This is a genomic window from Thermodesulfobacteriota bacterium (genome assembly GCA_040757775.1).
Lineage (GTDB): Bacteria > Desulfobacterota > UBA8473 > UBA8473 > UBA8473 > UBA8473.
In genome coordinates, this window is the sequence record JBFLWQ010000014.1 from 1 (window position 1) to 57,671 (window position 57,671).

Annotated in this window: 52 protein-coding genes, 1 tRNA gene and 1 pseudogene (1 of these 54 running past the window's edge); 31 read left to right on the forward strand and 23 right to left on the reverse strand. The window is 41.0% G+C overall.

Annotated elements, in window-relative coordinates; genetic code table 11:
- The first annotated feature begins 248 nt into the window (after positions 1–248).
- Together AB1401_09520 and AB1401_09525 are read left to right on the forward strand one after the other, a co-directional pair.
- Positions 249–869 (forward strand): site-2 protease family protein, encoded by a 621-nt coding sequence (locus AB1401_09520; protein MEW6615689.1) that lies wholly within the window; start codon positions 249–251, stop codon positions 867–869.
- A gap of 57 nt (positions 870–926) precedes the next feature.
- The gene (locus tag AB1401_09525; protein MEW6615690.1) at positions 927–1,976 is read left to right on the forward strand and encodes a hypothetical protein; all 1,050 of its coding nucleotides are present in this window, start codon (positions 927–929) and stop codon (positions 1,974–1,976) included.
- Between the two features lie 19 nt (positions 1,977–1,995).
- Here AB1401_09525 and pdxA read toward each other — a convergent pair whose 3' ends face one another.
- The 6 genes from pdxA to nadA all read right to left on the reverse strand — a co-directional run bounded on the left by pdxA (position 1,996) and on the right by nadA (position 9,817).
- On the reverse strand, positions 1,996–3,018 hold the full coding sequence (pdxA, locus tag AB1401_09530) for a 4-hydroxythreonine-4-phosphate dehydrogenase PdxA (protein ID MEW6615691.1): 1,023 nt from the start codon (positions 3,016–3,018) through the stop codon (positions 1,996–1,998).
- A gap of 44 nt (positions 3,019–3,062) precedes the next feature.
- Entirely contained in the window at positions 3,063–4,046 is a 984-nt protein-coding gene (locus AB1401_09535; GenBank protein MEW6615692.1) for a peptidylprolyl isomerase, read from the reverse strand.
- A 65-nt stretch (positions 4,047–4,111) separates the two neighbouring features.
- Positions 4,112–7,549, reverse strand: coding sequence for a transcription-repair coupling factor (gene mfd, locus AB1401_09540; GenBank protein MEW6615693.1), 3,438 nt, complete (start codon positions 7,547–7,549; stop codon positions 4,112–4,114).
- A 23-nt stretch (positions 7,550–7,572) separates the two neighbouring features.
- On the reverse strand, positions 7,573–7,998 hold the full coding sequence (locus tag AB1401_09545) for a cyclic nucleotide-binding domain-containing protein (GenBank protein MEW6615694.1): 426 nt from the start codon (positions 7,996–7,998) through the stop codon (positions 7,573–7,575).
- A gap of 6 nt (positions 7,999–8,004) precedes the next feature.
- The gene (locus tag AB1401_09550) at positions 8,005–8,883 is read right to left on the reverse strand and encodes a YihY/virulence factor BrkB family protein (GenBank protein ID MEW6615695.1); all 879 of its coding nucleotides are present in this window, start codon (positions 8,881–8,883) and stop codon (positions 8,005–8,007) included.
- Between the two features lie 4 nt (positions 8,884–8,887).
- Positions 8,888–9,817: a quinolinate synthase NadA gene (gene nadA / locus AB1401_09555; GenBank protein MEW6615696.1), complete on the reverse strand. Its 930-nt coding sequence runs from the start codon at positions 9,815–9,817 to the stop codon at positions 8,888–8,890.
- Between the two features lie 285 nt (positions 9,818–10,102).
- Between nadA and AB1401_09560 the strand changes: the two genes are divergently transcribed.
- From AB1401_09560 to AB1401_09610, 11 genes are all read left to right on the forward strand, one after another.
- On the forward strand, positions 10,103–10,855 hold the full coding sequence (locus tag AB1401_09560; GenBank protein MEW6615697.1) for a YebC/PmpR family DNA-binding transcriptional regulator: 753 nt from the start codon (positions 10,103–10,105) through the stop codon (positions 10,853–10,855).
- Positions 10,856–11,078: 223 nt separating this feature from the next.
- On the forward strand, positions 11,079–11,573 hold the full coding sequence (gene ruvC, locus AB1401_09565; protein ID MEW6615698.1) for a crossover junction endodeoxyribonuclease RuvC: 495 nt from the start codon (positions 11,079–11,081) through the stop codon (positions 11,571–11,573).
- Complete coding sequence (gene ruvA / locus AB1401_09570) at positions 11,570–12,178, forward strand: Holliday junction branch migration protein RuvA (protein ID MEW6615699.1); 609 nt, start codon at positions 11,570–11,572, stop codon at positions 12,176–12,178. Before ruvC ends, ruvA begins: the two co-directional genes overlap by 4 nt.
- A 254-nt stretch (positions 12,179–12,432) precedes the next feature.
- Complete coding sequence (gene ruvB / locus AB1401_09575) at positions 12,433–13,452, forward strand: Holliday junction branch migration DNA helicase RuvB (GenBank protein MEW6615700.1); 1,020 nt, start codon at positions 12,433–12,435, stop codon at positions 13,450–13,452.
- A 15-nt stretch (positions 13,453–13,467) separates the two neighbouring features.
- The gene (locus tag AB1401_09580; GenBank protein ID MEW6615701.1) at positions 13,468–14,673 is read left to right on the forward strand and encodes a tetratricopeptide repeat protein; all 1,206 of its coding nucleotides are present in this window, start codon (positions 13,468–13,470) and stop codon (positions 14,671–14,673) included.
- Positions 14,674–14,788: 115 nt separating this feature from the next.
- Positions 14,789–15,460, forward strand: coding sequence for a hypothetical protein (locus AB1401_09585; protein MEW6615702.1), 672 nt, complete (start codon positions 14,789–14,791; stop codon positions 15,458–15,460).
- 29 nt (positions 15,461–15,489) lie between these two features.
- Positions 15,490–16,167 (forward strand): hypothetical protein, encoded by a 678-nt coding sequence (locus AB1401_09590; GenBank protein MEW6615703.1) that lies wholly within the window; start codon positions 15,490–15,492, stop codon positions 16,165–16,167.
- Between the two features lie 102 nt (positions 16,168–16,269).
- Positions 16,270–16,464 (forward strand): type II toxin-antitoxin system VapB family antitoxin, encoded by a 195-nt coding sequence (locus AB1401_09595; protein ID MEW6615704.1) that lies wholly within the window; start codon positions 16,270–16,272, stop codon positions 16,462–16,464.
- A complete protein-coding gene (locus AB1401_09600) occupies positions 16,461–16,856 on the forward strand; it encodes a PIN domain nuclease (GenBank protein ID MEW6615705.1) in 396 nt (131 codons plus the stop codon). The genes AB1401_09595 and AB1401_09600 overlap by 4 nt, the downstream gene beginning before the upstream one ends.
- Positions 16,857–17,053: 197 nt before the next feature.
- The gene (locus tag AB1401_09605) at positions 17,054–19,153 is read left to right on the forward strand and encodes an alpha/beta fold hydrolase (GenBank protein ID MEW6615706.1); all 2,100 of its coding nucleotides are present in this window, start codon (positions 17,054–17,056) and stop codon (positions 19,151–19,153) included.
- A gap of 21 nt (positions 19,154–19,174) precedes the next feature.
- Positions 19,175–19,639 (forward strand): CvpA family protein, encoded by a 465-nt coding sequence (locus AB1401_09610; GenBank protein ID MEW6615707.1) that lies wholly within the window; start codon positions 19,175–19,177, stop codon positions 19,637–19,639.
- Positions 19,640–19,751: 112 nt separating this feature from the next.
- Here the strand turns inward: AB1401_09610 and AB1401_09615 are convergent, their stop codons facing one another.
- The 4 genes from AB1401_09615 to AB1401_09630 form a co-directional block, all read right to left on the reverse strand.
- The gene (locus tag AB1401_09615) at positions 19,752–21,206 is read right to left on the reverse strand and encodes a pitrilysin family protein (protein MEW6615708.1); all 1,455 of its coding nucleotides are present in this window, start codon (positions 21,204–21,206) and stop codon (positions 19,752–19,754) included.
- Positions 21,207–21,217: 11 nt separating this feature from the next.
- Positions 21,218–22,720 (reverse strand): pitrilysin family protein, encoded by a 1,503-nt coding sequence (locus tag AB1401_09620; GenBank protein ID MEW6615709.1) that lies wholly within the window; start codon positions 22,718–22,720, stop codon positions 21,218–21,220.
- A gap of 67 nt (positions 22,721–22,787) precedes the next feature.
- Positions 22,788–23,381, reverse strand: coding sequence for a DUF2284 domain-containing protein (locus AB1401_09625; protein MEW6615710.1), 594 nt, complete (start codon positions 23,379–23,381; stop codon positions 22,788–22,790).
- A gap of 32 nt (positions 23,382–23,413) precedes the next feature.
- Positions 23,414–24,058, reverse strand: a complete 645-nt coding sequence (locus tag AB1401_09630; GenBank protein ID MEW6615711.1) for a hypothetical protein — start codon at positions 24,056–24,058, stop codon at positions 23,414–23,416.
- Positions 24,059–24,680: 622 nt separating this feature from the next.
- On the opposite strand from AB1401_09630, the gene AB1401_09635 reads away from it, so the two are divergent.
- From AB1401_09635 to AB1401_09650, 4 genes are read left to right on the forward strand one after another with little or no spacing between them, the layout of a single operon-like run.
- Complete coding sequence (locus AB1401_09635) at positions 24,681–24,905, forward strand: hypothetical protein (protein MEW6615712.1); 225 nt, start codon at positions 24,681–24,683, stop codon at positions 24,903–24,905.
- Positions 24,890–25,639, forward strand: coding sequence for a hypothetical protein (locus AB1401_09640; GenBank protein MEW6615713.1), 750 nt, complete (start codon positions 24,890–24,892; stop codon positions 25,637–25,639). Before AB1401_09635 ends, AB1401_09640 begins: the two co-directional genes overlap by 16 nt.
- 3 nt (positions 25,640–25,642) lie before the next feature.
- Positions 25,643–25,927: a TIGR04076 family protein gene (locus tag AB1401_09645; protein MEW6615714.1), complete on the forward strand. Its 285-nt coding sequence runs from the start codon at positions 25,643–25,645 to the stop codon at positions 25,925–25,927.
- A gap of 29 nt (positions 25,928–25,956) precedes the next feature.
- Positions 25,957–27,147, forward strand: a complete 1,191-nt coding sequence (locus AB1401_09650) for an MFS transporter (protein MEW6615715.1) — start codon at positions 25,957–25,959, stop codon at positions 27,145–27,147.
- A 130-nt stretch (positions 27,148–27,277) separates the two neighbouring features.
- Here AB1401_09650 and AB1401_09655 read toward each other — a convergent pair whose 3' ends face one another.
- The gene (locus tag AB1401_09655) at positions 27,278–27,745 is read right to left on the reverse strand and encodes a MaoC/PaaZ C-terminal domain-containing protein (GenBank protein ID MEW6615716.1); all 468 of its coding nucleotides are present in this window, start codon (positions 27,743–27,745) and stop codon (positions 27,278–27,280) included.
- Positions 27,746–28,235: 490 nt separating this feature from the next.
- Here AB1401_09655 and AB1401_09660 point away from each other — a divergent pair, with 490 nt between their 5' ends.
- The 7 genes from AB1401_09660 (at position 28,236) to AB1401_09690 (ending at position 34,798) form a co-directional block, all read left to right on the forward strand.
- Entirely contained in the window at positions 28,236–29,606 is a 1,371-nt protein-coding gene (locus AB1401_09660; protein MEW6615717.1) for an MFS transporter, read from the forward strand.
- Positions 29,607–29,630: 24 nt separating this feature from the next.
- Entirely contained in the window at positions 29,631–29,999 is a 369-nt protein-coding gene (locus AB1401_09665) for a hypothetical protein (GenBank protein ID MEW6615718.1), read from the forward strand.
- A gap of 64 nt (positions 30,000–30,063) precedes the next feature.
- Positions 30,064–30,789 carry a class I SAM-dependent methyltransferase gene (locus AB1401_09670; GenBank protein MEW6615719.1) on the forward strand — a complete coding sequence of 242 codons (726 nt, stop codon included), beginning with the start codon at positions 30,064–30,066 and terminating at the stop codon, positions 30,787–30,789.
- A 20-nt stretch (positions 30,790–30,809) separates the two neighbouring features.
- The gene (locus AB1401_09675) at positions 30,810–31,679 is read left to right on the forward strand and encodes a prohibitin family protein (protein ID MEW6615720.1); all 870 of its coding nucleotides are present in this window, start codon (positions 30,810–30,812) and stop codon (positions 31,677–31,679) included.
- Positions 31,680–31,714: 35 nt separating this feature from the next.
- On the forward strand, positions 31,715–32,653 hold the full coding sequence (gene lipA, locus AB1401_09680) for a lipoyl synthase (protein ID MEW6615721.1): 939 nt from the start codon (positions 31,715–31,717) through the stop codon (positions 32,651–32,653).
- Positions 32,592–33,452 (forward strand): lipoate--protein ligase family protein, encoded by an 861-nt coding sequence (locus AB1401_09685; GenBank protein MEW6615722.1) that lies wholly within the window; start codon positions 32,592–32,594, stop codon positions 33,450–33,452. Before lipA ends, AB1401_09685 begins: the two co-directional genes overlap by 62 nt.
- 56 nt (positions 33,453–33,508) lie before the next feature.
- Positions 33,509–34,798, forward strand: a complete 1,290-nt coding sequence (locus AB1401_09690; protein ID MEW6615723.1) for an AMP-binding protein — start codon at positions 33,509–33,511, stop codon at positions 34,796–34,798.
- A 76-nt stretch (positions 34,799–34,874) separates the two neighbouring features.
- Here the strand turns inward: AB1401_09690 and AB1401_09695 are convergent, their stop codons facing one another.
- The 12 genes from AB1401_09695 to lepA all read right to left on the reverse strand — a co-directional run bounded on the left by AB1401_09695 (position 34,875) and on the right by lepA (position 47,474).
- On the reverse strand, positions 34,875–36,155 hold the full coding sequence (locus AB1401_09695; protein ID MEW6615724.1) for an AMP-binding protein: 1,281 nt from the start codon (positions 36,153–36,155) through the stop codon (positions 34,875–34,877).
- Positions 36,156–36,442: 287 nt separating this feature from the next.
- Positions 36,443–36,718, reverse strand: coding sequence for a helix-turn-helix transcriptional regulator (locus AB1401_09700; protein MEW6615725.1), 276 nt, complete (start codon positions 36,716–36,718; stop codon positions 36,443–36,445).
- Positions 36,719–36,955: 237 nt separating this feature from the next.
- Positions 36,956–37,339, reverse strand: a complete 384-nt coding sequence (locus AB1401_09705) for a hypothetical protein (GenBank protein MEW6615726.1) — start codon at positions 37,337–37,339, stop codon at positions 36,956–36,958.
- Positions 37,340–37,603: 264 nt separating this feature from the next.
- A tRNA-Ala gene (locus tag AB1401_09710) sits at positions 37,604–37,678 on the reverse strand.
- 58 nt (positions 37,679–37,736) lie between these two features.
- Positions 37,737–39,086, reverse strand: coding sequence for a M20/M25/M40 family metallo-hydrolase (locus AB1401_09715; protein ID MEW6615727.1), 1,350 nt, complete (start codon positions 39,084–39,086; stop codon positions 37,737–37,739).
- An 85-nt stretch (positions 39,087–39,171) separates the two neighbouring features.
- The gene (gene argH / locus AB1401_09720) at positions 39,172–40,518 is read right to left on the reverse strand and encodes an argininosuccinate lyase (GenBank protein ID MEW6615728.1); all 1,347 of its coding nucleotides are present in this window, start codon (positions 40,516–40,518) and stop codon (positions 39,172–39,174) included.
- 308 nt (positions 40,519–40,826) lie between these two features.
- Positions 40,827–42,059 carry an argininosuccinate synthase gene (locus AB1401_09725; protein MEW6615729.1) on the reverse strand — a complete coding sequence of 411 codons (1,233 nt, stop codon included), beginning with the start codon at positions 42,057–42,059 and terminating at the stop codon, positions 40,827–40,829.
- A 5-nt stretch (positions 42,060–42,064) separates the two neighbouring features.
- Positions 42,065–42,985, reverse strand: a complete 921-nt coding sequence (locus AB1401_09730) for a DUF6282 family protein (protein ID MEW6615730.1) — start codon at positions 42,983–42,985, stop codon at positions 42,065–42,067.
- Between the two features lie 10 nt (positions 42,986–42,995).
- Complete coding sequence (locus AB1401_09735; GenBank protein ID MEW6615731.1) at positions 42,996–44,252, reverse strand: amidohydrolase family protein; 1,257 nt, start codon at positions 44,250–44,252, stop codon at positions 42,996–42,998.
- 1 nt (position 44,253) lies between these two features.
- Positions 44,254–44,802: a bifunctional pyr operon transcriptional regulator/uracil phosphoribosyltransferase PyrR gene (gene pyrR, locus AB1401_09740; protein MEW6615732.1), complete on the reverse strand. Its 549-nt coding sequence runs from the start codon at positions 44,800–44,802 to the stop codon at positions 44,254–44,256.
- Between the two features lie 127 nt (positions 44,803–44,929).
- Positions 44,930–45,538, reverse strand: coding sequence for a signal peptidase I (gene lepB / locus AB1401_09745; protein ID MEW6615733.1), 609 nt, complete (start codon positions 45,536–45,538; stop codon positions 44,930–44,932).
- A 139-nt stretch (positions 45,539–45,677) separates the two neighbouring features.
- Positions 45,678–47,474: a translation elongation factor 4 gene (gene lepA / locus AB1401_09750; GenBank protein MEW6615734.1), complete on the reverse strand. Its 1,797-nt coding sequence runs from the start codon at positions 47,472–47,474 to the stop codon at positions 45,678–45,680.
- A gap of 370 nt (positions 47,475–47,844) precedes the next feature.
- On the opposite strand from lepA, the pseudogene AB1401_09755 reads away from it, so the two are divergent.
- The 7 genes and pseudogenes from AB1401_09755 to AB1401_09785 all read left to right on the forward strand — a co-directional run.
- Positions 47,845–47,907 (forward strand): annotated as a pseudogene (locus tag AB1401_09755) (dolichyl-phosphate-mannose--protein mannosyltransferase).
- Positions 47,908–48,549: 642 nt separating this feature from the next.
- Positions 48,550–48,954, forward strand: a complete 405-nt coding sequence (locus AB1401_09760; protein ID MEW6615735.1) for a prepilin-type N-terminal cleavage/methylation domain-containing protein — start codon at positions 48,550–48,552, stop codon at positions 48,952–48,954.
- 79 nt (positions 48,955–49,033) lie between these two features.
- Complete coding sequence (locus AB1401_09765; protein ID MEW6615736.1) at positions 49,034–51,154, forward strand: DUF2723 domain-containing protein; 2,121 nt, start codon at positions 49,034–49,036, stop codon at positions 51,152–51,154.
- 96 nt (positions 51,155–51,250) lie between these two features.
- Positions 51,251–53,326 (forward strand): DUF2723 domain-containing protein, encoded by a 2,076-nt coding sequence (locus AB1401_09770; protein MEW6615737.1) that lies wholly within the window; start codon positions 51,251–51,253, stop codon positions 53,324–53,326.
- Positions 53,327–53,576: 250 nt separating this feature from the next.
- On the forward strand, positions 53,577–54,530 hold the full coding sequence (locus tag AB1401_09775) for a glycosyltransferase family 2 protein (GenBank protein ID MEW6615738.1): 954 nt from the start codon (positions 53,577–53,579) through the stop codon (positions 54,528–54,530).
- 8 nt (positions 54,531–54,538) lie between these two features.
- Positions 54,539–56,491, forward strand: coding sequence for a tetratricopeptide repeat protein (locus tag AB1401_09780; GenBank protein MEW6615739.1), 1,953 nt, complete (start codon positions 54,539–54,541; stop codon positions 56,489–56,491).
- A gap of 2 nt (positions 56,492–56,493) precedes the next feature.
- Positions 56,494–57,671, forward strand: the 5' portion of a protein-coding gene (locus AB1401_09785; GenBank protein ID MEW6615740.1) for a radical SAM protein. It continues 235 nt past the right edge of the window; 1,178 of the gene's 1,413 nt are visible here — the first part of the coding sequence; the start codon lies at positions 56,494–56,496; its stop codon lies beyond the right edge, outside the window.

The window sequence follows — 57,671 nt, forward strand, 5'->3', positions numbered from 1 at the left end:
TTCAAATCGCATCTTCCGAACCTCCTGTAATATCTCTGTCCGTCCCATACGTCACCTCCACTGGTGACCATTGTAAACCGGACAGATTATGTGCTACAATACAGGACAGTTTATTTGTTTCTGACATAATCAACTTTTCTTATTGTCATCACGTTCTTTCTCTGTTAACATCATATCCAATCTGTTTTCAGGGTTAAATTTCACAAAACTCACTGACTATTTTTTTGATTATAACGTGGAGGTTTCGGGTGGGACCAATCCTTATGCTTTTCAAGAATCCAGGGGCTTTTTTCCTTTTGATGATTCCTCTTTTATATTCTGTAATAATCCATGAAGTTGCCCATGGCTGGGTAGCGGAAAAAATGGGGGACACAACCGCCAGATGGATGGGAAGAATAACCTTTAACCCGATTAAACACTTAGACCCCATTGGCACACTGATGCTCCTTCTCTTTGGTTTTGGGTGGGCTAGGCCAGTCCCTGTTAATTTTTCAAATTTTAGAGACTATCGGAAAGGGATGATTTTGGTATCTGCCGCCGGCATTACTGCAAATATCATTCTGGCTTTCTTGGCACTTTTAATCATAAGTATAAATATATTTTCTCCTTGGGGGACGATGGCAGCCATATTATCAGTCCTTGCCAAGATAAATATCATTTTGGCAGCCTTTAACCTGATACCTATCCCTCCTTTAGATGGCTCTAAGATATTGATGGGTTTTGTTTCTAACAGAACTCAATACCAACTGATGCAATTAGAACCATATGGGATGTTTATCATCATAGGGCTACTCTTCTTTGGCTTGTTAAATCCATTGATCACATTCTTTGAGCAGATAATAGTAAGTATTATAAATTTGATTCTGTAGTAGTAGTGGCACGGTACGCCGTGCCCATTAGGGTAAAAACAAAAAAGGAGGGCACCTATGACAGTGGAGTTTAAAAAAATTAAGAATACGGTTTCTATTCTGAATCCGATGAATGCATTTAAAGAGGACAAACAGCATACTGAGATACGTTTTGACCCATTAACAGGCGTAAAGAGGCTCTTCAATATGGGTTTAATAGAAAAAGCGAAAATGTTCTATCAGCCTGTCGATGAAACCCTATTGGAAATGATAGCAAACAGGACAAAAGAAACCTGTATCTTCTGTCCCCAAAACCTGGAAAAGGTAACACCAAAATTTCCGCCGGAACTTTTACCTGAAGGAAGATTTAGGAAAGGTGACTCATGGGTATTTCCCAATCTATTTCTGGTTTATGAAATCATGGCTATAGGTGTTATCGGTAAAGAACACTTTTTAAGGATCGATGAATTTTCTCCGGAGATATTAAAAAACTGCTTTAGTACGATTATTGATTTCCTTAGGGCAGTAAATAGAAGAAAGCCAGAACTTAAATATGCCATCTTTGGGATGAACTATCTTCCGCCTGCTGCATCATCTCAAGTCCACCCTCATAACCAGATTTACATGAGCAAAAATCCCTTTTATTATGTAGACTGGATGATGAGAGAAAGTAAGACTTACCTTGACAAAAAGTCTAAAAACTTCTGGAATGATCTCATAGAAACAGAGAAAGAACTGGGGGAAAGGTATGTGGGTAAAACAGGAAATGTGGAATGGATGGCCTCATTTGCCCCCATGGCAAGCAATGAATTTATAGGAATAGTACCTGGAAAGTCAAATTATTTTGAATATGATGATAAAGACCTGGATGGTATCGCCGAAGGGTTGAGCAAGATTCTTTGCTTCTATAAAAAGGACCTGCAAATGGAGTCTTTTAATTATATCTTATATTCGGGTCCATTAGGAGGCAAAACTGATAGCTTTCGGGCAAGCGTAAAGATAGCCACAAGACCTAACTTTAATGGTAATTATATTAATGACATCCATTTCGCACCGCTTTTTAACATGGAAAATTGGTTTGCAAATCCACCGGAGTATCTTGCCGGTCGGCTAAGGGCATATTTTTAGGTGTATGTGGCGTTCCTTGTCATATTTTTTGAGGATTCCTGCTTTTATCTGTCATAGATGAGGCGAGTCTGATAGCGTTCTTCAGACTTGTCTCGTTGGCGCTTCCTGTCCCTGCTATATCGTATGCAGTCCCGTGATCTACAGATGTCCTTATAATGGGCAGTCCAAGGGTTACGTTTACCGCATCCTGAAAACTCAGTAATTTCAAAGGGATAAGCCCCTGATCGTGGTACATGCATACAACCACGTCATAGTCTCCCCGGGAGGCATAGTAGAAAAGGGTGTCTGGGGGAAGAGGACCTACTGCATCGATCCCTGCAGCCTTAGCTATATTAATTGCCGGGATGATTATCCTTTCTTCCTCATCCCCAAATATTCCGCCTTCCCCACCATGGGGATTTAAAGATGCCACGGCTATTCTGGGCTTTGAGATGGCAAAGTACTCCTTAAGAGAATTGTTTGTCATCTTGATAATGGTGAATATTCTTTGGGTATTTAAGAGGTCTGCTACATCTCTCACTCTGCAATGGGTCGTTACCATGGCAACTCTTAGCTTTTCTCCTGTAAGCATCATAACATAATCTTTCGTATGGGTTAGTTCAGCAAAGAGTTCGGTGTGCCCTGCATAGGCATAACCTGCTCTGTTTATCACCTCTTTGTTTATGGGAGCAGTGGTTATGGCATCAATCTCTCCATCCAGTGCAAGTTTAGTCCCTGTCTTTATATAGTCCACAACGGCTTTACCAAATCTTTCATCCGGTTTTCCCCAAGCAACTGCGTTAACGTCAAGATGGGAAAGGTTTAAAACGTTTATATATCCAGCGTGGTATCTCTCCGCCCTTATGTTCGTAATAGTATTTACCTTAACCTCCATGCCAAGCATTTGGACAACCGTTGAGATTAGCCCGTGGTCCCCAAGGACAACAGGCCTGCAGATTTGGAATATCCGTGGGTCAGAGAGTGCCTTTACGATTATTTCAGGGCCTACCCCTGCGGGGTCTCCCATGGTAATCCCAATCACAGGAAGTTTCATATTCTTCATTTCCTCACCTGGTTATTTTTTTTTCGGAGTAAGTTGATTCTATCTCATAGCTTCACCTTAATAAAAGACTTCTTTCTTAACCTCTCAAACCATTCTTTAAATTCCTTCTCCACCCTTTTTGCATAAATGGTGTCTTTTATTTCATCCTTAACCTCTTCAAAGGGTCTAACCCCTCCTTCCTTTCTGTCCATAAGCTTAACTATGTGAAGACCTAAACTGCTGGTAATTATGTCACTAACCTCTCCAACTTTAAGACTAAAGACAACCTTTTCTAAAAACGGTGTTACTTCCCCCTTCTTAAACCACCCCATGTCACCACCTGAATCTGATGAAGTGTCCTGAGAATACATTTTAGCCAGCTTTCCGAAGTCCTCCTTATTACCTAACTTTACTAATAGATCTCTGGCTTTTTCATAGACATCTTTTATTTTTGCTTCATCCGCGTTTGGGGGAATTGGAAGAAGTATATGTTGAACTCTTACCTCTGTTACCATCCTAAAAGAATCCATATTATCCGTGTAATAATTTTTCAGTTCATCTTCATTCACCACTATCCTGGATTTAATTTCACGATTTACAAGCATCATCTTCTCCATCCCCTGCCTGATCTGCTCTTTATACTTTTCAAGACTCAACCCCCTGGATTCCAACTTTTTAACCAATTCTTCCTTTGAGATAGAGTTTTCTTTCTGCATATTCTCCAGGGCATTATCTACCTCCCTTTCAGACACAACTATCCTTACCCTCTTTACTTCCTGCTCTATCAGCTTGTTATCAATAAGCCGATCCAATACTTTCCTTTTAATTTCGGCCGGGTCTTTTTCTGCACCATCAAAATTTATTATGCCTTCAGTATCCTTTAATATGAAATTTACCGCCTCGTTCAATTCTGTAAGGGTAATAACCTCACCGTTAACTATGGCAACTACCTTGTCAATGGTTTCTGCGATTGTTTTAAGGCTTAAGCAAGAGATACTAAAGGAAAGGATAAGAAACAGGATTAGAATCTGTTTTTTGGGAATGTTCATTATACCTCCACCTGTGATAGTGGCTTAAGTTAATTAATCAAGACGAAACTACCACGTGATAACGATTATTTCAATACGTTTTTAATCTCATTCAGGATACTTTTCCAGTCGCCATCAGGGAAGGTTATGCTTAGCTTTAAATCAGGAGAAAACCTACATCTTTCTCCGTAACTGGCAATGAGTTGGAGGATTTTCTCAAGAGATGCTTCGGCACTTGGATGAAATGACAAAATGATTTCACTCCCATTGTAATCAGCACTGGTAATAAGAAACCTTTTAAACAGAATTTTAATCCCCACCACTTCAAACAGATTTTCAACCAGGGTGGGTATTTTACCAAATCTGTCAGTAAGCTCTCTTCTCATCTTTTCTGCTTCCTCATCTGAGCTGATAGATGCAAGTCTCTTATAAACTACCAGCCGCTGATTGGTATCTCTAATATAGTCTTCAGGTATATAAGCTGGTATCTTAATGTTAATCTCAGGCTGGATTTCATTGGTAACCTCTTCCCCTTTAAGTTCCTTAATGGTCCTTTCCAGTAATCTGATATACATATCATAGCCAACGGTAGCAATATGCCCGGACTGAGAGGTGCCCAGAATGTTACCCGCTCCCCTTATTTCCAGATCATGGGCTGCCAGCCTGAACCCAGAACCCAGCTCAGTGAGTTCAGAGAGTGCCTTCAGTCGTTTCAAGGCATCTTTGGTTACTAAATGCTTTCCTGGTACCAGTAAATAGGCATATGCCTGTTCTTTCGCCCTTCCTACCCTCCCACGAAGTTGATACATCTGGGCTAAACCCAATTTATCGGCACGATTAATCATAATCGTATTTGCAGAGGGAAAATCAAGTCCTGATTCAATTATGGTAGTACAAACCAAAAAGTTGATCTCTTTATTGATAAAGGAGAGCATTACTTTTTCCAGGTCATTCTCTTCCATCTGGCCATGGGCAACACCAACACTGGCTTCGGGGACTAATTTTCTCAGATACCTTACCATTGCAGGTATACTCTCTACCCGATTATGAACAAAGAATATCTGTCCTTCCCTCTCAATTTCTCTAAGTACAGCCCTTCTGATGATATCATCTTCGAATTTAGTAATATAGGTCTTGATTGCCAGGCGATCCTCGGGCGGCGTATTAATTACACTTAAATCCCTGACCCCCATCATAGACATATAAAGGGTCCTCGGGATGGGAGTAGCGGTCATTGTAATCACATCCACTAGTTTTCTTAGTTTCTTAAGCTTTTCTTTATGGGAAACACCAAACCGGTGTTCCTCATCTATAACCAACAACCCCAAATTCTTGAAGCTCACGTCCTTTTGAAGCAAACGGTGAGTCCCAATTACAATATCGATCTCTCCATCCTTTAGCTTATTGACAATAGTTTTTTGTTCTTGACGGGTTCTGAAACGGCTAAGCATACCTATAAAAACAGGGTATGGTTTGAGTCTCTGGACAAAGGTTTGATAATGCTGGTAAGCAAGTATTGTGGTTGGAACCAATACTGCTACCTGTTTCCCATCCATTACTGCTTTGAATGATGCCCTTAGTGCAACCTCGGTCTTGCCAAAACCCACATCACCGCATATAAGTCTTTCCATAGGCTTTTCGTCTTCCATGTCCCTCATCACACTTTCAATAGCCTCCAGTTGATCGGAAGTCTCCTCATATTGGAAAGCAGCTTCAAACTCTCTGTAGTAATGGTCCTTTTTTGAGAAGGCAAAACCCTTTTGCACATTTCTTAATGCGTATAACTTTAAGAGCTCTTCAGCCATCCCTTTAATGGATTCTTTAACTTTTTTCTTTTTGTTTTCCCAGGAACGCCCCCCCAGTTTATCCAATTTAGGGGAATGCCCTTTAACTCCCATGTACTTCTGGAGGAGATTTAATCTGGTAACTGGAAGATAGAGCTTATCCCCATCCATATACTCCAGTAGAAGGTAGTCATTTTCTATTCCATCTACATCAAGCTTTCTCAATCCAAGGTATAATCCAACTCCATGGTCTATATGGACTACATGATCATCTACTTTGAGGTCACCAAAGGTCGATATTCTATAATCATCCTCAAGCTTGGCTTTAGGATGTCGCCTTTTTCTCTCACCAAATATCTCTTCTTCTGTTACTATTATAATTCTTGTGTGAGGCCAACGGAATCCTGATAGAAGACTACCAAGCTGAATCCTCATCCCTGGTGCTGACCCAGGCAGATTGACTTCCTTTATCCGGGATTGAAAGGATGACTCAAGTTCAAGCCCAAAGGGTAAACTATAGTCTTTTAAGATTTCAAAGAGCCTCTTAGCCTGAGAATCGGTATGGCATACCAGAAAGATCTGATGGTTATCCTCCAGCCAGATTCTAATCTTTTCTGCAAAAACACCAAGTATTCCTTCATATGACCTTAACTGTATGGACTCCTTTCTTATATCTTCATTCCCTTCCGTATAAAACTCAATGAGAGTCTCATCGGGTTGGTGAATATCAAATCTCTCTAAAAATACAATCTGAAACCTTTCGAGGTTCGAATTAATCTCATCCGGAGTCAGGTATAATTCGTAAACTTCAGGATAAAATTCTTTTCGCCTGATGTACTTTTGATGGCATTCCTTTATCTCGTCCACATATATTTGTTGTTCTTTTTCTATATCCCATCTCTCACTCATCATTAAAATAGCATCCTGAGGTAAATAATCGAAGAAGGTATCCAGTTTTGGATAAAAGAAAGGAAGGGAAAAGTCAGCATAATCGGCAGTCGTGCTATTTAAGATGATCTCCCTGAAGGGAAGGATTGTAGCTTTTTCCAGAGAGTTTAAGGAACGTTGAGATATCACATCAAAGTGCCTGACGGATTCTATCTCATCTCCCAAAAACTCCAGTCTTACAGGATTTTCAAAAAGGGGAGGGAAGATATCAAGAATACCCCCGCGAACACTGTATTCTCCCTTCGCTTCAACCACACTAACGTGGGTATAACCGCCTTCAACTATCTTTTCGATCAGCCTGTCCCGATTGATCTCCTGTCCAGTATATATACGTTCTGCAGCATTCTCGAGAATGCCCTTAGCTATTACCCTTTGCATTAATGCGGAAGGAGTAGTAATAATAATGGGGTTAAAACCCATTGTAAGAGAGTAAAAAACCTCCAGTCTCTTACATACAATATTTGGTGAAGGTGAGATGGTATCGAATGGAAAGGTATCCCACGGAGGGTATAGAAGGCATTTAAGCTGTTCTGGTGAAGCATTGGAATCTTCTTCACCTAAAAAAAACCTTAAATCATTACAAAAAACATGGGCATCTGCTATAGTCGGGGTGATTATGACAAAGACTCTGTTCAGCTTTTCTTTCAGAAGGTACACAAGAAATGCCCTGGAAGAGCCTTTTAAGCCTGTAGTCCATATTTTCCTTTTTCTGTCATCTATTGCCTTTAATAATTTGGATATAGATGGCTCTTCATAAAATACCCTTTCACCAGATAAATTCACATCCCGCATCTAACATTAACCCCTAACACCCTTTATTCTGAAATCTTACCACTTTCTTTATCCTTAGATGACAGAATCTCTATTTGTCTGTTGGCTTCTTTGATTCTCTCCGCCAATGTTCTCAGTATCTTCATAGCAATATCCGAGTTTGTCTGAATCAATGCCTCAAATGTCTCAGGGTTAATAACCAGCACCTCACTGTCCTCAACCACCTCTGCTGTCGCTGAACGAGGACCATCGGTCAGTACTGCCATCTCTCCTAAAAAATCCCCACCGGATATTATAGCCAGAGTTTTGTCCGCACCTCCTGCTTTTTTTGTTATCCTCACTTTTCCAGATTGGATAATGTACATCTCTTTGCCAGATTCCGATTCCCTAAAAAGGAATGCCCCCTTAGGAAAACTTTTCCCAAATTTTCGGAATAGCTGTTTTTGCAGACTGGTTTTTTTGTCTTTCATAACCCCTCACATAAAAGCCTTCCTTAGCAGGGTAACATCCCTTCTATAATATGCTGAAACAAGTTCAGCACAGAACAGTAAAATACATGAAGAATAAAATATCCATAATACCAAAATTATTATAGCTTCAAGTGATCCATAGACTACCCCATAATTGGGATTTCTGCTCACATACCACGCGAACAAGTACTTGGCTCCTTCCCACAGGAAAGCGCATAGGCTTCCCCCAATCATGCAGTGTCTAAGACGAATCTTAGTGTTTGGAATAACCTTGTAGATTAAAGTAAAAATAGAGATTGTAAGCAAAAATGGAAAGAGATATCTGATGAGTATATTACCTGCGAAGAAGATACGCAGATCAATTCCGTAAATAATGAAAGAGCCTGCCTTATCCAATGCCTTAGCAAAGGCGGTTATCAGAACTGAAACAATGGCTATTACACATCCAAAGGGTATCATTGTGAATGTCAGGAGTTTTGAATAAAAGAAGTTCCTCTTCTTCTTTACTTTGAATATTGTGTTCAGTGCAAACTCAAGCGAGGTAAAGACCAGCGTAGCCGTCCAAATCAGAGACAGCACCCCCACCCAACCCAGCACTTCACTTTTATCCATTATTCTCTTTGTCTCATCAAAAACCATCGTGTTCATTTGCGGAATAAAGTCTCTGGTAAAAGAAACAGCAGCTCTATATATCTCTTCCGAGGATCCAAGTACATATCCTGCCAATGACAGCATGAGAAAAAGAAAGGGGATTATGGACAGTATCGAGTAGAATGCTATGGCAGCCGACAGATTCAGCCCCCCGTTTAGTCTGTAGGAACGAAAGGATTCTATGATTATATCCCAGAAGTTTCTAAAATGATAAACAACGTCACTTTTAAACATATCCCTATCCCATTAAAACCTGGTCTCGGGGGACGGCAAGCATTCTATCAAGGGCTTTTTTGGCTGGAAACCTTGTTCTTTCCGGGACCTTTACTATATTCTTCATCTCTATTATGGCATTTAAAACACTGTCCAGTGTAGTTAATTTCATGTTTGGGCATACTAAACTCTTTGAAGCAAGAATGAATTTCTTTTCAGGGTTCTCTTTTCTTAATCGGTACAGTATCCCCGCTTCAGTCCCTATTATAAACTCCTCATTATCTGTCCTTTTAGCATACTCATACATCCCTGAAGTGCTGCAAACATGATCTGCCAGTTCAAGTACCTCAGGCCTGCATTCCGGATGTGCCACAAAAAGGGCATCGGGGTGTTTTCCCTTAATCTCCAATACTTCCTGTACTTTCAGGCGATCGTGTGTAGGACAATAGCCTTCCCACCAGAGAACCTTTTTGTCGGTAAATCTCGATACATATTTTGCCAGGTTTTTATCAGGGGTCATCAACACCGTATCGCTTTTTACAGAGTTCACCACCCGGACAGCATTGGCAGATGTGCAGCAGATATTACTTTCTGCCTTTACCTCAGCCGACGAATTGACATAGGTAACAACAGTAGCTTCAGGGTTTTCTCTCTTTTTAGCCACAAGAATATCGGCAGAAATCATATCCGCCATGGGGCACCCTGCATCAAGCCTGGGAAGGATTACCGTTTTATCAGGAGACAGAATAGAAGCGCTTTCAGCCATAAAATGGACACCACAGAAGACTATAATATCACAATCCGTTTTAGCAGCCTCTATACTTAACCCCAGAGAATCACCGGTAAAATCAGCCAGTTCCTGAATTTCGTCTCTTTGGTAGTTATGTGCCAGCAGAATACCGTTTATCTCTTTTAAGAGTCGTTTTATCTCTCTTTGCAGCTCAATATTTTCCAATCTATTTTCCCCTGTCCTCTTCAGCTTTAGCTTGGCATTTTACGTTTAACGCTATCTTAAATCTAAACTTTTGTCAATTCAAAAACCCCGAAGCCTTGCTTAAGGAATCCCGTCCCAATCAGTTTCATTGCCCCTTCTTCTTTCAAGGAATAGTGCCCAAATGTTTTTTCTTTTAAAACACAAGATTCTGTGATATATACTTGGCAAAACCATAAAGATTAAAGGTGTCAAAGATTCGAGTGAAATAAATAGAAGGCGTAAAACCCTAGAGTTCAGGGGGCTTAAGTGTCTGGACATTCCAAATGGAGTACCATCAAACGCAAAAAGGGCAAAGAAGATGCAAAGAGGGGAAGAATATTTACAAAACTGATAAGGGAAATAACTGTTGCCGCCAAAACGGGAGGAGGCGATGCAGAAGGAAACCCTCGTTTGAGAACTGCCATTGCTAATGCCAAGACTCAGAATATGCCGGCTGAAAATATAGATAGAGCTATTAAACGAGGTACCGGGGAATTAGAAGGCGTGAGCTATGAAGAGCTTACATACGAGGGATACGGCCCGGGAGGGGCTGCTGTGCTGGTTGATATATTGACTGACAACAAGAAAAGAACAGTAGCAGATATAAGGCATGCATTTTCCAAGAATAACGGGAATCTGGCAGAAGCAGGGAGTGTCGCATGGGTTTTCGAAAAAAAAGGGATAATAGTATTCGATAAAAACAAAGTAGAAGAAGATAAACTGATAGATTTAGCCCTTGAAGCCGGTGCAGAGGACGTACGAGAAGGAGAAAACGAGTACGATGTTGTAACGGCGCCAGGAGACTTTGAAAAAGTAAAAGAGGCTATTGACAGGGCAAACTTGAAGTATGAGCTTGCCGAGGTCAGTATGATTCCGAAGAGTACAGTCAAGTTGGATGAGAAGGAGGCGCAACAGATACTCAGACTTATGGAAATGCTGGAAGAAAGCGACGACGTTCAAAAGGTTTATTCCAACTTTGATATCCCGGATGAGATTATGGAAAAGTTGGGTGGTACCTAGTTCATATTGAAGAATGAAAATTTCCTTTGGAGCGAACATGGGCAGGATTTTTGGGGTACCCATCTTGACGAAGCGGAAGATAAGCATTTTCAGGTGTTTGAGCCCGAAGGGTGAGTTTCTGAAAATGCCTGAAGCGAATCATAGATGGGTCAAAAAATCTGCACTGGAGAGCGGAAAAGGGAACTTTTCATCGCGAATTACTTAATAAAAGGTAGTTGGCATTATGCGAATATTGGGGGTTGACCCGGGGAGCTCGGTTACTGGTTACGGGATAATCGAAGAACTGGAAGGCACACTTCTCCATATAGAGAATGGGGGCATATCGTCTTCCTTAAATAATTCATTCCCTTACTGCTTAAAGAAGATTTATGCTGACTTAGAAAAGGTCATCTCCGATTACTCTCCTGATGTTATGGCAATTGAAAATCTCTTTTTCCACAAAAATGTAAGGACAGCGCTAAAGTTGGGGCATACCCGTGGAATAGCCATCTTAGCAGCTCTTAACGCCGGGCTGGATGTGTACGAATACAGTCCCATGGAAATAAAACAGGCAGTAGTTGGCTATGGAAGAGCCACTAAGAATCAGATACAGTCAATGGTGAAAGAACTCCTGAACCTTCCGGAGATTGTTCCTTTTGATCCCTCCGATGCTCTCGCTGTGGCGATCTGCCATATACACTCTACAAATATGAGGGAAGCCTTAAAAAGGTCGAGATGATTGCTCAGATTCATGGAATACTGGTCCATAAGTCCCTCGATCATCTGATCGTTGATGTTAATGGTGTAGGCTATAAAGTTCATATCCCCCTTTCTACCTTTTATCAACTTCCTGAAATAGATAGCACTGTTAAACTAAACACGTATACCCATGTCAGGGAAGACCTTCTCCATCTGTATGGTTTTTTTACCAGACAAGAAAGGGACATCTTTGAGCTCTTAATAAGCGTTTCCGGCATAGGACCCAGGTTGGCTATTAATATCCTTTCAGGGATTCCAGTGGGAGATCTCTGTAAGGCATTATCAGAGGGTAACGCAGGGAGGTTAAGCGCTGCGCCGGGTGTTGGAAAAAAGACGGCAGAGAGAATGGTATTAGAGCTGAGGGATAAAATCGGAATGATACCATTTTCAGATGAACCTCCAATTGCAGTAGAAGCAGACAGGGGCGAGGTTGAAAAAGATGTTATTTCGGCATTAATAAACCTGGGTTATAAAAAGGCGGTGGCAGAAAAGGCACTGGAGACTGCAAAAAACACCCTGAAGACCGACACTTCAGTCCTTGAAGAGTTGTTAAAAGAGGCATTAAGGGTATTATCAAAGTCGTAAGTAGTTCATCCTGAAAAATTCCCTTTTCCGCTCTCTGGAGCAGGTTTTTTGACCCATCTATGACTTGCTTCAGGCATTTTCAGAAAATCGCCCTTCGGGCTCAAACACCTGAAAATGCTTCTCTTCCGCTTCGTCAAGATGGGTACCCCAAAAATCCTGCTCATGTTCGCTCCAAATGAATTTTTCATTTTTCAGGATGAACTAAGTAGTTAAACCACTAACGATTTACGATATACGATATAAGGTGAGTATAGATGACAAAACGGGATGTTACACCGGAACCCTATGAAGAAGATGTGTTTTACGACACCAATCTCAGACCTAAAGTTCTGGATGAATATATAGGGCAGGAAAAGATCAAGGAAAACCTCAGGGTGTTTATTCAGGCAGCAAGGGAGAGAGGTGAAGCACTTGACCATGTATTGCTCTATGGACCGCCGGGGCTGGGTAAGACTACACTGGCATACATAATATCCGAGGAAATGGATACCAGTATCAAGGCTACATCAGGCCCGGTAATTGAACGACCCGGTGACCTGGCAGCTATCCTTACCAATCTTAAGGAGCACGATATACTGTTTGTTGATGAAGTACACCGACTGAATCATGTGGTTGAGGAGATTCTCTATCCTGCCATGGAAGACTATAAACTGGATATAATCATAGGACAGGGCCCAAGCGCCAGGTCTATAAAGCTGGACATCCCCAGGTTTACCCTCGTAGGGGCAACAACCAGAGCAGGGTTGCTCACCTCTCCGTTAAGAGACAGATTCGGAGTAATTGCCAGACTTGATTTTTACTCACCTAGCGAACTTCAGATCATTATCGACCGTTCTGCCAGAATCCTGAACATTAAAATTGAGCCCTTCGGCGCTGTAGAGATAGCAAAAAGATCCAGAGGGACTCCAAGGATAGCCAATCGGCTGCTTCGAAGGATTAGAGACTATGCCCAAGTAAGGGCAGATGGAGTAATTACTGAAGAGGTGGCAAATGAAGCCCTGAATATGCTTGAGGTAGACCATAAGGGATTCGACAAGATGGATCGAAAAATCCTTTTGACCATAATCGATAAGTTTGGCGGTGGCCCCGTAGGTATTGATACCCTGTCTGCCGCTGTTAATGAGGCAAAAGATACCATTGAGGATGTTTATGAGCCTTTTTTAATCCAGGAAGGGTACCTCTCCCGTACTCCCAGGGGCAGGGTAGTTACAAAACAGGCATTTGAACACTTTGGAAGAGATTTCAAAGAGGGGTTACAGGGAAGGTTATTTTAGGGAAAGAGGTTTCAAATGGATTCCAGTAGCAAACACAGGCTAAAAAATTTTCTATTATGTTCACTCAGTATCTTGATGGTCTTACTCTCCACTGACTTATCAATAGCTAAACAGGTAACCTTTGAAAGAGAGTACACCTATCAGGCAAGTGAGGCTGACAGTAAACTTTCATGCAGGGCTATAGCACTTGCGCAGGTAAAACGGCTCTTGCTGGAAGAACTCGGCACATACCTTGAAAGTTGCACTGAGATAAAAGACTATAAATTAACTAGAGACCAGATTACAACCCTGACCGCAGGTATAGTCCAGACGGAAATTATTGACGAGAAATGGGACGGAAAGGCTTATATTTTAAAGGCAAAGATAGTAGCTGACCCTGACAGCGTGCTAAAAGCCATTGATGAATTAAGGAAGGACAGGTATAAGGAGAAAGAGTTAAGGAAATCAAGAGAAGAGTCTGAAAAGATATTAAAAGAACTAACAATACTCAGGGAAGATTTGAGAACGACAAAAGAAGAATTAAAAAAAGTTAAGATTCAGAAAGAGTATACAGAGAAATCAACAGCACTGACTGCATGGGAGTGGCTTGATAGGGGATATGCCTATTTTATAGCTGGGAAAAATCAGGACGCCATATATGCATACACCAGAGCAATCCAACTAGGCTTAGGTGTTTATACCCTGCGAGGGCTTGTTTTTAGTCGTTTGAAGGATTACCAAAAAGCTATAATAGACTACACGGAAGCCATAGAATTAGACACTAAAGATGCAAGGGCTGGGGCTTATTACAGTCGAGGGGATGCCTATAGCGAATTAGGCAACTACAATCAGGCTATTGCAGACTACACCAGGGCCATAAAACTAGACCCTAAATTTGCATCGGCTTATGCCGGTCGTGGGTTTGCTTATGATAAATTAGGTAATTACCAGCAGGCTATAGCCGACTACACCATAGCCATAGAACTAAGTCCTAAATATGCGTGGGCTTATTTCAGTCGTGGGTTGGTTTATGAAAAATTAGGTAACTATAATCAGGCCATAGTTCAGTACAGCAAAGCTATAGAACTAGACCCTAAACTTGCAGGGGCTTATTTCTTTCGTGGGGCTAGTTATCACGAATTAGGCAACTACCAAGCGTGGATTAGTGATGTTAAAACAGCAGCTCGATTAGGCTTTAAACCAGCCCAGGATTATTTACGAGAAAAGGGGATTAGCTGGTAAAAGTATCTCGATAAATTCAGGAAGTATAAGACGGGAGCAAGGAAGAAGGTGGGGGGATAGATAGAAGAAAATTTTGGGAAGATAATCAAAAGGATATTTTGAGTGGAGTATAAGTATGAATATCTTAGATGTATTGTTTGGATGGATACTCGGTATTCTTAGCCCTCTTGTCGTTGAAAAGGTTAAAAAACGTCTTCAAAGGGAGGAATTAAAAGATGGTCTCATTATTGAGCTTGAGGAAGTACAGATCAAATTGATTAGCTTAACCTATTTAATGAACTCAGACTATGGAACTTTTGATCGACAATTTTTACAATGGATTGAGCCACTTGTAAGAAAATATAAAGGGATAGAGATAAGTCGTGTAACAAATATTTCGAAGCATATAAACTCCTTATTGCTGTTAACTGATGGGCTGCTCTCTGAGCATGTCGAGCAGTCGAGACGAGAGAGTCCCACTGGTGCCTCAGTCAAGAAGTTTTATTTGCCTTTCTTGAATTCTAAGCTAGATTCTCTATCTTTGTTTGACTGTGAGTTTCAACGTAGGATTCTTGACATCAATGCGCAACTTCTGACTCTGAATGGAGAAATAGAACGTGCTCAATTTTACCATGCTAAAACCTTTGACTCATCTTTGGGCGAAAATAATTACAATATAGTTAACAAAAACCTTGATATGACTTATCGAAATATAGGGGATATGTCTCGTAAGTTAGTGGACAGAATAGATATTGTAATATCTGAAAAACTCACTTCCCATAACACTCTTAAGCACCATAGTACTTAAAAAGGGGACTGAAGAAAAGAGTTAAAGTTATGAGTAACAAAACCTCTATCAAATATTGTCCGTTTTGTGGACACTGGATTAACAACACAGCGAAAAAATGTAATTCTTGTGGCGAATTTATGGTAAAAAGATGGTGGTTTTCCTCCCCTCCTTGGATTTCAGCTTTTGCCTCTTTTTTGGCCGCTGTTGGTGTCGTAATTGGGGCATGGAATGTTAAGGATATATTAAAGGAGGGAAGAGTAAAGGCAATAGAAAACCACTTAACATGGATTGAAGTTAGGCCTGTTGACTTTAAGTCAACAGGAAATAAAGATTCTGCCGATCCTACTAGCACGTTCTGGTATATTGAGATACAAGTCGAAAATTTGGGCAAAGAAACAGGTCTTGTTCGTTTGAAAAATTGGTCATTTGCATCACAAAAAAGAGGCAAAATTACTGAAAAAGATTATAATCCAAAAGAATTAGAATTTTCGTTATCTCCTAGCAAAAGAGTTAAAGTATTTTTTACTTTCGTAATGAATTCAGACTATCATATTCCACTCATAACAAAAGGGGAGGACGTATTAACTATTGAAGCTAGATTCAATGCTAAAGATATGTCAAATACCGAGATATGTGAATATAAGGCTCTGTGGGGATACACTAGAGGGAAATTTTCCTTGATTGAAGACGACCGCCGCTATGAAAGAGGCGATAAAGGGTATTAGCGGGACAGTTCTCAAATATATTATGTGTAAAATAAAATGGCATTCCAAATAGCTCCGTGAATGTGTATAATAGGGAGTATTTATACATATGGGAGGTGACTAATGAGAACGAATGTAGTTATAGACGATGAATTGATGGAATCCGCGCTCAAGGCTTCGGAAAAAAAGACAAAGAAAGATGTGATAGAAGAGGGCTTAAGACTTCTGGTAAAGATAAAGGGCCAGGAAAGAATAAAGGGTTTTCGGGGAAAACTTAAATGGACTGGCAACCTTGACGAGATGCGGTTAGACAGATGATCTTCGTTGATTCTTCCGTCTGGATCGACTACTTTAACGGCAAGAAAACACCTCAAACGGATTGGCTTGATTCCTCACTTGGGAATACCCCTCTCATCATGGGCGATTTGGTACTGACCGAAGTGCTCCAGGGATTTCAAAGCGATAAGGACTTCAGTATCGCAAGAGACCTCCTCTTGGGAATGCCATTTATGGCAATGGGTGGCCGTGCCTTGGCTTTACAGAGTGCTGTTAATTACAGGACTCTCAGGAGAAAGGGCGTTACCGTGCGGAAGACAATAGACGTCATGATCGGAACCTTCTGTATTCATTACGGGTTGCCTTTATTACATGACGACAGAGATTTTGATCCGATGGTTAAATTCTTAGGACTGAAAACAATCGACACATAACCGCGTTAGGCAACAAGGTATTAAAGGGACGGTTCTCAAATATGTTAAGTAATATAAATAGTTAGAAGATATGTAATTCTGAACAACCGAAGGGAGAGATATAAATAAAGACAAAACATACCTTTACAAACGCAATACTGTACGGCACAGTCCTGTCCCTCAAGCTTCTGGAAAGATTTATAAAAGCGGACATACATATAGCCGGCGATAAAAACATACCTGATAACCCCATCCTCTATGTTGTAAACCATTTTACCAGGGCTGAAACCTTTCTTCTCCCCTACATAATTAAAAAGACAACAAACAATATGCCCCATTCTCTGGCAGATTCATCCTTTTTTAAAGGAAAGTTTGGAGATTATTTAACGGCTGTAGGCGCCCTGTCATTGGATGACCCAAATCGAAACAACATCATAATAGGTGACCTTATCACCGGCAGAAATAATTGGGTTATCTTTCCTGAAGGGGCAATGATAAAGACCAAAAAGGTTATCCGTTCCAGAAATTTCATGGTCAATTACCCCGGAAGAAAGGGACCGATACATACGGGGTCTGCTTACCTGGCGCTCCTTTCGGAGTTCTATAAGAGAGAGATTATATCTGCCCATAAAAAAGGGGACAGGGAAAAGGTCTCGGATTATCTGAATAGGTTTAACATTGAAACAATAGACGAAATCTCTGATAAGGAAACCGTTATCATCCCCACCAACCTGACTTACTTTCCCATAAGGCCAGGGAAGAACATCATCCAAACCCTGGCATCAAAGTTCGTAAAAGGGATACCGGAACGTCTGGAAGAGGAATTGGAGATAGAGGGTAATCTGCTTTTTTCGGATTCGGATATACATGTGACTTTTGGGACACCGGCAAGGGTAAGGGATTTTTTGGACCGTTACTATTTCAGGAAGAATAAACCCTTCTCTTCCTTAACAGAATACCTGAGAAGGCTGCTTTACGGCGATGACCCCGCAGGTTTTAATCTGGCACGTATTTCCCGTCGGTTGACCAATCATTTTATGGATAGAATATATTCAATGGTAACTGTCAACATGGACCACCTCTTTTCATGCGGGTTACTCTCTCTGAATAAAAAAAAGACATCGGATTATCTCTTTAAATGCAAACTGTTTTTAGCCTGTGAGAAGATTAAGAAGGAGAAAAGGTTCAATCTTCACCCTTCCCTCGATAATCTGCCCATCGAGCTGGTAGCGGATGAAAGGGAAAAAGACTATGACAATTTTGAAGGGCTTGCTATAAAAGAAGAAATCATTAAAAAGAGCGATGGCACCTATTTCATTGATACCCATAGACTTGAAATGCCCCATGAATTCCACAAGATACGTATAGAAAACACCATCAGGGTTATAGTTAACGAGATAGAGAATGTAAAGGATTTGTGCAGAACCATCAAGAAGGAATTTGGCCGTTCCCATAAGAAGGTCATGTCCAAAATGGTAAACCTTCTTTCCAAAATGGATAAGGAAATGTTTAGAGAGGATTATGACAGGTATTATAATGAGGAACTGTCGAAACCTCAGGAAGTGGGGGCACCTTTTTATTTAAACCCGGGGAAATCAAAAACAGGTGTGCTCATCTGTCACGGTTACATGTCGGCACCCGAAGAAGTGAGACTTCTGGGAGATTCTCTTGCCAAATCCGGATATTCTGTCTATGGCCCGCGCCTGAGGGGGCATGGCACCTCACCTTACAACCTGGCGGATGTTACATGGAAGGATTGGTACGATTCTTTTAACAGGGGTTATACGGTTCTAAGGAATGCCTGTGAACGCGTAGTAATCGGTGGATTTTCCACAGGAGGTACCCTGGCTCTTTTGGCTGCTGCCAACAAAGAAGGTAAGATTGCAGGTCTTTTTACCGTTAATGCTCCCTTACAGCTCAAGAGTATAAAGACGAAGTTAATAGGCCCTATTCACTTCTGGAATGAACTGCTGGAGAAGTTCAATATAGAAGAGGGGAGACTGGAATATGTGGACAACCAGTCTGAGAATCCTGAAATCAATTACTCCAGAAACAGCATCAAAGGCCTGAGAGAATTGAGCCTTCTCATGGACAAAACCAGAGACTCTCTGGGCAAGGTCTCTGTTCCTGCTCTTGTAATCCAGGAGAAAAACGACCCTATTGTAGACCCGCGAAGTGCATCCATTATCCTTGATGGTATTATTTCAAAGAAAAAAGAGTCCCGTACGTTCGAGTTTAACCGACATGGCATCCTGCGTCGGAATGGATGTGAAGAGGTATTTGCCAAGATAAAGGAATTTATTGAGAGAGTTGCTTAGTTTAACCGGGGGGCTAAAATCATGAACTGGCTGGATTTCGTAATCATTTTCATAGTAGGCATCAGCATCATCTTTGGGGTAAAAAGGGGACTGATTAAGGAGAGTTTCTCCCTCCTCGCTCTGATCTTAGGCATAGTCATTGCCAGCAGGTCATATATAGGTGGGGCAAAGATATTGGGGAAACTGATTCATAACCCTAACGTCGCCAATATAGTAAGCTTTATTGCAGTATTTCTCCTGGTAGCGGTCTTTCTGACCCTCGTTGGTATATTGCTCAAGAAGTTGATAAGGTTGGTTCAACTGGGCTGGATCGACAGGCTGGGTGGGGCAGTCTTTGGTTTTATAAGGAGTTCCATTATTGTAGGTGTATTACTGGTACTTATAACCAAATATCCTGTCCTTGGTTGTGACAAATGGGTTAAAGGGGCAAAAACAGCCCCCTTTTTCCTGCACTTTATCGAATCTCTGAGAAAATTGGTTCACTAAGAATGTAACTATTCAGCTTTTATTTAAAGCTCTGTATCTTAGACAGCCCCGATTTATCGGGGTTGTCCTACGTAGTAGATGGTTATTTAATCCATTTACTATAAATATATTTCTACTCATCCTTCAACTCTATCTCATGAACTTTACCAAACTCAGACAGTGGTCTGTCAAAATCCTTACTTTTGCCTACCACGACAAGAATGGAGCTATCAGGGTAAAGATACTTTGCCACCCTTTTAATATCCTCAAATGTAACCCTGGATATGTTTTCCTGATACTTCTCTAAGAAATCCTCCGGCAGGTTGTCATAGTCTATGCTCATCTGCTGGTTTACTATACTGGCAGAAGAAGTAAAAGAAAAGATGAATTTGTTAATGATAGACTCCTTTGCCCATTGAAGCTCTTTTTCTGTAACACCGTTCTTCTTCAGGTCTTTTATAATGTTATAGATCAGGGATATTGCCTTGGAGGTAGTAACGGATTTGGTCTGGCATATAACGGCAAACACCCCATATTCCACATCACCTCTGTAAATACTCCCCACACTGTATGCAAGACCCCTATTAGACCTGATCTCTGAAGTCAACCTGGAATTGAAACCGGATTCTCCTAGGATAAAGTTCAATACCTTAAATGGAAAGTAGTCAGGATGGGTTTTTCTAACTGACAGATGCCCAAGTACAATTGTGGACTGAGGTACATCCTTAAAGGCATAATTTATAGATTTTTCAAAGGAATATGAAGGGGGAAGTTCTCTGGGTATCTTGACCCCGGTTTTTTCCCAGTTCTGAAAAGCCTTTTCGACCTTTTTCACCATCTCATCCCTCTGAAAGTCTCCGGAGATAGCAAGCATTACATTTTCCGGGTGGAAGAACCTGTTGTGAAACTCAATCAAATCTTTTCTGGTAATCGCGTTAATCGATTTGACCGTGGATACCCTGCCCCTGGGGTTATCCTTGTATAAAAGCCTTCTGAATTCCCTGAAGGCTATACTGTCAGGATTGTCGTTCCTGCGCCTTATAGCCTCAATCTCCTGTTTTTTAGCCAGGTCTAGCTTTTCCTGATCGAATCCCGGGTTCATCATAATGTCAGCAAATATCTTTATACCAATGTCTGTATCCTTCTTCATCACAGAAAGGGAGGCAGACCCGGATTCGCTTCCAATACCTATTTCTACAGCGCCTGCAATATACTCCAGTTGGTCGTTTATCTCATCCGGCGTCATAGAACGGGTGCCCCCTGTCCTCATAACTCCACCGGTTAACTCAGCCAAACCTGCCTTATCCGCAGGTTCATAAACCGAGCCGGTCCTTATAACCGCAGACAGATTCAATACGGGAAGCTCATGGTCCTCCAGAATATACAGAACCATACCGTTATTTAGGAGTACCCGTTCCCCTTTTGGAGGAGAAAACACCAGGGGTTTAAAAATCATATCCCTGGGGTGCTGTGGTGTATTAGCATCCTCTGCAAAAGATGCCAGTCTGCCTGCGGCTACGACGCACAGGCAGACTGTTACTGCTATGATTATCAAATACAGTGAAATAATCGCCCTTTTCACTATCATCTCGTCCCCTTCTATTCTTTTTCCTTTTTTACCAGCTCTGCCACTGTTCTGTTGTCCTCGGCAAGATACTTTCTGACAGCCTTCAATATATCCTGAGGGGTTATTCGTTCTATTACATCCAACTGATCCTCTATATATCTCCAATCTCCTGCAACAGTCTGGTAATAAGAGAGCTTACTTGCTAACCCGGAATTGGAGTTAAGCGCTCTTATAAAACCAACCTGTAACTGGTTTTTTATCTTCCTGAGTTCCCTTTCGTTTACTGGCTCTCTTTTCAATCTTTCTATTTCCCTATAGATGGCCTGTTCCAGCTCAGTAGTGGTATGGGGGTGTCTTGGAGCAGCAAATATAGCAAAGAGATTTGGGTACCTTGCACCTGGAAGCCCGTTTGCTGTTTCTACACTTACGGCAATCTTTTCCTCATCTATCAACCTTTTATAAAACCTGGAGGTTCGACCACTCGACAGTATGCCATCTATAATATCAAAAACGTAATCGTCAAAATCAGGCACAGTGGGTTTGTGGTAACCTATAATCAGGCTGGGATTCGCATCGAATTTTACCTTTAGCCTTCTCTCTCCCATTTGCTCTGGCTCTTTTGTGGGAATAAACGACGGAATAGGTTGAGAAGGGATATGTTCAAAGTATTTTTTGATAATCTCTAAAGTTTTTGAGGTGTCTATATCACCTACTACTGCAACTACAGTGTTATTTGGGGCATAATAGGTCTTAAAAAACCTCTCAGTGGTTCTCTTTTTTAAAAACATTAAATCTGACATCCAGCCAATTATCGGTCTTCGATACGGATGGGCTATAAATGCTGCTGCCATAAAGTTTTCATAGAGTTTCCCATCAGGGCTGGAATCGATCCTCTGTCTCCTCTCTTCCGTGACTACGTCTCTCTCGGAATAAAACTCCCTGAGTACCGGGTTCAACATCCTGTCCGATTCTATTTTAGCCCAGAGATCAACCCTGTTCGATGGAAGGCTAACCATGTACCTTGTAATATCATAGCTCGTTGAAGCATTTAAACCAACCCCCCCGTTTTTTGAATATATCGAATCTATCTCATCCTTTACCACATATCTCTTATGCCTTTTCTGTAATCTTCCCAATTCAGCTTTTAACTTGTTTATCTTAGCCTCGTCTGCTTTCTTTCCCTTAAGTATCTCATTATCAAGCCTCAAAGCTACCTGGTCGATTTCATCCAATATCTTCTTTTCCTTTAGGTAGTCCCTTGTCCCCAACATCTTTGTGCCTTTAAACAGCATGTGTTCCAACAGATGGGCTGTCCCGGAAATCCCGGAATACTCATCTGCTGAACCAACTTTAAAGCTCATGAAGAAGGATACTGTAGGAGAATACTGCCGCTTAAGTATGAGAATCTTCATACCGTTTTTCAGGGTATGTTCCTCCACCCGACCTTTAAGACTGAGTGCCCATGTTACAGAGGCGGTCAGCAAGAACACAAACAAGATAAAGAAAACAACTATATACTTTTTGATTCCCTTCATAAAAACCTTTCCCGGTATTCTATTTTCCTCTTTCCATTTCTGACAAAGCCTATCGGCAGGTATCTCCCTACCCTATCAAAACCATCCCTGCCATCATTCCCATGGGGACATCATCCGGATTGCTGTCTTTTGTGATTTTGCTTATCTGCCAGCCTAGCACCTTACTCAGTTTAAAGAAGTTCACTCCTAACCCCGACAGGGATGGCCTTGCCAGGTCAGGAAACCTGCAATAAACGCCCTCATTTAAAGCACAGCATTCATCATATCCGCTACAAAAAATTCGCTTGCAAGAACCTGCGGCAAGCCCTTTTGAGTTTGTATGTCCGTCATTTATTGCAAACTGCTCAATAGTTGCAGCAGTTTCATGAATAATTCTGGCTACATCAAGCCGGTCATCGGTAAGAAGTATCTCTGTGGGGACATCGAGCTTAAAGACCAGGGCAAGCTTATACTGTCCAATATATTCTCTGAACCTATCAGGCTTCATAACATGAGGCGGACAGTTTATTGTCTGTCCATAGCCATCACATCGTGGTTCTTCACACATTTTTGCAAGATGGTCTTCGACAGAAATCGCTTCAACAGATACAATCTTAGCGTCACTGACCCCAAGATTGATGGCATGTTGAATCAGCTTGTCTACAGGATGTCTTTTCTCCATTTAAATAAATCCGCCTTTTTTGCACACGGTGCTCATCCGTGTAATATGCCTTCAATAATATTGCTAAAGACTTTTGCAAGATTTACCCTGGTCTCAGTTTCTTTTTTGTAGATAACCATTTTGCCTTTATCAAATGACGGGCCAAAATATTGTTCACCACGCTTTGAAAATATATGATATAAGCTTAGTAAGGTAGCATGACTGTAGTTGTGATTGTATTCATAAATTCCCTTTAAAGTTTCAATTGATTCTTTAATTATATTTAGTTTTTCAGCGTTCTTCAAAACACAATTCAAAGCTGCATTTGCTGAAAATTTATTTTGTTCTATTTTTTCATAATAAGGTAAGCTTTTGTCTGAACATAAAATAGCCAAACATAATGATTCTAGTGTATAACGCAAGAGGTTGCCAGAAGGTATGATATAACCTGACAGAAATAATTTCATTGATAATGTTAGACTATCTATAGCATTGTAAAGGAATGCTGAAACATATGCTTTCCTTATATCCGTATCGATCTTAGAATCATATTCCTCCCATTTATAAAAAGCATCTGTTAAACCGTCAATAAAAGCCGATACTTCGCCTTTAAAACTATCCATAAATTGACTTCGGGTTTTAATATCATCTTCATGGATTTCTTTTTCAATAATTTCTTTTATATTTATTGTTGACATGCAATATTCCTTTTATACAGATGTAAAAAGTTGGGAAACACCCTTTTCTGTCATTCCCGTGAAAACGGGAATCCAGAAAAGTCAACGAGTTCTGGACTCCCGCTTTCGCGGGAGTGACGGCTATAGGGGCTTTTTACGAGACCGTCAACTTTAAATGACAATTCCTTTTACAGAGATTAACAAATTACATATTTTTTTAATAATACCACAAAAACCCCGTAACTTACAAGTTCAAGTTGACATGTTGCTGGCATTTTATTATTATCTACGCTAAATTAGCCGAATAACACCACTTATAAGACCTTTGAAAAATAGCCAATAGTGTCATTTCGACCCCATTCGCTTTGCTCAGAGCATGCTCTTTCGCCTGTCATTCCGAGCGAAGCGAGGAATCCTGTCTTTTAGTTTTCTGGATTCCTGTGCCTGCCCCGTACTTGATACGGGGTTCGCAAGGGGAATGACTACTGAAACCCTGTAGCAAGCTACAGGGAATTATCAAATTAAAACCATTAAGATTTCTCGTCGCTATTGCTCCTCGAAATGACAAAACTCAAAGGTCACAATACCCCTCCAAAAACAAAGGCAATGCTTTTTATGTGCATTTTATCACTGGAGAATACCTTTGACTAAAAAAATCTATATAGAACAGTACATAAACTTTGATAAGAGTATCGATATAATGGTATATAGAGATGGAAAGCTTATGGATTATTATCATGATTGTCCATACAGAAACATTTATGAAATCCTGAAGAAAATAAAGGAAGAAAATGAAGATGCAGTTTTCGAACATTTTTGCTCAGGAGAGCTATGCACAGGTGGCTGGATAAGGTGGGAAATAAATTAATTATATCATCAATAATCTTGATCTGTCTCTTTGTCAGTACAATTTATAACTTAGCAGATGAGGCATTGAGTGAAACAGAAAGGAAACTCCAAATCCCCCCTTCCGTATTATCAGGCACTGACAGAGATAAAGATAAGATTATAAAGGTCGTTGAGGATTGTACTGTATTCAAGAAAATAGGAGGTGTAAGGTTTGAAACCAACCCATCAATATATAAATATCTCATGGACAGACTCCCTTTAGCAACGAACATCATACGAGGATTGAATATTCGTAACCTCGTCATCACCAAGAACAAAGACCAGTCTTTTCATTTTAAAGATGGAGGAAGTATAATCGGGGACTTCAGATTGATACATAAGGATCCAAGAACCATTGTATTTTATTGTAATGGACAATACAACGGGAAGGTCATTAAGAAACTCATGGGGAAGGCAGTAGTAATTGTGGAATACCAAGAAGACCATAATGGAGAATTCATTGAAAATATCTTCCACATCTATCTGAAGGCAAATAACAGGTTTGTCGAGTTGATAATTAAGGTTTTTAAACCTCTGGTAAGTATTGTTATAGAAAGAAAAGTATTATCCTATATGTATGCCGTCAGAGAGGTATGTGAAAGGATAACTAAGGATCCAGAGGAGGTATATAAGAGCATAAAAGATAGCAAAGAGGTTAGCAAGAATGACTTAGACGAATATAGAAGGTTTTTTCTTTACAAAAGGAGGAATTGAGTCATGGCAGAGGAGTATGAATATCCAAAAATCACCTTGAAGATTGTATCCCAGAAGGGGACCTGTACCTATGGACATGAGGTGGGACAGGAATTTGACGTGAGCGGTACGACACCGGGTGGGATGTGTCCATCCGCTTTCTATAGTGCCTACCCTTGTATTATGGCATTAATGGTGGGAGGCAGTATGCCATGGGAGAAGGATAAAGACACAGCCCATATAGCCTGTCCTGATCCAGAGAACCCTGTTGTAATGGAATTAATTAGAGAAAAGAGTTATGCTAAATAATCCCCCAGAAAAGAGAGGAAAGCGGTTTTATGGACGAAAGGTACCGATGGAATATTCTGGTCTTAACTTACACATCTATGCTCGCCTTCGCTTTTGTATTTCAAGCTATACCCCCTATTTTAAGTCTTATTATCCAGGAATTGCACATCTCTCACACCCAGGCAGGACTTCTTATGGGTTTCTTTGCTCTACCGGGAATATTCCTGTCCATACCAGGGGGAATACTATTTGATCTCTATGGAACAAGGAAGATAGCCGCTTCCTGTTTTATTTTGATGATTATTGGCACCCTCACAGTAATTTTTGGCAAAACCTTCTTCCTTCTGGCCCTGGGGAGGACAGTCTCAGGAGTTGGCGCTTTAATTCTTGCAATAGGTCTGCCTCAATTTCTCGCTCAATGGTTTAATGGGAAAGAGTTGGGCGTAGCCATGGGAATATATAATACCGCCATGCCACTGGGTACAATAATATCATTTACCACTCTGGGATGGTTAGGGAAGAATTTGGGTTGGCAGGCGTCCGTTTCAGTTAGCGGCATTCTCACCTTTGTAGCTCTGATAGTCTTCCTTCTCTTCTATAAACCAGCTCCCCCCATCACAGGCAAGCCTTTCAGTGAGAAAAGGATAGGGCTAGGCAACTTTAAAGAAGCAGGTATTTCAATATGGCTTGTAGGGATTGCATGGATGTGGTTTAATGCATCAACAATATCTTTTACTACCTTTGGACCAGACTTCTTTATAGCGGATAAGGGTTTTAGCATAGAGTTTGCCGGGTTTCTTGCCAGTTTCATCATGTGGGGCTCCCTCATTTTCAGCCCTGTGGTTGGCTACCTTATAGATAAAATCGGCTTTAAAGAAACTCTGATAGCCATGGGGGGACTTGCTTTAGCAGTTCTTATGTTCTTCATTCCCTATGCTACTACTCTACTCATATTCTTGATGGCACTAATCGGGGTTTCAGTGGCATTAGTCCCTGCCCCGGTGTTTTCTCTGCCATCGGATCTTATGAAACCCCAAAATCTCGGCTTTGGCTTTGGTGTTATATCCACCTGTTTAAGTATTGGTATGGTGCTGGGTCCTTACTTTGTGGGGTTAATTAGAGATTGGACAGGTTCTTACAATATGAGTTTCGGAGTCATGGCCGGTTTTGCCCTCTGTGTAACCATAACCATGCTGATTCTTCGCTCCCCGGTCTTTTCTAAAGTGAATCGTAAATCGTGAATGGGTTTTTTAGATATACCTTATCCACCATATATAGTTCTTCATAAAAACCCTATAATGAAAAGTACAACTACTTTCCCCCTAATTATCAGAACCATCAATAAAAGGCAAAAGCAGACTTGCCCACTTTTTATTGTTTATTTACCTCTCCGATGAGAATCCTGCTTGTATATTCTACAACCAGTCCATTACGCTGGTTATAGGTTTTATTTTTGTATGATAATACGCTTCGCACCGGGTTTTTTGTTGGTCGCACCTCTATTACTTCCACATCTGCCCTGAGCGTATCACCAGAAAGCACGGGTAGGGTGAACCGAACACCGTCTATGCCCACATAAGCTATAATCTCTTTCCCGTGCTTTTCCAGGAGTTCATTAAGTCCCCCACGGACGTGGACGAGGCCATCGGCAACAGCCAATATGGCTGGAGCAGCTAAATTACGTTCTCCTGAAAATGATTGCTTGGCATACTCCGCATCTACATGAATTGGTTGAATAAGCCACAAGAAGCTGTTCAATAGAGAAAGATCTCCTATGTCAACTGTTCGGTTGACCCCGCAAGAAATTTTGGTACCAATAAGTATCTCTTTACTAAACATCCTTTCCTCCTTTAAATTTAAGAATAGGTCAAAATTTTGAATTTAGGTTTGACAGTTCAAAGGTAAGTTATTATAAAAAGGCTAAAGAGTCAATAACTTTCAGGTTTTTGCTCAGTTAACAGTACCTCTAGCCTCCGTTGATATAAGACTTATTTTCTTGACCAGAAGGCACCTTTCTGCTAGCTTATGTTAGCTTCAAAGAAAATTTCCCAGTTTTAAGGATGAAGTATTGGTAAATTAGCAGGAATGAGAGCTTTGAAGAAGTACCCCTTTCGTTTCAGCATACATTTTTTGACCCATCTAAGCTCACTCCATTGAAAATTCACAAACTCCCCGCCTCTTGCGGGTCAAACATGTGAATTTTCTACATTCCGCTCGCTAAGAAGGGTCTCCCAAAAAATCTATGAATTGGCTCTCAGGGGACTTCCCCAAAGCTCTTGGCAGGTTATACAAAGATATCGAATATTACTTGCCATTAAGGAAAATGAATATGGACAGTACTGTAAATAAAAGGGCTGCTTTACTCGTTGCTACCCTGGCATCTTTCCTTACGCCCTTTATGGGATCTTCTGTTAATATTGCCCTTCCCTCAATTGGGAAAGAATTTGCTATGGATGCGGTTTTGTTAAATTGGGTTGCCACCGCATATCTTTTAGCCGCCGCAATGTTCCTTGTCCCTTCCGGAAGGATAGCAGATATACATGGAAGGAAAAAGATTTTTACATACGGCATAGTATTTTTTACTGTTTCATCTCTTCTCTCTGCCATCTCAACATCTGCTATTGCACTTATAGCCTTTCGGGTTTTACAGGGAATAGGGAGTGCGATGATATTCGGGACCGGTGTAGCTATATTAACTTCAGTATTTCCTATTGGAGAAAGAGGCAAAGCTTTGGGGATAAATGTTGCTGCGGTTTATTCAGGGCTGTCTCTTGGCCCATTTTTAGGTGGATTTTTAACACAGCATTTTGGTTGGAGAAGCATTTTCATTATGACTGTTCCCCTAGGTGCGATAGTAATCGGCTTTATATTCTGGAAATTGAAAGGAGAGTGGGCTGAAGCACAGGGGGAGAAGTTCGATTTTACCGGCTCTATATTCTATGGTCTTACCCTTGTAACGATAATGTACGGTTTTTCTCTCCTGCCAACGATATCGGGTGTATGGCTGATTCTGATGGGTGCATTAGGGATATTTTCATTCGTCAAGTGGGAGATGAAGGTGAAAAACCCTATCTTAGATATAAAACTCTTCCTAAATAATACAGTCTTCGCTTTCTCCAACATGGCAGCCTTGATCCATTATAGTGCCACATTTGCCATAAGTTTCCTTTTAAGCCTTTATTTGCAATATATAAAAGGGTTCAGTCCTCAAAACGCAGGCTTTGTACTGGTATCCCAACCTGTTGTAATGGCTATATTCTCCCCTCTTGCAGGCAGGCTCTCAGACAGGATTGAGCCAAGAATAGTTGCTTCAATTGGGATGATGTTGACCTCTTCAGGGCTTTTCCTGTTTACCTTCCTGGATGGGGAAACGCCTTTAGCATTCATTGTAACCAGTCTAATCCTTGTTGGTTTTGGCTTTGCTCTTTTCTCATCCCCCAATACTAATGCAATTATGAGCTCTGTTGAAAAGAGATCCTATGGAGTAGCTTCTGGAATGGTTGGAACAATGAGACTCATTGGACAGATGCTCAGTATGGGAATTGCAATGCTTATATTTGCCTTGTACATCGGAAGGGTTCAAATTACATCTGAATACTATCTGCTTTTTTTGAAAGGTTTAAAGGTGGTTTTCATCATTTTTGCTACCCTTTGTTTTGGAGGTATATTTGCATCTCTTGCAAGAGGTAAGCTGCGATAACCTTAAAGCCAGGGGGCGGGTATAATGAAATGCAGTAACTGTGGGGCTGAGTTGGATAGTGAATACAGGTACAAGATACGATGGGAAAGGGTCTGTGAAGACTGTTATATAAACGCTACACTACCTAAAAATCCTTGCGATCCAATAGCACAGATGGTAACAGAAAATTTTATGGAAACGTTTAAAAGATCGCCGATGGAAGAGCTTTCTGATATACAGAAAAAGATTTATGAATTTATTAAAGAAAAAGGCAATGTGTTGCCAGAGGAAATCGCGGAAGAGTTCGGTTTAGGGGAGTTAGACCTTAAGAAAAATTTTATCGTACTCAGAAGGCTTGGATTAGCCAAGGCAAAAAAGATAGGCAATAAGGTATATTACGTAATGTGGGAATAAGTTGGACATTTAAGTCCCATGAAGGCATAGAAGGCAGCGAGGGCTGTGAAGACAGGTCATAATCATGACAGAATTTGACAAGACCCGATGGGCAGAAAAGGCATTTGCCCATGAGTACCTGGAAACGGCAGATATCCGGATCTTAGAGAGGAGAAGATTGCTGGAAGTATTGAAATCTTTCTACAGGTATTTCCTCGGGAACGATCAACAAAGCAGAGTTTTGGACATGGGATGTGGAGATGGTATTCTGATACATGAGCTTTTAAAAATTGATAGTTCTATATCAGCTACATTGATTGACGGTTCAGAGAATATGCTGAACAAAGCCAGAGAAAGACTGGCTGGCTTTAAGAATATCCACTTCATTAAAGCAAGTTTTCAGGAGCTATTGTTATCCAAAGATATTTCACTTGCAGATTTCAGCATGGTAGTTTCCTCCCTTGCCATTCACCATCTGACAATGAATGAGAAGAAATCAATCTTTAATTACATTTATTCCTGCTTAAGAGGGGGGGGCTATTTTGTAAACACAGATGTTGTCCTCTCACCAGCAGAAACCCTTGAGAAATGGTATCTGGAATTATGGAAGGAATGGATAATCAGGAGACAGACTGCATTGAAACTAGAAAGCAGGTATGAAGGTATTATCAGTAATCATACAGAAAAGGAGCATCATAGTAAGCTTGACACATTAACCGACCAACTGAATGCCTTGAAAGGTGCAGGATTCAAAGATATAGACTGTTTCTATAAATATGGAATATTTGCAATGTATGGTGGCAGGAAGTAACATAAAGAGGAGGTAGTACAATGAATGAAAGGGATGTTTACAGGGCTAAGGAGGCAATGGAGTCTGCAATGAAGAAAGGACCTATGAGGCTGGCATTGATTATTGGAGCGATTTTCTTGTTTTTATTGCTTTTAAGGCCATGGGTTCAGATTGGGGCAGGTGAAAGGGGAGTTGTCCTTAATTTTGGCGCTGTTAAGAAGAATGTGCTTGGAGAAGGGCTGCATTTCAGGATACCCATAATGCAGGAGATTGTCCCGATGGATGTCAAGGTTCAGAAATCTTTGACAAATGCCGCTGCTTCATCGTCTGACCTTCAGGAAGTGAGTTCAGAGGTTGCGCTTAATTATCATATAATTCCAGATAAGTCAAATATTGTCTATCAGTCTATCGGCATACACTTTAAAGAGCGAATCATAGACCCCGCAGTGCAGGAGGTAGTAAAGGCTGTGACAGCCAGGTATACAGCAGAAGAGCTTATCACAAAGAGGCCAGCAGTAAGCGAGGCAATGAGAACAACCCTTACTGAAAGGCTCATGACGCACAACATAGCAGTTGATGCATTCTCTATCGTCGGTTTTAGCTTCTCCAAGATATTTATGGAAGCCATCGAGTCAAAGCAGACAGCAGAACAGCTTGCACTGAAGGCAAAAAGGGACCTGGAAAGGATAAAGATAGAGGCAGAGCAAAAGGTTACGGCAGCCAAGGCAGAGGCAGAGTCCCTTAGGCTGCAGAGAGCGAATATTTCATCAGATCTTATAGAGCTTAGAAAGGTAGAGGCCAATCTCAAGGCTATAGATAAATGGAATGGGATACTCCCACAGGTTACCGGTGGTGGAGCTGTGCCATTTATCGGCGTAGGTGAGACACAGAAGAGTAACATAAAAAGGTAGAGAACCCCTTTGTTATATCTATACAAGGAACAACCATGAGAGTTAGCAGATTCCCTTCGTGGCTCAAGAAGGATATTTCCCGGGGGAAAGGTTTATTCAAGGTTAAAAATATACTCTCGGATTTGAGACTGAACACAGTCTGTCAGAGTGCCAAATGCCCGAATATTGGTGAGTGTTTCGGGGGGGGGGCAGCCACTTTTATGATTATGGGTACTATCTGTACCAGGGACTGCCGATTTTGTGCCATACATGGAGGAACTCCAAACCCTCTTGAGTTAGATGAACCATTAAGGGTAGCACAGGCAGCAAAGGTTCTGGGATTAACCTATGTGGTTGTTACCTCTGTAACCAGAGACGACCTGCCGGATGGAGGTGCTGAACACTTTTCAAAGACCGTTACGGCTATACGAGAAGTTTTGCCAGATTCCAAAGTTGAAGTGCTGGTCCCTGATTTTAAAGGCAGCCATGATGCTGTACGAGAGGTGGTCAAATCAAGCCCCACTGTCTTTAACCACAACATGGAAACGGTTTCTCGCCTTTATTCCATGACCCGGCCTGGTGCAGATTACTGCCGTTCTTTAAATGTCCTGGGGTTTGCAAAAAACCTTGACAGTGACATTGTAACAAAATCGGGTTTAATGCTGGGCTTGGGAGAAACAAGGGAAGAGATTCTCTGCTCCATGAAAGACCTCAGGAATGTTGGATGTGATGTCCTGACTATGGGGCAGTATATCAGCCCTTCTGATCGTCATTTTCCGGAAGAAAGATTTCTCTATCCCGATGAGTTCAAAAAGCTTGAATCAATAGGCAAAGAGATGGGTTTCCTGGGGGTGGCTTCGGGTCCATTTGTTCGAAGCTCTTACCATGCTGGTAGGCTCCTGGAAAGGATCCTTCAACAACAGGAGAAGGATAATGGAGAAAGACAAACCCTCAAAGTGGCGTCTATTGACCACTGGTTTTCTGAATGCGTTTGAAAATATGGCTATAGATGAGGCTATATTAAAGTCCTGCAGTCAAGGTAAATCCCCGCCTACTATCAGATTCTACGGTTGGAAACCTCATGCAGTATCTCTCGGATATTCTCAACAGGTTGAAGGCAACATTAACTTACAGGTATGTGAAAGATTGGGGACAGATATTGTTCGTCGTCTTACTGGCGGAAAAGCGGTTCTTCACGATGAGGAGCTGACCTACTCTTTTGTCTGCTCGTCAGGCAACTCGCTTTTTCCACGAAATATCATGGGAACTTATAAAAAAATAAGTTCCTGTTTAATCGAGGGGTTTAAGAGGCTGGATATCGATGCCCAATTAATTACACCAAAAGGAGGGAAAGTCGGTTTATATGAAAAGAAATCCAACCCAAGCTGTTTTTCATCCCCTTCACGATACGAGATATCCGTATGCGGAAGAAAGATTTGCGGGAGTTCTCAACGACGGGTTAATGGTGCTTTTCTACAGCATGGTTCTATTTTAATTGGATTTGATGCCCAAAAACTTTCCCGGATAATGGTGTTTAAGGGATTAAAGAGAGAGGTGGTGGTAGATTATCTGGCCAGAAATATAACTTCGGTGAGCGACCATGTAGGTAAAGACATAGATTTCTTTAAGCTCCAGGGAATATTCGTAGAGGGCTTTCAAAAGGGATTGGAAATAGAATTGAGAAAGGGGGAACTTAGCCCTCAAGAACATCAATTAAAGGAGCGGTATCTAAAAGAACGCTATCTGAAACCAGAGTGGAACCTTAGGATGTCAGGCGGCTATAGAAATTGGTGACATAAAGGGTCTGACGAAAAACAAGGTTCTCCTCTAAAGAGGAAGGAGGTTATACCATGGTAAAAGAAAGGAAATACTGGAACGAAGAATTAGAGACTATGCCTTTAGAAGACTTGAGGAAATTGCAGGAAAAGCTTCTCCAGGAGACAGTGAGCCGTGCATATGAAAAAACCAAGTTTTACAGGCAAAAATTCGATGGTGCTGGGATAAAACCTTCGGAAATCAATACATTAGATGATCTGAAAAAGTTGCCCTTGATCCATTCTTCAGAGGACTTTCGCAAGGCACCGATACCGGATAGGCTGGCTGTACCTTTCGAAGAGGTAAAATACCTGGAATCAAGCTCAGGCACCACAGGGGTCCCTATGGCTATTCTGTGGAGCAGTAAAGACTGGAAGAATCTCATGGATGCAGAAGCAAGGGCAAGATGGACATTAGGGGCAAGACCTTCTGACGTGGTCCATGTTCTGACTGGCTTCCCATGCTGTCAAGGGGGTTATCAACACCTTGGTGCAATGGTCATGGCACTTAGTGCTGGGAGAGGAGTGTTAGATAACCAGATAAAACTCGGTCAGATGGTTGGTGTCTCAGTACTTGAATATTTGCCAAGTCTGGTACTAAAGTATTTCGAAAGGGCAACAGAGATGGGGTACGATATCAAGAATGGAAGTATTAGGCTCATTTCGGCACTGGGAGAAGGATGGGCAGAAGCATACAAGAGGAGAGTAGAAGACGACTATAATGTCATCCTCAGAACTCTTTATGGTTCAGTAGATGCAGGTCTTATTGGTGCCCAGTGTGAATCGGGGGAGGGTCTACACACCTTTTTAGACCTGGTCATAACAGAGATCATTGACCCGGAAACAGGAGAGGTCTTAACCCCTGGTCAGGAAGGGGAACTGATAATAACCCTTTTATGGCCAGATGCTACCCCTATAATAAGATACCGCACAGGTGATGTCACTAAAATACTCCCTTATGAACCATGTTCCTGCGGCAGGACTCACCCCAAGATATCCATGGTGAGAGGCAGAGCGGCTCATATCACAAAGGTCAGAGGTAAAAACATCCTTCCTATAGACGTTGAAGAGATAATAGCTATTATCCCTGAATTGGCAACCGACTACCAGATAATCGTGGATAAACCCGGAGAGTTACAGGTATTAAAGGTAAAGATGGAATATAAACCTGATGTTAAAGACCTAAAGCCATTGAAGAAACGGGTTGAGGATGCCTTTAAGAAAAACCTAATTGTAGAAAGTGATGTGGAACTTGTTCCAATGGGAATTTTAGGACGCGAAAAGTTTAAGGCAACAAGGGTAATAAGAACCTACGATGAGAACTAATGGCTCATAGTAGGAAGATTTAGGTTAGAATGATTCCTTTTTCAGGGTATCATCCACGACGCCTTTGCCTATGGTTCTAATATGTCTTAATAATACGCTGTGCCTTATAGGTACCGGATACGATAGAACCTCTTTCTAACAGCTCTATTTCACTCTCCACACCTAAATTTTGATGAATGACCTCTTCGACGCGATTTCTCAAGTTATTTAAGTTCTCAATACCCGGTTGATATTCAAGTTTTACCTTCAATTTTTTTAATTCTCCTGGCATATCAATTACTATCTGATAGTTCTCTGCCAAGCCTTCGGTACTTGCCATCACCTCCTCTATATCCAGGGGCATAACCTTCTTTCCAGTTACCTTTACTATCTGCGAAATTCTTCCTTTTACCGGAGCCATCCTCGGATGGGTCCTCCCACAGGCACACGGCTCGTATGGATATATCTGGGATACATCACCAACCTTATACCTTATCAATGGGAATGCTTCGTTCATAAGAAGGGCAGTAACTACGATCTCACCTTCCTCTCCATCAGGAAGGGGGGTCCCCGTTTCCGGATCCAGGATTTCGAGATAAATCAGGTCTGAAAATATATGCATTCCACATCTCTTCTCACATTGAGCAGCAGCTACACCCAGTTCTACTGAACCCCACAGGGTTGTGAAAGGTATCCCATACTTGGTTTCGACTTTTTTCTTATATGCCTCAGCCCATGCCTCTCCAACACCGCTTACAAGTCTGAGTTTGCTCTTCCTCACATCGAAGCCCAACTCCTTTGCCCTTTCAAAGTAATTGAGCATCAAACTGGGCATGTGTTCAATAATGCTAACACCAGCAGTCTGGGTAAGGCTGATCTGTTTGTCTATAAATCCCCTTCCGGCACTGAGCAAGAGACAGGTAGCCCCCATCTCCACATATCCCCGGTGGCAACAGTCAAAACCCGTAAGAACCTGAACCACATCATCTGGCCTTGCTCCCATTGTCCACCTGCCACGGGCTTCACCCTCAAAAAATGCCTTTACATCTCTTGTACTGTATGGGATGGGTTCGGGAATTCCTGTGGTTGTCCCTGATGTGGAGTGGTACATCTTGACTTCACTCAAAGGAACAGAGAGCTTATCCCCAAAAGGAGCATTGCGTATGTCCTCCACATCATCTGTCAAGGGAAGCTTCACTATGTCTCCCAGAGTAGTTATGTCCGATGGTTTAACCCCAGCCTCATCAAATTTCCGTTTATATACTCTACTATGCTCATAGGCGTGGGCTACAACAGACTGAAGCCTCTTTCCCTGTAGACTCTTCAGTTTATCCAGAGGCATTGTCTCCATTTCTTCATTCCAGAATTTCTTTTCCATTTCTACCCCCTTTCATTATAAACAGGTTATTGTACCAGGATTTCGCTCTCCCCTAGCTGCTTTTATACTAAACTTTCTATATTTATTTGTTCAATTTAACAAAGCCTATGACTTTTGTCAATATGTACGTAAATCGTGCGCGAAATCTTTATTGACATTTAGGTACCTATTTACAAAGGATCGCTATTGATGGAATTCAACAATCAGGCTTGATAGCCTAAATAATATATTTGTGGATAAGGCAGAAGGGATAAGGATTAGTATTTTTGCAGGGTACTTCAAATAAGTCACCCGACTTCCAGACGGAGCTCTTTACCAAGTGCATTTGCAAATTTTTTCAAAGTAGAGAGTTTGATATCCTCTGCATGATATTCAATTCTAGAGATGGCTGATTTTTTAGTATTCAATTTTGACGCAAGGTCTTCTTGGGTAAAACCAGCATCTTCACGTGCCTTTTTTAATAGTGCACCAATTTTAAACTGCTCGTAACCTGTATCATAGCCCAAGGCAAACTTTGGATCACGAGACTTCCTGTTTTTTATATATTTTTGAAGATCGCTCATTATTGTTTCCTCCGAAAATAGTCTTTTTTTCTTTCCTCAGCAATTTTAATGGCCTGCTTTGGCATTAATTAGTTTTCCGATCAGCTTAGACTTTTTCAGGTTGTCAATTTGATTCAGGTAATACTCAAAGGTGCCGGGAAGGATTTGTTTCTTGAAAAAGAGGGGGATGAAGTTTCCTTGGAAAGAGGGGCAGCACTATTACGATATCGCCTGCATTCTCTTGTTGGCCAGAGTTCCTTAATCCTTCTTCGCTTTTCTGTGGAGAAGTTTACCGGATTTCAGCCCCTTCTCGATCTCTTTCAGATTCTTGATGAAGGTGTATGGTTCCTTGTTTTTCCAGCCCCATGTTTTGCCAATTACGAAGTGTTTAATAGGCAAATCCGGGGCTGCCAGTTGCAACGAAGTCTCTACTGCCGAGATCACCTGCATGCCAATCATCTTCGGGTCTCGCGAAACGGTGGAAATAACCCAGAGCTCATTTCCTACCTTATGGACTTCGTCGATTGCAATAGTCCACGCTGAATCGGGAACAATCAGCTTGACCGTGATCTCCTTCTTGTCTGCTCCCAATGCGGTTGTGCAGAGAAGCAATACCAACGGCAATATTATTCTTTTTGCCATTCGCATTTCATTTCCTTGTTCTATTTGGTAAACATCCAGCTGTGGTATTTGGGGATAACCTTATATTCGTAAATAACTTTATTGAGAAGTGTAGATATTTAATTATTTAAGGTCGTCCCTCTTTTTTCCAATTGCACCCAACACTTATGACCCACAGTTTATTATATTGAAAGACAAAATGCAACAGTGCAACAGGGAAAAATAAGAAAAGCCGCTTGTGCGTGTTTGTAGTAGTAGGTTATTGTATGTGTCGGATATGTTAAATGGTGGAGATGGGGGGATTTGAACCCCCGACCCCTGCCTTGCGAAGGCAGTGCTCTCCCACTGAGCTACATCCCCTAAAAGTTAGAGGGTTAAGGGTTAAAAGTTGAGGAGTTAGAAAGTGCAAATCTAAAAATCATCTGCAAAAATCAAATACGACATCATATAATACCTTTATCCCATACATAAGACTTTCTACAGATATCCTTTCATTATGACCGTGCATCTTTTCGAGGTGAGATGAGAGGGATTCTTCTATTTTCAAAGGTGCAAATCCGTAAGCCGTAATCCCCTTTTCCCTGAAGAACCTCGAATCGGTTGCCCCAGATGATATAAATGGGATCAGTCTGGCATCAGGATCGTGTCTTTTGGTACATCTTTCGATAGTAGAATAGAGTTCGGAGGGGATTTTTGACTCTGTGGGTATGGATGAACCGAGGATCTCTAAATCAAAGTCCGTAAGATTCCCCAAAGCTGCTTTTAATTCCCCGATAATGCTCTCCGGATTCTCACCGGGAAGCATTCTGCAGTCTATTTCACAGTAGCATTCGCTTGGAATGACATTGGTCTTTTTACCACCCTGTACAACCGTGGGAACAAAGGTGTTGCGAAGCATTGTATTAAGTATGGTTTTCAATCCCTTATCAGGAATTTTATCTAGAACATCAGAAGACAGGGTCTCATCTAGCAACTCCCTGAATACCTCTTCTTTCATAAAGTTCTGTTCTTTGGCAAGTCCCTCAACCAGTCTGACTGTTATAGGGGATTTCTGGAGTCGGGATTTGTACTTGCTTATCCTTTCAATAACCTTGCCCATAGCCGATATGCAGTTCTTTTCACTGGGCATAGATGCGTGGCCAGGGGTTCCTTTAAAAGTCAGCCTAATCCAACAGACACCCTTTTCTGCTGTCTGACACAAATAAAGGTTCTTATTATTAACAGAAAACCCGGCAAGTCCCCCTTCGTTTATAACAAAGCCTGTTTTCATTAAATCGAAATGGTTCTCCAGCATCCATTCAGCACCGTATTTGCCGCCTGCCTCTTCATCACTGGTTCCAGCGAGTATTATGTCTCTTTTGGATTTGAAGCCAGATCTCTTAAGTAACAACAGCACCATCAGCTCGATTACCCCAAGAGATTTACAGTCAAATGCCCCTCTCCCCCATATTTCTCCATCCAGCACTTTCCCTGAAAATGGAGGGTGAAGCCACTTATCGGTTTCGGCTGGCACTACGTCTATATGGTGTAACAGTAGAAGGGGTGAAAGGGTTCCATTACCTTTATACCTGGTAACGATATTTCCCCTTCCTTTTTCAGACTCTAAAACTACACACTCAAACCCTTCTCTTTCCAGGATTTCTTTTAAAAACAGCGCCCCCTTTATTTCGTTGCCAGGTGGATTGGTCGTATCTATCTGGATGTATCTGCCCAGAATTTTTACAGCTTCGTCCTCTACCTGCTTCCAGTTGATTTCTCTTGTTTCCATGGGATTATTAACCTTTCAAGCCCTCAAACCTTTAGGGCAAACACACAGATTTGCCCCTACTTTAACCCCTTAACTCTTTAACCCTTCAACTCTTTAACTCTTCGAGCTTTGCTTCAAAACCTCTCTTTTCCTTTTCAACCCATTCTATCCTGCTGTCTATCTGATCCTTTAACATGTTAAGCCTCAGATTTCCGGCAGCACCAATGTGTTTTCTGGAAAGAATATCCTTGTATGAGGCAGTTATCTCCAGCTTATCTAAGTTGGCGGCAACCTCTCTATAGGCATCCCTGAAAGGCTTCCCTTCTTTCACCAACTCCAGTGCTCTATCCGTTGCAAAGACTTCAGGGGTACACGACTGGTCTAAGACTTCCCTATTTACCTTCAAACGGGAGATAACAAGATTACAGACCTTAATAGAGGATTCTACCAGGTCCATACCCTTTAACAACGGAGACTTGGTTTCCTGGAGGTCCCGGTTATACCCTGATGGTAATGCTTTAATAGTGGTAGTAACCTGAAATACATACGAAAGCATGGTAGAGGTTTTTGCCCTTATCAGCTCCATACCAGCCGGGTTCCTCTTTTGAGGCATTATGCTGCTGCCACAGCATAGCTCTTCCGGCAGACTGAAATAACCGAATTCTCTGGTGCTGAACAGAATCAGATCCGTTGCCAGTTTACTGAAATCCAACATAACCTGGGAAAGAGCAAACAAGACAACTGACTCTATCTTTCCCCGGCTGTTATTTGCATATAGAACATTGTTCTGAACCTTTTCAAAACCTAAAAGGTCAGAGGTCAACTGTCTGTCAATATCTAAAGGCACTCCATAGCTTGCCGCTGACCCTAAAGGACATTGATTGTTTATATCGTAAGCAGTCCTTATCAGTATGAAATCATCTAAAAGGGATTCCAATAAAGCAGACGCCCATAATCCCACTGAAGACGGCATAGCTGGCTGTGTATGGGTACGCCCGGGCATTATAACCCCCTCATTTTCTTTACTGAATTCCAATAGAGTTTCACAGAATCCCAGGAGAGACTTCAGTATCTCCAGAAGTTTTTCTTTGCTGTAAAGCCTGAGATCGACTATAACCTGGTCATTCCTTGAACGGGCTGTATGAATCTTTTTGCCAAGATCACCAAGTCTATCGGTCAGGTAGTTCTCAACCTTTGTATGAACATCCTCGTCTCCCACTTCGACATGAAATTTATCCTCACTGTAGAGCCTCAGTATTTCCAATAATGCGCCTTTGAGTTTGGCAAACTCACCTTCTTTCAATATCCCTATCTTGGTAAGCATCCTCGCATGAGCTATACTTCCAATTACATCCATCCTTACCAGTTTCTGGTCCAGCAAAAAGTCATCTCCAACTGTAAATTTCTCCATCTCATCGTTTAATGAGTAACCCTTTTCCCATAGTTTAGTCAATTTTCTCTACCTCTCTATTTACTTATAGAGAGCTTTGTACAACCGCATTACAACTCTCTTTCGTCATCCCGCACTTGATACTGAATCCAGTTATTTCAAGCAGCTCTGGATCCCGGCTTCCGCCGGAATGACGTGGGGAGTGTGTTTTTCAAAGCTCTCTTATAATAAACGGCATAAATAAAGTGACATTCTGATGCTGGTCATTTCGAGCGAAGCGAAGCAATCTCTTTTCTATCCAGTGTTTTTTAAGATTGCTTCGCCCCGACCTAAAGTCGGGGCTCGCAATGACAACTTTTTTTAACCGTTCACTATAATTTCTTATTCCTCTTTGCCAGTATCTCAAAGGGTAAGCCACGGATGTGAGCAGCATCAGCACACATCCTCTGATCAAATCCCCCGGTCTTGATCGATCTGATCTCCGGATAGAACAACCCTGTATCGCTTTCTCTTTCTAAGATATCTATATTCCCCCTGTAAAGTTTTATCTTGTACCTGCCATTTACCACCTTTTGAGACTGTTTAATAAAAGCATCCAGATCCTCTTTCAGCGGATGGTATGCCATGCCGTGGTAGATCAGGTATGCCCATTTCTGGTCAACTCCACTCTTAAACTGGACCTCGTCCTTAGTCAGACAAAACTGTTCAAGGTCTCTATGAAGTTTTAGTATTACAGTAGCAGCAGGGGCTTCATACAGCTCTCTGCTCTTTAGATCCATAATCCCGTCTTCAAACATGTCGATTTTGCCAATAGCATTCCTTCCACCAATCTTATTTAACTCCGGCACTATATCTCCAAGGGGCATATCTTTCCCATTCAAAGCAGCAGGAATCCCCCCCTTAAACTTCAATTCTACAATGTCAGCCTTATCCGGTGCCAGCTCAGGAGGCTTATACCACATCCATATGTCTGACGGCAGTTCTTGGTTTAAATCGATTGCTCCACTGGCGATGGATCTACACCACATGGTTTTGTCGTCTCCACCGGTTATTTGCTCTGTTACAGGAATGCCCCACTCCCTGCATAACTCCATCTCTTCCAGTCTGGTAAGATCAAAATCCCTAACAGGAACCAGTATCTCCAGATTTGGGGCAAACATCTTAAAGACATTGTGCATCCTATACTGGTCATTCCCCTTACCACTGGAGCCCTCCATAATAGCATCACAGTTATTGGCAACTGCTACTTCCGCTACCTTTTTTGCTATTAACTGGCGTGTCATAGAGGTAGACACCGGGTATCCAAGGTAGTTTGAATTCGCCTGGATTGCCATTGCCACCCACTTTTCGGTAAACTCTTCCTTTGCTTCTAACCAGATGAGTTTGATGCCCAGCTGGGACGCCTTGGTCTTGCTTTCTTCAACCTCTTCTTCTCCCTGACCTACATCCACAGTAATTGGAACTATCTCCTTTGCCTTATATTTCCTTCTAAGGAGTTCTATACCTAAAGCGGAATCCAGTCCTCCGGAAAAGGCAACAGCAACCTTGTGTACTTCTGGAATCTCAGTATCCTCTATCTTCTTTAGTATGTCTTTTATGCCCACCTTTTTTAACCTCCTCTTATCCCAAGTATTGTTTCTGGGTTTTTTATCAACATCTTCTCAAATTGTGACTTCGTTATCCCCTCTTTTAAAAGCAATTTAACAAACTCCTTCAATGATTGACTGGGGCCTGGATTTCCCATTTGTCCTGCATCAGAGGTCAGGATACATTGGTCAGCACCCACCTCATTGATCTTATCTGCCATCTCATCCAATGGATAGTCATCCTTATTGTCTCTGTCAAGATACATTACATAACAGTGCTCTATATATGCTCCCTTCTTTGCCAGATCCTTTTGAATCCTTAAAGGCATTGCAATATCCTTTTGGTTCGGGTGAGTGATTATTACCTTAATATCCTCCTTCAGTGCCTCTGTTGCCAGAACCTCTGTTTCCTCCCAGGATAGATGTCCTGTAGCCATGATACAACCCATCTTCCTGATCATCTTTAAGACTCTTACGCACTTATCAAACAGGGAATTGTTCCAGTCTGTTACCCTTACAGCTTTAAGCTCTGTCTTAATCCGGGGTTTAAACTCTGGATCTTTAACCCATTCAGGAGGAATTTCATAATTACTGTAGTTATGCCTCAGGTGATTTTCCGCATGTATAGTTGGAAACCATACTATAATCGGAAAATTCTTAGACATGGTAGATGAAGCATATATTGCACTGGGGTTAAACCCTCCCATAAAATAGTTCATAGTAACAGAGCCAAATAACTTCAGGGCACTTTTCCCCTCCCCAGAGGCAATTATACCGGTGATTGTTGGAAAACTATGGGACTTTAAAGCAATACCCGCTATTTTCCCCTGCTCCTGCTGAATTAAGTCCCGGACATTGTATTTACGGGGGAGAATATCAGGCCCTATGTGAAAGTGAAGGTCATATGATTTTTGTATGATCTTGTCTATTTCATCATCACGCATACAAACTCCCTTAATTGCTCAAAACCATGGATACACTTACCACTCTTCCGTTCTTTACCACATAAGGTATAATTTCCTGGCTGCTTATTACCCCTCTCTTCGTAGCGGAATTGGTAATAAGCAGGTCAGCCTGTCTCCCTACGTCAACTCCATAATCCAGATTTAATATCTTGGCACCATTCGAAGATGCCATATCAAATATATGCTCTACATCCTCAACCCTGCTCATTCTGGTGGTAGTCGCCAAGACATGCATCTCTCTTATCATACTTCCATTACCCAACGGGTAAAAAATATCCCTTATATTATCAGTACCCATTGCTACATTTACACCGTTCTCAACTAAATCCCTTACCCTTGTTATACTGTTATACGGTCGTGAGCCTCCAATCTCTGGGAAACTGGTTATCAGATTACAACTGGGCGTTAGTATAATATTAATTTCTGCTTCTTTAGCCCCTTTTATTACTCCATTTGCTATTCTGTTCTCAACCTTGGAGAGAGAGATACAATGTGTAGCCGAGACCCTTCCCTTATAGCCTTCCTCAATCGTCTTTTTCACTAAATATGGCAGCATAAAATCTTCAGGGTTGTTGGACTCGTCTATTTGGACCTCCAGTTCCACATCATACTTCTTTGCAATTTGAAAGAGAATATCAATATGCTCCTTCTGTTCTTTTTCCGTCTTTTCCACCAAAGGAAGCCCACCCAACAGATCAGCTCCATCATTTAATGCCTGTTCCAGTAACTCTCTCATCCCAGGTTTAAAAACCCCTTCTTGAGGAAAGGCACATATTTCAATATCTACTATACGGGCATACTCTTTTCTTAATTCACATATAGCCTTCAAGGGCAAGAGCTTTGCCGTAGGGTCAACATCAACCTGTGTCCTTATAGCAGTAATACCCCCTTTTGCCATCTCTCTTATTACCCTGCCCGCCCTCTCTTTCACCTCCGCAATCGTATAGTTTTCCTTAAACTCACGTATCAGTCTTCTATTTTCCTCTAAGGTACCACCGAACTGAGAAGGTTTCATTTTAGAAAGAAGATCCGCTTTATCCAGATGGGTATGGGAGTTTACAAAACCTGGAATTACAAGGTTATGTTCTGCATTGACCTCCCTGTCCTGGGACACTGTATCTTTTATATTTCCAATATTATGAATTTTACCGTCTTTTATACCGATGTCCACGGATGGTCCATGGTCTTTCAACCTGGCATTTCTGATAATCAGATCATATCCCTTATTTGTCACCTTTTCTTCCATCCTAGTTGCCCTTACCTTGAATGACCACCCTATCTACAGCCTCTTCTTCCTCAAGCATAACCCTCACCAGCTCATCTTTGGATGTGACAAGATTCTTGCCAATATAATCTGCCTGGATGGGAAGCTCTCTATGTCCCCTATCCACCAGGACCGCCAACTGGATAACCTCTGCCCGTCCAATGCTCATAAGCCCATCCAATGCTGCCCTGATACTCCTCCCTGTATTTAAGACATCATCTACGAGTACTACCCTCTTACCAGTTATTGAAAACGGTATGTCCGTCTTGTGGATTATTGGCTGATTGGAATTAGAGCCGAGATCATCCCGGTAAAGGGTTATATCCAATACCCCCACAGGTATATCCACATTCTCAATCTGATGGATATACGTAGCGATTCGCCTGGCTATATAGATACCCCTGGTCCGAATTCCAATAAGGACCAGGTTATTAACCCCCTTGTTTCTCTCCATGATCTCATGGGATATACGGAGCAGTGCCCGTTCCATTTCAGCCTTGTCTATTACTTCTTTCTTTTCTGTATAATTCACGGCTTACCTCTTTATAAATTGTGAAAAGGGTTCCAGGATTCTAGGATTCAAGTGTTTGTTTTCTCCTTATCACTTTGTGGCGCTCGAATCCTTGACTCCTTGACCCCTCGAATCCTCCTGATCATTGCTAATGAATTAAATTGCCAATCCTTCCCCACCTAAGACTGCTCTCCAGTCTATCCCATGACCAATATATAATAAAGGCTTTACCCTTCACATCTTCCAATTTTACAAACCCCCAATAACGGCTATCGTAACTATGGTCTCTATTATCCCCCATTACAAAAAGAGAGTCTCTGGGAACAACCACTGGACCATAATTGTCCCGCGGCTGGATACCTTTGGATATAATAATATCATCACTATTCATTGCAAATGGGTTATTAAATTGGGAACCATTAATATAGACCTTTTTGTTTATTATTTCAACCCTGTCACCTTCTACACCAACAACCCTCTTTATAAAGTCCTTTTTCCTATCCTCAGGGTAAATAAAAACTATTATATCACCCCTCTGGGGCTTATTAAAGGTGAGAATCCTGGTACTGGTAAAAGGGATTTTTATCCCATAAATAAATTTATTAACCAGGAGATGATCGCCAACCAGTAATGTTGTCTCCATGGAGCCGGAAGGAATCTTAAATGCCTGAACTACAAAGGTTCTTATGGTAAGTGCCAAAATAACGGCAATTACAATTGCCTCAACCCATTCTCTGATTATCGTTTTTTGCTTCATCAACTACCCTTTCCCTAAAAAGGGTTCGAGGATCCCAGGATTCGAGGGTTCGAGTGTTTGTTTTCTAAGGATTTAATAAGTTCCTTGTAGTTTTTTAACATTTCACTTGAATCCTTGATCCCTTGACCCCTTGAATCCTTTACTTCAATATTGCTAGGAATGCCTCCTGAGGGATTTCAACCTTTCCAATCTGTTTCATCCTCTTTTTCCCCTCTTTTTGTTTCTCTAACAGCTTTCTTTTTCTTGTAATGTCTCCTCCATAGCATTTTGCCGTAACGTTCTTTCTCAAAGGTCTGATAGTTTCTCTTGCTATAACTTTACTGCCTATGGCACCTTGAATAACCACTTCAAACATTTGCCGGGGTATTAACTCTTTCATTCTGGCAACCAGTCCTTTTGCCCTGAAGTAGGCATTATCCTTATGGGTAATCAATGAAAGAGCATCTATCACATCTCCGTTAATGAGTATATCCAGTTTAACCATATCGGACTCGCGAAAATCAAGGTACTCATAATCAAATGAAGCATATCCACGGCTTACCGATTTCAACCTGTCATAAAAGTCAAATATTATCTCGTTTAAAGGCAGCTCATAGGTTAAAACAACCCTGTCCATGCTAAGATACTTGATCTGTCTCTGGATACCACGTTTCTCTTCACACAGCTTCAGCAAAGCTCCTATATAACTATTAGGAAGATAGATGGTAGCTAGCACATACGGTTCTCTAATAGAAACAAGCTCTTGAAGCGGAGGGAATTTGGATGGATTCTCTACATCCAATACCTGCCCGCTTATAGTGGTAACATGGTAAATCACATTAGGTGCAGTGGTTATAAGGTTTAATCCATACTCTCTCTCAAGACGTTCCTGAATAATCTCCATATGCAAAAGACCTAAAAATCCACAGCGGAAACCGAATCCTAATGCCAGAGACGTCTCCGGTTCATATGAAAAAGAGGAATCGTTCAGTTGGAGTTTCTCAAGGGCATTCCTGAGCACATCAAATTGAGCCGATGCAGTCGGATACAAACCACAAAAGACCATCGGCTTCATAACTTTGAAGCCCGGGAAAGGAACATCAGTAGGGCTTTCTGCATCTGTTATAGTATCGCCTATTCTGGTGTCTTTGACTTCTTTAATCCCTGCTATGACAAAACCCACTTCACCGGTTGAGAGTTCTGAAACCTCTATCATATCTGGTGAAAATATACCAACCCTTGCAACCTCAAATATCTTCTTTGAAGACATCATCTGTATCTTCATCCCTTTTTTTATTTTGCCATCAAACACTCTGATTAATACTATAGCGCCCTGGTAAAGATCAAACCAGGAATCGAAGATCAACGCCTTCAAAGGAGCATCTATATTACCTCCCGGAAGAGGAATTTTTTCAATAATAGCCTCCAGTACTTCTCTTACACCAGTGCCCTCTTTGGCGCTTATCAGGATAGCCTCACCAGATTCTATGCCAATAATTTCTTCGATCTCTCCTTTTACCTTGTCGGGATTGGCGCTGGGAAGATCTATCTTATTTATAACAGGCAAAACCGTCAGGTTAGAATCATACGCCATATAGACATTGGCTAAAGTTTGAGCCTCCACTCCTTGAGAGGCATCTATCACTAACACCGCACCCTCACAGGCAGCCAGACTATGATAGACTTCATAACTGAAATCTACATGTCCTGGGGTATCGATTAGATTCAAGATATATGTTTCCTCATTATCGGCGATGTAAGGTAGCCTGACTGTTTGTGCCTTAATAGTAATCCCCCTCTCCCTTTCTATATCCATTTTGTCCAGGAATTGAGGGGTTATTTCCTTTGAACCAAGAATACCCGTAATCTCGAGGAATCTATCTGCAAGGGTAGATTTACCATGGTCTATATGGGCAATAATAGAAAAATTTCGTATTCTTCGTTGATCCATTTTCATCGTAAATTCAATAGGCTATATTATCTTGTTATCTTTGTCAAAGAAAAAAGGTTAGTTTTAAACCAAACGAAAACCTTTATTAATATGTACTTCAAATTTACAGAAAATTCAACTTCTATTTGCATTCATAGATATGAATCGGGGAAGATAGGGCTGAAGGAAGGACAGTATTCAACTGTACACAATAGAACGACTTTACATATGGACTAAAGGATTATTTGATTGTTTGGTATGATACTTGCGGGATCCTAGACCAAAACTTTACTAGGATCATTATAATATTGTGGTTAATCCAGGGAAGGATGTTGAACTGATAATCACTCCTAAAAAATACACCAACTCTGAAAAGGGTTTTACCCTGATTGAATTGATGATCGTTGTTGCCATTATAGGTATTCTGGCAGCCATAGCCATACCTAACTATATTAACTACCAGAAAAAATGCATGCAATCAGAAATAAAAGTTAACCTCTCGGGCATTAGAGTAGTAGAGGAAGCCTATTTAGCTGAGCATAGGACTTATTGCACAACACTATCCGCTATGGGTTTTGTTGTTAAGGGAATAAACTAGATATACTTATGCTGTTAGCACTACCACTACAACAAATTATGTTGTTCAGGCGTTGGGCACTACCGGAGCTGTGAGCGGGGACAGATTGACCATAGATCAAGACGGAAATCTGACAGATTTAGATACATCTTCCTTTTCAAATTAGATATTATTTTCAAATAATCATTACAAAATATTGAACTGAGCTGCCAAAAATTGTCACTATATAGGGTTAATAGTAGCAAAGGCACAGGGTAACAAAGGCAAAAAATCATGCTGTCCTCTGCTTCGTGCATATGTGCCTTTGTCAGGTACGGGACGGGGTTATTTCCGCTCCTACTTGTTTGTGCCTGCATTATCCGCATACTTTAAGGGGTTATTAGGCATAATATTTGCGTCTCTGTTCTAATTAACAGTTAAAAGACAAATACAATCATTTGTCAATAATGAAAACAATCCAGGAAAGGAGGTGTTATTTAAAGGTATCTTGATTGGATTATAGAACTATTTACAAAGGAGGTGTGAATGTTAACCAAATTTAGAAAGTCTATGAAGAGCGAAAAAGGTTTTACCCTAATTGAATTGATGATTGTTGTGGCTATTATAGGAATTCTGGCAGCCATAGCAATTCCTAACTTTCTGAGCTACCAGAAGAAAGCCGCGCAGTCAGAGGCAAAGACAAACCTGGGTGCCATCAGGACATTACAGGAAGCTTATGCGGCTGACCACGATACCTATGCTACGAGTTTGGATGCACTGGGTTTCTCTACTAAGGGAACGGCCAAGTATTCCTACTATGTTTCAACAGCAAATGCAACTACCTTTGAGGCAGTAGCAGAAGGAAAAACTGGATCCATTTCTGGTGACAAATGGACTATGACCCATGGTGGTACATTGACCGATTTAGACCCTGCTTCATTTACAAACTAATACCATTTTTTCTTTAATTAAGCGGGCAGCAATCCTTTTTATTGGAGGGGGCTGTCCGCTTAATTTTTAAACCATACCAATGCCATTCCTTATCTTTATCCTCACATTTCTCTTTTATCTTAATACGGCATCACCCGGGATTCTTCTTCCTGACAGCCCGGAGTTCGTTGCAGCATCTTTCGGCTTAGGGGTTGCCCATCCACCAGGATATTCCTTTTATCTGCTCATGGGAAGATTGTTTTCTCTTATTCCTGTCGGAAACTTAGCATGGCGAATGAATCTAATGTCGGCGCTTTTTGCTTCCTTTACTGTTGTCATTATCTATTTATCAAGTAAAAGAGTCCTCGAAGCTGTTTTCCCTGAAAAAGGATTGGGAAAACAAAATACGAAATGGGGACATATAAGAGAAACGATTTACAAGTCCTCCGCTTCGATAGTTGCCCTCCTCTTTGCTTTTTCTTCTTCATTTTGGTCCTATGCCATAAACACAGAGGCGTATTCGACAAATTGCTTCTTATTGGCTGCTACCCTTTTTTCCTTGATTCTATATGTTTCCTCTAAAGAAAAACCGACAACAAATATGACTCTCTCCTTTCCAACGCAGAAAAGACAGAGATTTTTATATCTGACATCTCTTCTAATAGGGCTTCTTTTAGCTTTTCATACTGTAAATCTAATATATGTGGGATTATTTATTGGTTTTGTTGTTGTTAAGACAATATACATGAATGGTAAAAAAGAAATAAAGATAGAGAATTCGTTTTTAGCCTTATTCTTTTTCCTCTTAGGCATTTCTGTACTCTTTTACCTTCCAATAAGGTCTATGTCTCTCCCTTTTATTAATATCGGTGATTCAGCCAATTGGTGGGATTTTTTCAAAACAGTTACGGGCAAAATTTATACGGGAGAGCTGTCTTTATTTTCCATACCTCTCAGGGAAAAAGCGTATAACCTTTTATACTCTCTTAAATCTATAGGGCATCAATTTACCCTTCCTCTGGCAGGTATAGGCTTGGTAGGTATCTATTTGCTTCTCAAGAAAAAGATTATGACCTTTCTGATGCTCTTATCAGTGGCATTGGCTAATATTCTCTTCTTTGCAAATTATGATTTAGGGGCATCGAGAAATGAATCTTTCCCTTCCCAGCTTTTTTTGCCCTTTTATATTGTATTCTCAGTGTTTTTAAGTGTAGGGCTGGCAGGTATTGCAAAATGGGCAATCTCCAGGGTAAATTTCTCCACTGTTACTAAATTCTCATCTTTATCCCTGATTATTATTCTGGTCATCAGGTTCCCGTTTTACGAAAACTATAAAGTGAGCGATTCCAGTTTAGACCGTTATTTTTATGAATTCGGCAAGAGAAGGGTAGAGACATTCGAACCTAATTCTGTTTTTCTCTGCACAAACAGCAAAAACTCTCTATTCTTCTTGTGGTACTTCAACGTCATTGAAAACAGGAGACTTGATATTGATTCAATGCTGATTAACCCTTTTGTAAAAACCTCCCTTGAGAAAACTCTGAAAGAGCCTAAATTTGGAAATGTCTCAAAAGAGTTAAAAGGAAGAATCTTTAATAACACTATAGAGGTCCGTTCCATGATAATGGATTCGCTGTTAAAGAACTATCTCCCCAGATTTCCTTTTTATATCAATAACCCGGAGGGATATATTGGCGAGGAATATGTAAGAATACCGGAAGGGAACGTGTACAGGATTCAGAGAGAAGCCCCGGAGACAATCGCAAAGAATCCTGCAATAGAAAAGACAGTTAATGCCGTATACAATGATAAGATCATGTTAATAGGCTATAATATGGATAGGTCATCCGCTCATATTGGAGAAACCATCAAACTCTCGCTCTTCTGGAGATCTCTTCAAAAGATGGATAAAGACTACAAATTTATTGTCCTTATAACAGGTGAAGACAACAGGATAATAGGGAAAAAGTTCTCTGATCCATTTACCCATAAACCTGCTTATGGTATATATCCAACGAGCAGATGGAGAAATGGTGAAATCATAAAAGACAACATTGATATCCTGATTCATCTCGGTTTTTCTCCTGGCATCTTTTATATAAATTTAGCGGTTGGGAGTGAAAAAAAAGGTGAGGAATTGTTGCCGATAACATCAGAGGATACTGTAACTGAAGGAAGGTTTGTTCGGACAGCAAAGGTTGAGGTATTACCAGATTATTAGGATAACTCTAGTGGAACGTCCCTTTAAACAGCGCTTTAAACAGCGCATTTAAGTGCGCTGTTGTAACTATGCGCTGTTGTCGGTATGAATTGCTATATGTATATAATCTTTATTGTTTCTTTTTTAATTTACTTGTTTACTCTGGCACCAACCATCATCTTCTCCGATGCTCCTGAGCTGGTGGCTGCCGGTTTTGGATTGGGCACTGCCCATCCTCCAGGCTATTCCCTATATCTCATTCTATTAAAGTTGTCTTCCTTTATTCCATTGGGGAGCCTCTCATGGAAAGGAAATATCCTTTCCGCTCTTTTTGGATCTTTGACTGTAGTAGGGGTATATCTATTGATAAAAGAGGTACTTGCCATTCTTCATTCTGAGAACGGGGAGAAAACTGTAGAACCAGAAATAGATAATCGTAAAACAAAGATACTTATTTACTCTTTGGCTATAGCGTCATCTCTCCTATTTGCCTTTTCGAATAATTTCTGGGACTATGCCTTAGGCTCTGAGGTATATACCCTGAATTCCTTTATATTCTGTTTGGTGCTATTTTTCATTTTAAGGGAAGCCCGCTTTGCCATGGGTTTGTTTAAATCTTCCAGAGGAGACGAAAAGAGATACAGAAACCTTTTCTTTTTATCCTTCACCATAGGTTTCTTTATAGCCCTTCATAGCACTAATCTTATATACATTCCCTTATTTTTTTTAACAATCCTTTATTTGAATTGGAAATTAATGCCTTCGCAAAAATATTTACTTCCTTGCATCTTCTTTCTTATCCTTGCTGTATCGGTTACCCTCTATCTTCCCATCCGCTCACAGATAGATGAAGTAATAAAGATTGGAGACGCATCCAACTGGAAAGATTTTTATAATACTTTAACAGGCAAAGTTTATACAAGCAGACTCCCCCTTCTCTCTATCTCTTTAAAGGAGAGATTGTTCAATTTTCAGTATGCCTTTACCTCAATATCGTTTGAATACCAGCTTTTCTTTATGGTCATAGGAATATTTGGCATCTGGATACTATCCAGAAAATTCCCTCTTTTGTCTCTCTTATTTATACTGCTCATACTGGCCAACGTATCTCTATACGGCATCTTTGATCTGGGGGCAAAAAAAAATATCACCTTTCCCTTCCAGCTTTTCTTTAATTACTATATCCTCTTTTCTATTCTTATAGCCGTTGGATTAAAAACGATACTAGAGGTATTAATCTCTTTTAAGCCACTTAGGTTTCTAAGTCGTACACCTCATTGCTTGCTCTTACTATCTTTAATACCGCTATTCCCTTTGTATCAGAACTATCGCATCAATAACCCCTCTGATTACTACTTCTTTCACGACTTTGGAAAAAATGTCCTTAGCTTTCTGGAACAGGGGTCCTATTTCTTGACTACGAACAAAGAGAACCTCTTGTTTTATTTCCTGTACTTTCAATTCATTGAGGGCAGATGGCAGGATGTCAATGTCCTGACGATCAATCCTTTTATACGGGCGCCTCTGGTAAAGCTGATAAAAACCCCGGAGCACAGAAAGGCACTACAGATTCTAAAGAACGAGCATTTCGATAACAAAGGTTTGGGTATTATAAATGCCTTAGTAAAAAACTATGTGGACAAAGGGCCATTTTTTGCTAACATACAAAGGGAATATATAAGCGATGAATACATAAAAATTCCAAAAGGTTACATCTTCAAGATACAGAAAGAAGCAGAGGGTTTTATAGTCAAAGATCCTGAAATTGTTTATGAAACAATGGTCTCCTATGGCAATAAGATAGAACTTGTGGGCTATAATCTGGATAAAACGATAATAGCCAGAGGAGAGCCCCTGCACGTTACCTGTTTCTGGCAGCGTCTCAGTCAATTAGGAAAAAATCATAAGATAATAGTCGTAATAACGGATCAGTCTGGTAGAATCTTGAGGGAACTCTATAATCATCCCCTCTCTCACTACCCTGTCTATGGCGCCTATCCCACGTCTCAATGGAAGGAAAGTGAAATGGTTAAAGACGAGGGCTATTTTATGCCCCACTTTAATATAGCGCCAGGGAATTACTATATTAACATCGGCATATCAGATGGAAAGGAACTCTTACCCATAACCCAAAGCCAGACCAAAACTGAGGGAAGGTTCGCCAGGTTGGAGAAGATTACAATTAACCCATAACCCCCCTGCCCCCCTTTGGGAAAGGGGGGCAGGGGGGTTATTGCGAAAAATTTCCTTTGGAGCGAACATTAGCTGGATTTTTGGGGAACCCTTCTTAATCCGCCAGAGGCGGATAGAAAATTAACATGTTTGACCCGCCAGAGGCGGGGAGTTTGTTAATTTTCATGGAGCGAGCTTAGATGGGTCGAAAATACTGCTCCAGAGAGCGGAAAAGGGAATTTTTCAGGGCGGACTAATTAAAGGAAACTCTATGTATAAAGATAAAAAAATCGGCGTTGTCGTTCCTGCATATAACGAAGAGTTAATGATTAAGAAGGCACTCTTGTCCATCCCGGAACTTGTGGACATAGTTATAGTTGTGGATGATTGCAGCTTAGACCGAACGTCTGAGCTCGTGGAAGAATGTCAAAAAACATATGGCAGGATTATATTTATTCAGCATGACAAAAATCAGGGGGTTGGGGGAACTATTGTAACAGGGTATAAAAGGGCTATAGAGAAAGGGATTGACGTGGTGGTGGTAATGGCAGGGGATGGTCAGATGGACCCTCATGACCTGATCAGAGTGATAGAGCCAGTAGCAAATGGTGAAGTTGATTATGCCAAAGGGAATAGACTATTCAGAGGAGAATCCTGGGAATTAATCCCTCACTACAGGTATATAGGGAATTCTTTTTTATCGCTATTGACCAAGATTGCATCAGGATACTGGCATATCGCCGACTCTCAATGCGGTTATACAGCGGTCTCTCTCACGGCTTTAAAAAGGATAAACCTGGACTCAATATACAAACGATATGGTATGCCTAACGATATGTTGGTCAAATTGAACATACACGATTTCAAAGTAAGGGATATCTCAGTAAAACCGGTTTATAACCAGGGAGAAAAATCAAACATTAAACTGTGGAGAGTTATCCCCACTATATCCTGGTTATTGACAAAGGGGTTCTTCAGGAGGATTTTTGAAAAATACGTTATAAGAGATTTTCATCCCCTTGTATTCTTTTATCTATTTGGAATTCTGTTCTTTCTAGTCGGTTCTGGTTTAGGTATATTTACTCTGATTATCGACCAACTGAAGCTTTTTGAGATAGGATACGGCTGGATGATTCTGGGGGGTATGCTGTTTATGTCCGGGATACAACTCATCCTCTTTGCTATGTGGTTTGATATGGACAACAACAAAGACCTAAAAGGGTAGAAATTCACATGGAACAGGTAAAATTGTGGTACATGCCGCACAATTTATATAAGATATTTTTTATTATAGTCATTTTCTGGATATTCTCATGGAGTATTAATGGAATCCGGTTTTCCTATGATTCATGGAGCCATCTGTCCATTGGAAGGTATATCATTGACAATCTAACCATACCGAAAACCTTTGTTTTTTCTTACTCCCTCCCACAGAAGGAATGGATAGACTATGAATGGCTTTTTCAGGTTATATTCTATCAGGTATTCCGCATTTTTTCCTATAAGGGTGCTCTTGTCTTTGGGGCTTTGCTTATTACAGCAACTTTTCTTCTTGTATGTCTACATCGTTCGTTTAGGGGGAAAACTTCGGGGAAAAACTTCGAAGATTGGTATGATTTACAGGATTACCTTAACAAAAGGGTTATCATCCATTTTATGGTTATCATGGTAGCCTTTCTGGTTATTGAATCCAGATTAACCCTTCGTCCCCACCTCTTTGAATATCTATTTCTGGCATCATTTCTCATTATCCTGTTCAAGTACAATGCCAGTAAAAAGAGTTTCATAATGCTCCCCCTCATTCAGATTCTCTGGATCAATATACATGGGAGCGCTATTTTAGGACCCTCGATAATTCTAGCCTACTTAACAGGGAAAACGATAGATAATTCTATTGCTGCCGATCAAGAAGGCAGGGGTTGGAATAACTTGGGGGGCTTATTTATGCTCTTTCTATTGGTCTCGATATCGACAATTGTTAACCCATATACGTACAAAATTTTTCAGGTTCCTTACGAATCGGTGGTCTTCTATTTAAAGAATCCGGATATTCAACCTCTATTTGCGGAAAGGCAAAACATATTTGTTACCAGTTCTTTTATTGAGATACTCCCTTGCATAATCCTGCTCTTTGTGAGCGGGTACTCCTTTCTAACGCTGAGGAAAGAACAGAGGCTTTCGGATTTGTTGGTCTACTTTCTTTTTGTCTCACTCCTGTTAGGGGGAAAAAGATTTATGGGAGAGTTCGTCATAGCAAGCTCATTTTTTTCTCTTGAAAATATGAAACGATATGAAGACAAAAAAGCTGCTGAGAAAACCGGAAGAGCACTTTCCAAATCTCCTGTGACAAGCGTTATAAAACTGCTTCCATCTGTCCTCTTTTTTTCCCTGCTCTTTGTCCCAAATATTCATTCAGAATGGAATATGAAAAGCGACCGGTTTCCTCTCCCGGTAAAGGCAGAGGAGTTTATAGAACAGACAAACCTGAAGGGGAATTTGTTAAACTCATTAGAAATAGGGGGTTACCTGATATGGAGAACCTTCCCTGAAAGGCAGGTCTTCTACTGCGACGCTCAGGGCTTCTCTGACCTTTTACCTGCATTTATCAGGGCACATATCGATCCCAGTTCATTGAATGCTTTGGAGCAAAGATATGGTTTTAACTATGCCCTGGTAGCCATTAAGGATCGCTTCGATAAGTATCTCAGTGAAGAGAAAGGCTGGTACCTCGTTTACTGGGACAATAGTTTTTTGCTTTACGTTAAAAAAGATGGCATAAATGATGGTGTTATTAAAAAGTTTGGGTATAATTGGATCAGACCAAAACCAAATCTTTCATACCTTGACGGCTATTTAAAAACCCCTGATAGGCTATCTATGGTGATAAAGGAATTCCAAAGGGCACTGATCTTTAATCCTGATTTTAAGGAAGGATACTCTTCACTGGGTTATATCTATCTGAAGTTGGGAGACCTGGAACCGTCTCTTAAAAACTATCTCTCTTTGCTTTCTATTGACCCTCAAAATATTTCGGCACTGACCAATATCGGAGTGATAAAAGCCAGGCAGGGGAGGTTAAAGGAAGCTATTGAATACTGGAAAAAGGCTATTGAAATAGACAGCAAAAATGTCACTGCTATCCAAAACATACAGAGAGCAAAACAAACACTGAGCGATAAATTATAACTATGAAAGTACTATTAATTTCACCACCTGCATTTAACACCATTCGGGGGGACTCGTCGGACATCTTTGAAGAGGAAAGCGGCATTTATCCTCCGTTAGGATTAATGTATGTAGTTGCTTATCTCAAAGTACATACTGACCATTCTGTAGAAATTCTGGATACTCAGGCAAATGGTTTGACTTACCCAGAGATAGAAAAGGAGATAAGGCGAATATTACCGGATATTGTTGGTATAACTACTCTCACATTTACCCTGATTGATGTCATTAACATAGCAAAAATGGTAAGAAGAATTGATAGCAATATCCACATCTGTTTGGGTGGACCTCATGTCTACATCTATCCCGATGAGACTATCCGATTTCCCTTTGTTGATTCCCTGGTTCTGGGGGAAGGTGAGATAGCATTTGCAGAACTGACTGACTCTTTGGCAAAACATATCCCCCTGGATAAGGTAAAAGGGATTGTGTTTAAAAATGGGGGAGAGATTATTCATACAGAATCCAGAGAATTTAACACAAATCTGGACTCCCTTCCTTTTCCAGAACGAGGGATGACCCCCTATAAGAGTTATAGTTCTGTTTTGTCTAAAGAGTCATTAATGACCACCATGATGACCAGCCGGGGCTGTCCATTTTCATGCATATACTGCCATAGACCCCATATGGGAAAGAAGTACAGGTACAGATCCGCTGTCAATGTTGTGAATGAGATGGAAGAGTGTGCAAATATGGGTATAAGGGGATTTATGATCTTTGATGATATATTTACTTTAAACAGAGACAGGGTATTTGATGTATGTAACGAGATTATTAACCGTAGATTGAATATAAGCTGGGACATAAGGTCGAGGGTAAATACTGTTGATTATGAGATGCTTAAACAGTTGAAAAAGGCAGGCTGCAAAAGGATATCCTATGGCATTGAAGCGGGTACAGACAAGGTACTGAAAGCATTAAAAAAAGGGACTACTTTGAAACAGGCAGAAGAAGCAATAAAGATGACAAAGAAGCTGGGGATAGCTACTTTAGCGGACTTTATGATCGGTTCTCCTGAAGAGGAGCGGGAGGACATAATCAAGACTATTGACTTTGCTCTGAGGCTTAAGCCCGACTTTGCACAGTTTACAATAACGACCCCTTACCCTGCTACTGAACTCTATAGATTGGGGTTAGAAGA

Coding starts and splice junctions, on each gene's coding strand:
- AB1401_09525 (MEW6615690.1), top strand. CDS start 927: ATGACAGTGGAGTTTAAAAAAATTAAGAATACGGTTTCTATTCTGAAT.
- pdxA (MEW6615691.1), bottom strand. CDS start 3,018: ATGAAGAATATGAAACTTCCTGTGATTGGGATTACCATGGGAGACCCC.
- AB1401_09535 (MEW6615692.1), bottom strand. CDS start 4,046: ATGAACATTCCCAAAAAACAGATTCTAATCCTGTTTCTTATCCTTTCC.
- mfd (MEW6615693.1), bottom strand. CDS start 7,549: ATGCGGGATGTGAATTTATCTGGTGAAAGGGTATTTTATGAAGAGCCA.
- AB1401_09545 (MEW6615694.1), bottom strand. CDS start 7,998: ATGAAAGACAAAAAAACCAGTCTGCAAAAACAGCTATTCCGAAAATTT.
- AB1401_09550 (MEW6615695.1), bottom strand. CDS start 8,883: ATGTTTAAAAGTGACGTTGTTTATCATTTTAGAAACTTCTGGGATATA.
- ruvC (MEW6615698.1), top strand. CDS start 11,079: ATGCGAATATTGGGGGTTGACCCGGGGAGCTCGGTTACTGGTTACGGG.
- ruvA (MEW6615699.1), top strand. CDS start 11,570: ATGATTGCTCAGATTCATGGAATACTGGTCCATAAGTCCCTCGATCAT.
- ruvB (MEW6615700.1), top strand. CDS start 12,433: ATGACAAAACGGGATGTTACACCGGAACCCTATGAAGAAGATGTGTTT.
- AB1401_09580 (MEW6615701.1), top strand. CDS start 13,468: ATGGATTCCAGTAGCAAACACAGGCTAAAAAATTTTCTATTATGTTCA.
- AB1401_09585 (MEW6615702.1), top strand. CDS start 14,789: ATGAATATCTTAGATGTATTGTTTGGATGGATACTCGGTATTCTTAGC.
- AB1401_09590 (MEW6615703.1), top strand. CDS start 15,490: ATGAGTAACAAAACCTCTATCAAATATTGTCCGTTTTGTGGACACTGG.
- AB1401_09595 (MEW6615704.1), top strand. CDS start 16,270: ATGAGAACGAATGTAGTTATAGACGATGAATTGATGGAATCCGCGCTC.
- AB1401_09600 (MEW6615705.1), top strand. CDS start 16,461: ATGATCTTCGTTGATTCTTCCGTCTGGATCGACTACTTTAACGGCAAG.
- AB1401_09610 (MEW6615707.1), top strand. CDS start 19,175: ATGAACTGGCTGGATTTCGTAATCATTTTCATAGTAGGCATCAGCATC.
- AB1401_09615 (MEW6615708.1), bottom strand. CDS start 21,206: ATGATAGTGAAAAGGGCGATTATTTCACTGTATTTGATAATCATAGCA.
- AB1401_09620 (MEW6615709.1), bottom strand. CDS start 22,720: ATGAAGGGAATCAAAAAGTATATAGTTGTTTTCTTTATCTTGTTTGTG.
- AB1401_09625 (MEW6615710.1), bottom strand. CDS start 23,381: ATGGAGAAAAGACATCCTGTAGACAAGCTGATTCAACATGCCATCAAT.
- AB1401_09630 (MEW6615711.1), bottom strand. CDS start 24,058: ATGTCAACAATAAATATAAAAGAAATTATTGAAAAAGAAATCCATGAA.
- AB1401_09645 (MEW6615714.1), top strand. CDS start 25,643: ATGGCAGAGGAGTATGAATATCCAAAAATCACCTTGAAGATTGTATCC.
- AB1401_09650 (MEW6615715.1), top strand. CDS start 25,957: ATGGACGAAAGGTACCGATGGAATATTCTGGTCTTAACTTACACATCT.
- AB1401_09655 (MEW6615716.1), bottom strand. CDS start 27,745: ATGTTTAGTAAAGAGATACTTATTGGTACCAAAATTTCTTGCGGGGTC.
- AB1401_09660 (MEW6615717.1), top strand. CDS start 28,236: ATGGACAGTACTGTAAATAAAAGGGCTGCTTTACTCGTTGCTACCCTG.
- AB1401_09665 (MEW6615718.1), top strand. CDS start 29,631: ATGAAATGCAGTAACTGTGGGGCTGAGTTGGATAGTGAATACAGGTAC.
- AB1401_09670 (MEW6615719.1), top strand. CDS start 30,064: ATGACAGAATTTGACAAGACCCGATGGGCAGAAAAGGCATTTGCCCAT.
- AB1401_09675 (MEW6615720.1), top strand. CDS start 30,810: ATGAATGAAAGGGATGTTTACAGGGCTAAGGAGGCAATGGAGTCTGCA.
- lipA (MEW6615721.1), top strand. CDS start 31,715: ATGAGAGTTAGCAGATTCCCTTCGTGGCTCAAGAAGGATATTTCCCGG.
- AB1401_09685 (MEW6615722.1), top strand. CDS start 32,592: ATGGAGAAAGACAAACCCTCAAAGTGGCGTCTATTGACCACTGGTTTT.
- AB1401_09690 (MEW6615723.1), top strand. CDS start 33,509: ATGGTAAAAGAAAGGAAATACTGGAACGAAGAATTAGAGACTATGCCT.
- AB1401_09695 (MEW6615724.1), bottom strand. CDS start 36,155: ATGGAAAAGAAATTCTGGAATGAAGAAATGGAGACAATGCCTCTGGAT.
- AB1401_09700 (MEW6615725.1), bottom strand. CDS start 36,718: ATGAGCGATCTTCAAAAATATATAAAAAACAGGAAGTCTCGTGATCCA.
- AB1401_09705 (MEW6615726.1), bottom strand. CDS start 37,339: ATGGCAAAAAGAATAATATTGCCGTTGGTATTGCTTCTCTGCACAACC.
- AB1401_09715 (MEW6615727.1), bottom strand. CDS start 39,086: ATGGAAACAAGAGAAATCAACTGGAAGCAGGTAGAGGACGAAGCTGTA.
- AB1401_09730 (MEW6615730.1), bottom strand. CDS start 42,985: ATGCGTGATGATGAAATAGACAAGATCATACAAAAATCATATGACCTT.
- AB1401_09735 (MEW6615731.1), bottom strand. CDS start 44,252: ATGGAAGAAAAGGTGACAAATAAGGGATATGATCTGATTATCAGAAAT.
- lepB (MEW6615733.1), bottom strand. CDS start 45,538: ATGAAGCAAAAAACGATAATCAGAGAATGGGTTGAGGCAATTGTAATT.
- lepA (MEW6615734.1), bottom strand. CDS start 47,474: ATGAAAATGGATCAACGAAGAATACGAAATTTTTCTATTATTGCCCAT.
- AB1401_09760 (MEW6615735.1), top strand. CDS start 48,550: ATGTTAACCAAATTTAGAAAGTCTATGAAGAGCGAAAAAGGTTTTACC.
- AB1401_09765 (MEW6615736.1), top strand. CDS start 49,034: ATGCCATTCCTTATCTTTATCCTCACATTTCTCTTTTATCTTAATACG.
- AB1401_09770 (MEW6615737.1), top strand. CDS start 51,251: ATGTATATAATCTTTATTGTTTCTTTTTTAATTTACTTGTTTACTCTG.
- AB1401_09775 (MEW6615738.1), top strand. CDS start 53,577: ATGTATAAAGATAAAAAAATCGGCGTTGTCGTTCCTGCATATAACGAA.
- AB1401_09780 (MEW6615739.1), top strand. CDS start 54,539: ATGGAACAGGTAAAATTGTGGTACATGCCGCACAATTTATATAAGATA.